The following is a 49,750-nucleotide window of genomic DNA, read 5'->3' on the forward strand; positions in this document are numbered from 1 at the left end:
GGTGTCGCGCTCGGCGCGGCTGCTGTGTGCGCGCCGAACACACCCTGGTGCAGGGTGGAGAACCAGCAATGTGCGGCTGGTGAGCGCTCCGGGTGGTTCCCGGTCTGTGCAGGTGATTCGGCGCCCTGCCCCAAGTCGATTGGAATCCGTTCGGACGAGTTTCGCCGACGGCTGTCTGTCCTACGCTCGGTCCATGCAGGGGATAACGATCCGACCGACGACCGAAGCTGACTGGGAAGCCGTCCGAGCGCTCCGCCTGGAGATGATCCAGGACACCCCGATGGCTTACGCGGAGCACCTGGCGGACGCCGAGCACCTCGACGAGACCGAATGGCGTGCGCGGGGTCGCCGCGGTCAGGACGTCGGGGGGACCTCGCTCGTGGCGATCGACGCCGAAGGCCGCTGGGTCGGTGCGATGGGGTCGTTCATACCCGACGCCGCGACCGGACCGTTGCTGGTCGGGGTGTACGTCGCACCGTCGCACCGCGGCCGTGCGGCCGGCGTGACCGATGCGTTGCTCGACGCCATCGAGTCGTGGGCTTCCGGCCACGGCGCCACGCTCCGACTCCACGTGCACGAGCGCAACCTCCGGGCGCAGGCCTTCTACGCGCGACGTGGGTACGAGCTGACCGGGGCGACCGAGCCGTACGTCCTCGCGCCCGACGAGCGGGAGCTCGAGATGATCCGTCGACTCGACGGGATCTCCGCATGACCGGCGGTGGGGTGCGGTGGCTGCTGCTCGACGTCGGTGGCGTGCTCGAGATGGTCGACGACGCGGCATGGCCCGGGCAGTTCCGCACGCGGTGGGCGGCTGCGTTCGGCATGACGGACGAGGAGTTCTCCTCGCGGTTGTCGGACGCCGACCTGCCCGATGCCGCGCGACGGACCGGGGTCGACGACGAGTACTGGGGGAAGATCGGCGCCGCTCTCGGCGCCTCGGCCGAGGTGCTCGCGTCGATGCGAGACGACTTCTGGGACGCGTACTGCGGCTCCTTGAACGAGCCGCTCTTCGACTTCGTCGCCAGTCTGCGCGGGACGGTCGCGCTCGCGATCCTGTCCAATTCCGGTGACGGCGCCCGTCAGGAAGAGGAGCGACGATTCGGGTTCGCGGCCGTGTTCGACCCGATCTGCTACAGCCACGAGATCGGGGTCACGAAGCCGGAGCCAGAGGCCTTCCGGATCACGCTCGATCGGCTCGCTGCCGCGCCCGCGGATGTCCTCTTCGTCGACGACGTACCGGAGAACATCGAGGCTGCGCGGGCGGTCGGGATCCGGGCGCACCTGCACGTCGAGACCGCAGACACGATCGCAGCAATCCGCGCGGCGATGCCGGAGGATCGGGAGCAGTGACGGAGCCGGTGCGCGGCATGGTCTTCTTCGACGTCGACGGGACGCTCGTGTCGACCGGTTCGAGCAGCAGTCATCTCGCGGAACGATTCGGGCACCAGGACGCGCTGGACGAGGCTGAGCGTCGGTACGCCGACGGCTCGCTCACGAATCGACAGGTGAGCGAGATCGATGCCGCGGGCTGGCGCGGCGCATCGACGACGACCGTGGACCGCTGGCTCGACGACCTACCGGTGCTCCCCGGTGTGGAGCTCGTGGTGGCGTGGTGCCGCACGCACCAGGTCGTCCCCGTGCTGGCGTCGCTCGCGTGGCAGCCGGTCACTCGGTCGCTCGCGCGGCGGTTCGGGTTCGTCGCGCACGGCGGACCGCGGGTCGGGGTCACGGGTGGCACCTACGACGGGGCGGTGGCGGAGCACTTCGACGAGTTCGACAAGCGAGACCGTGCGCTCCGGTACGCGCTGGCCCGTGGCGTGCCGATCGAGCGGTGCTGTGCGATCGGGGACAGTCGGTCGGACATCCCACTCTTCGAGGTGGTCCCCGCGGCGCTGGCTCTCAACGCGACCGGAGCGGCCAGGGCGGCAGCATCGACCGCGATCGACACGGCGGACCTGTCGGACATCGTGCCGTGGCTCGAGACGTGGCTGAACAGTCTGGACTGACCCGGCTCAGCGAGTGGATGCCCCGGCCTCCGTCGTGAGCGACTCCACCCAGCCCTGCGCCGCGCGGAGCAGGTCGTCACGTGACGCGCCTTCGAACGCGCTGAGGCGCAGGAAGTGCTGCGTGATCGTGATGCCGAGGATGCCGCTCACGGTCATCAACGCCCGCAGCCGGGCGTCGTCGCCGTCGAGAGAGCGCGCCAGGTTCTCGACCCGCTCGTCGAGGTAGCCGCGCATGGTGTCCGCCGCCTCGGGAACCGTCAGCATCGACCGGACGAGCGCGGCCGTCTCGGCGGGGAGCGCGTCGAACCGGATGCCCAGGACGTCGAGCAGGTGGTCGGCCGCCGCACGCTCGCTCCCGCCGTCCGACGTGGCCGGCAGCTGCACGGCGGTCGCGAACAGTGCCGCCTTCGACCCGAAGTGCTGCATCACGAGCGACGGATCGATGCCCGCTGCTGCGGCGATGCTCCGGATCGTCGTGCCCTCGTACCCGTTCGCACCGAACTGCCGCCGAGCGGCTGCGCGGATGCGCTCGGCGGTCTGTGCGCGTTTCGCGTCGCGTGAGGTCTCGGCCATGCGTCCGACTCTACGGCGTTGAGCGAGGTGTACGGTTCACTCAACGCCGATGAGCGAACGCATCGGTGCACGACCTGACGGAGGAACCCCGATGACCCTGATCGCGATCGAAGAGCACTGGAACCACCCGGCCCTGACGGACGCCGTCAACGCCCTGCCCGACGACCGCCGCGACCCGAGCACGGCGCTGGACGAACTCGGCGACAACGGCGAGCTGCTCCGTGACCTCGGTGACGCCCGGCTCGCAGCGATGGACGCGCAGGGGATCGACGTCCAGGTGCTGTCCCTTGCGCCGCCCGGAGCGCAGCCGCTCGATGCCGCGGACGCGATCCCGCTGAGTCGGCAGGCGAACGACATCGCGATCGCCGCGGTCGCGGACCACCCGGACCGGTTCCGCGCGTTCGCGACCCTGCCGATGGCCGACCCGGACGCTGCCGTCGCCGAACTGGAGCGCACTGCCGGCCTCGGTTGCGTGGGGGCGATGGTCTACGGGCGGACGGGCGAGGTGCAGCTCGACGACCGCCGGTACGACGACCTCTTCGCCGTCGCGGCGTCGCTCGGGCAGCCGGTCTTCATCCACCCGCAGATCCCGTCGAAGCAGCTGCGCGAAGTGGCGTACGAGGGGTTCGAACCGATGGTCGAGCTCGGATTGGCGACCTTCGGGTGGGGGTGGCACCTCGAGGCGGCACGCGCGGCACTGCGCCTGATCGTCGGCGGCACCTTCGACCGGCACCCGGACCTGCAGGTCGTGCTGGGCCACTGGGGCGAGCTGCTGCTCTTCTGGCTCGACCGCGCGGACAGCCTGTCGCGGATCGCCGGGCTCGAGCGGACGGTGTCCGACACCGTCCGCTCCAACGTCCACATCACCAGCTCGGGCATGCTCAGCCACACGCTGCTCCGGCACGCGCTGGACGTCACGACGACCGATCGGCTGCTGTTCTCCACCGACCACCCGTTCCAGCGACCCTCCGCCGCCGAGATCGACACGTTCCTGCAGCAGTTCCCCTCGGACGCGGCCCGCGACGCGTTCACGTCGGGGAACGCACGTCGGCTGTTCGGGATCGGCGACCAGAAGGATGCGGCATGATCGGTCCGTGCCCAACCCGAACGTGACCGCCGCGTACCGCGCTGCCCGTGACCAGTTGCTCTCCGCAGAGTCCGCCGATGCCGCCCGCGCCGCCTTCCGGTGGCCGGACCTCGGCGACACCTTCAACTGGGCGGACGACTGGTTCGACGTCATCGCGGCCGGGAACGACCGCATCGCGCTCTGGATCGTCGACGCGGCCGGCTCGGAACAGCGGCTCAGCTACGCGGAGATGGCCGCCCGGTCCGACCGTTTGGCCGTTCGCCTGCACGAGCACGGCGTCCGGAAGGGCGACCACGTGCTCGTCATGCTCGGCAACCAGCTCGAGCTGTGGGAGACGATGCTCGCGGTGATCAAGCTCGGAGCGGTGATCCTGCCGACGTCGACGATGCTCGACACCGCCGACCTGCAGGACCGCGTCGACCGCGGAGCCGTCGCACACGTCGTCACGAACCGCAGCGAGACCGCGAAGTACGACGACGTCCGCGGGGAATTCTCGCGCGTGGTGATCGGCGGCACGGCGGACGGGTGGACGGACTACCCGTCGGATCTCGGCGAACCAGCGCCCGCGGGGGAGTCGCGACCGGTCGTGGTCACCAAGACCGCCGATCCCTGCCTCGTCTACTTCACGTCGGGCACGACCTCGAAGCCGAAGATGGTCGTGCACACCCAGACGTCGTACCCGGTCGGACACCTCAGCACGATGCACTGGCTCGGTCTGCGGCCCGGAGACGTGCACCTGGCGATCAGCTCACCGGGCTGGGGCAAGCACGCCTGGAGCTGCTTCTTCGCGCCGTGGATCGCCGAGGCGACCGTCTTCGTCCACGACACCCCGCGGTTCGATCCGGCCGCGCTCCTCGCCCAGCTGGAGTCCGCCGAGGTGAGCACGTTCTGCGCACCGCCCACCGCCTGGCGGATGATGCTCCAGTCCGATCTCGGTGCGCGCCCTCGGGCACTGCGCGAGGTCGTGTCGGCCGGAGAACCGCTGAACCCCGAGGTCATCGACCGCGTCGAACGCGCTTGGGGTCTGACCATCCGCGACGGCTACGGGCAGACCGAGACCACCGCGATCATCGGCAATGCCCCCGGCAGCGCTGTGACCCCGGGGGCGATGGGCCGCGCGTTGCCCGGTGTGACCGTGACGCTGCTCGACCCGGTCACCGGGCAGCCCGGCGACGAGGGCGAGGTCTGCCTCGACCTCGACGAGCGACCGGTCAACCTGATGGCCGAGTACCTCGGTGACCCCGACCGGACCGCGGCATCGATGCGTGACGGCTTCTTCCACACCGGCGACATCGCGGTGCGGGACGCCGACGGGGAGCTGACCTTCATCGGTCGGACCGACGACGTGTTCAAGTCGTCCGACTACAAGGTGTCACCGTTCGAGGTCGAGAGTGCCCTGCTGCAGCACCCCGCCGTGGCAGAGAGCGCCGTCGTACCCGCGCCGGACGACGCCCGGCTCAACGTCGTCAAGGCGTACGTGACGCTCGCCGCCGGGTTCGACGCGACGGCGGAAACCGCCGAACAGGTGCTCGCGTACGCGCGGACCGCACTCCCGGCGTACGCACGCGTGCGTCGGGTCGAGTTCGCGGAGCTGCCGAAGACCATCTCGGGCAAGATCCGGCGCGTGGAGCTGCGGGAGCGCGAGGAGCGTGCGGCCGCAAGTGGCACGCCGATCGACGGTGAGTGGCGCGACGAGCAGTTCCCCGAGCTGCGCGTTGGCCGTCCAGCCAGGCCGTCGATGGAGGCCTGACTGCCGGGTTGGCCCTGACGGCCGGAGTCGCACGGGATCAGCCTTGACGCTGACACTCCGGAAGGAGTGCGTCAAAGGCTCCCGCCTCGGCTTCGCGCTTGATCCGTCCGTGGTAATCGCCGGCAGGGATGGCGCCAGTGGTGATGCTCGAGGTGCGTCCGATGGCCTCAGCGTCCGCGCACACGGCGACGATCACGCCGCCTTCGCCATCCGGTTCGGCCCCTCCGATCAAGTCGCCTTCCCGGTGGAGGATCTGCTCGGTGAGGTCGTACCATGCGTACGACCGACCCGAGGGGACCTGCTCGGTGGCCAGCGCGACGCTCTTGCCGATGAGATCGGTGGTCGCGACGTCAGGAGCGGAAGTGCACCCTGACAACCCGAGCAGTGTGGTCACGATCGCAACGGAAACGAGAGTGATGCGCATGCGTCCTCCTTTAGCTAGAAGCTCCTGATGTCGCAGGAGACGCGTGCGCTGCCAGGATTGAACGCGTACAGCCACTTCGACGTGCCCGACACGTAGTCCTTGCCAGCGCCGGTGATGTGCTTCTGGATCTTGTACTTGTAGCGAACGCCGACCGGGTACGCGACGAGTTGCTTGCCCTTGGGGACCTTCCGCTTGCTGCAGGTCACCGAGACGCTCTGGGTGGTCGAGGCGCTGATCTTCAACTGGCCAGCAGCCCAGCCGCGAGAGGCGCCCAAGTCGAGTCCGATCGTGCGGTTGGCCGTCCTTCCGCGAGTGAGTGAGCAGTCCATCGCGGCGGTTCGTGATCCACACGATGCGAGTTTCTGGGAGCCTACGTGGCTTCCAGTCGACGTCTTGCTGATGATCTTGTGGTAGCTGCCCCACGCTGCTCGAGCGTCCTGTGCGCCCGGTTTCTCCGCCGCGGTCGCCGGACCAGTGGCGCCCAGCCCTGACACTGTGAGCGCGACGCCGATCACTCCCCCGAGGGCAGACTTCGTTTTCAGCCGAACAGACATTGATCTCCTGAAGTTTCAACTATCAAATACTGCGTAAGAGTTTGGCGTGCTTCACCCTTGTCCCGCAACTCGAGTCGTCAGTCGACCCACGATCGCGTGGGTGTCTAGGCTCTGCACGTGGAACTGATCACCGACGTCTCCCGCGGCACCTGGCTACTCGCCCGGGCGGGTGTATTCGCCACCGTGGGCGGGACAGTCGGAACCGGCTTCGACGCCTACGCGCGCATCCTCCATCCGGTGTCGGCGGACCGAGGGGACCGTTCGATCGTGGACGAATGGGACGACCACTCCGTCCTCGAGTCCGCCCGGTGGCGGTGGTCCGACGTCGCGTCGCGAACGGGCGGCATCGCGCACCCACTCGTCCAGTGGCGGAGCCTGACCGGCCGGACCGACGAGTCCGACCTGGTGTTCGAGGACGGATGGCGCGTCCACCCGCCCGAGGAAGGCTGGTTCGAGCCGAGCCTGCTCGCTGCGCTCACCGAGCACCTGGCCGAGGCCACGTCGACGCCGGACGACCTGGTCGCAGCGGTCTGGGACGGGTGGGGTGAACTGAGCGGTGGTTCGGCGCTCGCCGTCGGTTGGCAGGGTCCGGACGAGCCGACTGCGGAGGAGATCGAGTCGATGCAGCGGTACGTCGTCGAGCAGCAAGCAGTGCACGACGGAGAACAGGCGGCGATCCGCGCCGCACTCGCCGTCGAGCTCTTCCCGTGGCCGCACCGCGAGTGCTGCCTCCTCTCGATGACCCTGCCGCAGCTCGCCGACCCGACGTGGCTGGACCGCGCTCGGATCGGGACGGTCGTCGACCTCGCCCACACCCCGCAGATGCTCTGGCCGGAAGACCACTCCTGGGTGCTCGCGTCGGAGATCGACTGGGACTCGACGATCGTCGCCGGGTCACGTGCCCTGGTCGACGCGGTCTTGGCCGACGACCGGTTCGAGGCGTTCGCGGTCGACGAGGACAGCGACCTGACGTGGGGCGGGGACCTCGTCAACGGTTGAACCGTGGCGGCCGTCTCGTCCGTCGGCCGTCCGCTAGAGCCGAGCGGGGAACGCCGAGCGCCGACCGACCAGGGTGAGCACCGCAGCGACCGTCCCGAAGACGATCATCACCACGGCCAAGACCAGTCCGTCGAACACGGTCAACAGCGCGGCTCCGAAGATCCCGGCGACGAAGATCGCGATGTTGAACGCGACGGGCAGGAAGGCGCTGGCGACGTCGGCGTTCTCCCCACCTGCCGTGGTGAGCGCCGCCTGCAGCTGCGTCGAGGCGCCTCCGAAGCTGACACCCCACAGGACGGCGGCGACGAGGACGGCGACCGGCGACGCGTGGCCGACGAGCAGGACGACCCCGGTGACGACGAACAGTCCGACGCTCAGGTGCAGCAGCGGCCGGGGATGCCGGTCGAGGAGCGCGCCCGTGACCACGACGCCGAGGATCGCCGCGATGCCGTAGACGAGGAGGACGAGCCCGGCGCTGAGGTCGGTGCCGGTCACCCGCAGGTACGGGGAGATGTAGGTGTAGATCGTGTTGTGCGCGACCATCCACGTGGCGATGACGGCGAGGATGATCGCGATGCCGCGGATGCGGAACACCCTGACCACGGAGAGCTTCGCAGTGCCGGTCTGGCCGGGTGCGTCCGGCACGAACGCCGCGATCAGCGCGAGTATGACGACCCCGACGAGGCTGAGGCCGATGAACGACCAGCGCCAGTCCAGGGCGGTGCCGATGAACGACCCGAGCGGTGTGCCGAGCGCGAAGCCGACGGGCGCACCGGTGGAGACGATGGCGAGGGAGACGCCCGCGAACCGGGCGGGACTGATGCGCCGCGCGTAGGTGGCGAACATGCCCCAGATGATCCCGGAAGCCGCGCCGGCGACGAACCGCGTGACGAGCGCGATGGTCACGTTCGGGGCGAACGCGGTGAGGGTGTTCGCGATGATCAGGACGGCGATGGCCGTCGTGATCAACGGCTTGCGGCGCAGGCCCCGCGTGAGTGCGATCGCCGGCACCGTGACGATGACCGTGCCGATCGCGTAGGCGCTGACGAACAGTCCGACCGTGCCCTCGGACGTCCCCATGCCGTCCGCGATGACCGGCAGGAGGCCCGCGGGCATGGTCTCCATGGCGACGAGCACGAACCCGATCGCCGCGAGCAGTGCGAGCGGGAACCACGGCAGCCGGTCGTCGGCAACCAGAGTGGTCGACGGAGCCGACGGAGCCGACGGGGTCGTGGTCACGAGGGGGTCCATGTCCCTGACGCTAGGGCGGCTCGAGCGTCGGGAGGGAGGTTCTGCTCGACCCCGTTTCGGCAGAGCCTCACTCGTTGCGCGGAAGTGGTCTTCGCTGGGAGCATGACCGAACCCCAGACCTTCTTCATCACCGGGACCAGCCGCGGCATGGGCACCGAGTTCGCGCGCGCCGCCCTGGACGCCGGACACCACGTCGTCGCGACCGGGCGGGACCCGGAACGTGTCGTCGCAGCGGTCGGCCAGCACGACGAGCTGCTCGCCGTCGCGTTGGACGTCACGGACGAGCGCACCGTCCGGAGCGCGGTCGAGGCAGCGATCGAGCGGTTCGGCCGCATCGACGTCCTGGTGAACAACGCCGGGAGCTTCCAGGGCGGGTTCTTCGAAGAGGTCTCCGCGGAGCAGTTCCGCGCGCAGATGGAGACGAACTTCTTCGGTGCGATGAACGTCACCCGCGCGGTGCTCCCCGTCATGCGGGCGCAGGGCTCCGGTCGGGTCATCAGCATCAGCTCGACCGCCGGCATCGTCGCCGGTGCCGGTGGGAGCGCGTACGCCGCGTCGAAGTTCGCGCTCGAGGGGTGGATGGAAGCGCTGCACGACGAGGTCCTGCCGTTCGGCATCCACACCACGGTCGTCGAGCCCGGCTTCTTCCGGACCGACCTGCTCGCGGAAGGCAGCTCCACCTTCTGGGGCGACGTCCACCTCGACGACTACCGGTCCTCGTCGGACCAGACCAAGGAGTTCTTCCGCGGCATGGAGGGCAAGCAGAGCGGCGATCCGGCGAAGCTCGCCCGGACGCTCCTCGCCCTGACCGAGATGTCCGCACCACCGGTGCGCCTCGTCGCCGGTGCCGACAGCGTCGAGGGGGTCGTGCGGAAGGCGCAGCAGCTCATCGAGCAGGCGCGGGCGTTCCCGGAACTGACCACGTCGCTCGACCTGGACGACCAGTCGCGCTGAGGCGGCCGACCGGGTAGCACCCGGGACACAGCGCGCCGATCCGGCTCCGGCGTGCAGCCCGCGGCAGCGAGACTGGGCCGGTGCGCTCTCGTCTCGTCATCGGACTCCTCGTCGCCCTCGCCTGCACCGTGCCGCTCACCGCGTGCTCGGCGGCCGAAGGACTGGCACGCGACGCGCTGCGGTCCGGTGGATCGGGCGGCTCCGAGACGGCGGTGTGTCCGAGCGGCGAAGCGCCGGCACCGGGGGCAGCGAATCCGGACCCGACACCGGACCCGACCCCGGCGCCGACGCTCGACCCCGCCGTCGCGAGCCAGGTGCGCACCGCCCTCCGACAGGTCCGTGCGCTCCCGGCCGTCGCCGAGGCGACGCAGACGACCACGAACACCCCCAGCTCCGCCCCGGACCCGACCTGCTCCACCCGGTGGGTCACGTCGAACCACTTCGCATCGCGGTTCACGGTCACGATGGACCCCGACGCGACCCCGGCTCAGGCTGGAGCCGTCCCGACGACGATGGCCACCGAACTGGCGTGGACCGGCGTCTCCCTGACGCTGACCGTGCCGGCGGACGAGGGGCACATCGCCAGCACCGTCCACTACGACGGCACGTTCGACCAGCAGATCCCGATCTCGACGTCCACTGCGGTGGCGCAGGGACTGGCGACCCTCGCCGCGACCCCGCACGTGACCGGGCTCGAGGCCTCGATCCCGTACACGATGCGCGTCGACTACGGCTCGCTCGTCATCGGCGTGGACTCGGAGGACCAGGGCATCCTCGACCGCGTCCGCGCCGTGATCGACACGACGGCCTTCGCGGACACGACGCTGCACGGCGCGTTCGGCAACGGCGCGAAACCGTGACCCGCGGCGGCGGAGCGCGCCGGTAGCGTCGAACGGTGATCTCCACACCTCGCCCCGGTGTCCGCCCGTCCGTGTCCGACGACGGGCCACAGCGTCAGCTCACTGACCGCGCGACCCCGGAGCGGTGGGGACGACTCGTCGCGGACGCACTGGCACTACCGGACGTGGTCGAGGGGCACAGTCAGGTCTCGCCGGCGTCGTCGCGCGCACTGTTCCTCCGCGACCGTGCCGACCACGTCGTGCCGTGGACGTCGCTCGCTCCCGATGGGCGCCTCGAACCCGTGCACCTGCACGGTGTCGATGACACCTCGGTGCACCTGTGCCTGCCGGCGGCGCGCGGCGTCGAGCTCACCGCTCTCGGGTGGGCGACCCCGCACCAGTACGAGGACCACGGCACCGAGTTCCTCGTCTACGGGCCGCGCGACGACCACGAGGTGGACATCGTGCTCTCGATCATCGCGGAGAGCCTCGCCTTCGCCCGCGATCCCGGCGACGAACAGCCCGGACACGGCCCGGCCTGAAGCCCGCCGCCCGCCATACTGAACCGATGACCCGCGCGCTGCTCCTCGTCGACATCCAGCTGGACTACTTCCCGGGCGGGGCCTTCCCCCTCGTCGAACCCGAGGCCGCTGCCACCGCGGCCCGCACCGTGCTCGACTCCTCCCGCGCCGCCGGCGACCTGGTCGTGCACGTCTTCCACGTGTCCACCGACCCCGACGCCACGTTCTTCGTGCCGGGCACGCCGGGCCTCGACTTCCACCCGTCGGTCGCGCCCGTCGATGGCGAGCCGGTCCTCGAGAAGCACGAGCCGAACAGCTTCATCGGCACCGGACTCCAGGAACTGCTGACCGACGCCGGAGTCGACGAGGTCACGATCGTCGGGATGATGAGCAGCATGTGCATCGACTCGACGACCCGGGCCGCGCACGAACTCGGCTTCACCGCGACGGTCGTCGCCGACGCGTGCGCCGCGCCGGACCTGACCTCCGGGAGCGTCACCGTCCCGGGTGCGAGCGTCCACGCCGCCTTCATGGCGGCGCTCGACGGCAGCTTCGCGACCGTCACGACGAGCGACGCGCTCAGCCGCTGACGTCCGCAGGGCGCGTTCGGGGCCCTGAGACCAGGGCGAAGCGGACGGGAGGCCCGTGGCGGCCCCGCCCCGCGCCTCCCGTCCGCCAGCCGGCTCAGTTGATGATCTCGCCGCGCTCGTTCGCGCGCAGTGCGGCCAGGCGCTCGTGCCAGAGGCGCAGCGCGTCGGGCGTGAGTCGGGGCCAGTCGGTGACCTCGCGGACGATCCGCACCGGTTCGGTGCTGCGGTAGGACCGGGTCGGGTTGCCGGGGAACTTCTTGTCGGTGACGTTGGGGTCGTCCTCGTACGGACCGGTCGGCGCGACCTCGTAGACCCGCGGTTCGGCGTCACCGGCGGCGAGCTCGGCCGCGAGCCCGGCGCCGTCGGAGACCGCCGTGAAGTAGACGTGGTTCATGACCACCTCGGGGCGGTAGTTCGACCGGAAGCCTGCGGTGAGCACGTCGCCCGGCTCGAGGTCGGCCTTGGTGCCGTGGAAGAACGGTCCGTCGTCCTGTGCCTGCTTCACGGCGACAGGCTACGCCGAGCGGGTCCGCCCCCAGGCACCTGACACATCCCCCTTCCGACGGACGCGCCGCCGGACACCGCTGCAATAGCGTGGCCGCCGTGATCGAAGTCAGCCACCTCACCAAACAGTACGGTCCGAAGACCGCCGTGGACGACGTCTCGTTCGTCGTCCGACCCGGCAGTGTGACCGGCTTCCTGGGGCCGAACGGCGCCGGGAAGTCCACCACGATGCGCATGATCATGGGCCTCGACCGGCCCACGGCGGGGAGCGCGACGGTGAACGGCCAGCCGTACACGACGTTCCGCGACCCGCTCCGACAGGTCGGTGCCCTGCTCGAGGCGAAGGCGGTCCACTCGGGCCGCAGCGCCTACAACCACCTCCTCTCGCTCGCGGCGACCCACGGCATCCCGAAGGCCCGCGTGCACGAGGTCATCGACATGACCGGCCTCGAGTCGGTCGCGAAGAAGCGCGTCGGCGGGTTCTCGCTCGGCATGGGGCAGCGTCTGGGAATCGCTGCCGCACTGCTCGGCGACCCGAAGACCCTGATCCTCGACGAGCCCGTCAACGGCCTCGACCCCGACGGCGTCCTGTGGGTCCGGCAGCTCGCCCGCCGGATGGCCGCCGACGGTCGCACCGTGTTCCTGTCCAGCCACCTGATGAGCGAGATGGCGCAGACCGCCGACCGCGTGGTCGTGCTCGGCCGCGGCAAGGTCCTCGCCGACGCCCCGATCGCCGAGTTCGTCGCCGGTGGGGGAGTCGCACCGGGCACCGCTGGCGGTGGCAGCCGGGTCATCGTCCGGACGCCGTCGCCCGACCAGCTGTTCCAGGCCATCGGCCCGAACGCGACCGTCACCCCGCGCGAGGACGGCACCTTCCTGGTCGTCGGTCCCGACGCACCGACGGTCGGCAACATCGCCGCCCAGGCCGGGGTCGCACTGCACGAACTCACCCCGACCGGCGCGAGCCTGGAGGAGGCCTACATGGCCCTCACCCGCGACGACGTCGAGTACCGATCGGAGGGCACCCGATGAGCGCCACCACCCCGCCCGTCACCCGGACACACTCGGCTTCCGTGCCGGACTCGGTCCGCCTGTCGTTCCCGCACCTGGTCCGCAGCGAGTGGATCAAGCTCCGCAGCATCCGGTCGACGATCTGGTGCTTCGCGATCCTGGCCGTGTTGACGATCGGCATGGCCGGGCTGCTCGGCGCCTTCGTCGACCTGCCCGCGAACTCCCCGCAGGACGTCGCGAACGGCAGCTTCGTGAGCATCAACACCACGGGCGTCTCGCTCAGTGCGCTCGTCGTCGGTGTGCTCGGCGTGCTCATCATCACCGGCGAGTACGGCACCGGTCAGGTCCGCTCGACCTTCACCGCTGACCCCCGTCGCACGGGCGTGATCCTCGCGAAGGCGACCGTCCTCGCGCTGACGACCTTCGTCGTGAGCGTGGTGTCGACCTGGATCGGCGTGGTGCTGTCGGCGCTGCTCCTGGCCTCCGACGGCACGAGCCCGCAGATCGGCGACCCGTCGGTGTTCATGCCGATCCTCGGCTCGTCGGTGTACGTGACGCTCCTCGCGCTGCTCGCCTACGGCATCGGGCTGTTCGTCCGGTCCAGCGCCGGTGGCATCGCGATCACGCTCGGCATCCTGCTCGTGCTGCCGGTGATCCTGTCGCTCGTGGCCGGGCTGCTGAACGCCGAGTGGATCGGTGACGTGTTCAAGTTCCTGCCCGACCAGGCCGGCAGCCAGCTCTTCGCGTACTCCTACGACGGCCAGGAAGCCAGTCAGGACGACATCGTCCTGAACGGCTGGGGCGGCTTCGGTGTCCTGGCGGGCGAGGTGCTCGTCGTGGGTGCACTCGCGTTGACGGTCGCACGTCGACGCGACGTCTGACCCGACTGACTGCGCACGCGTCCTGCGACGTCCCACCTGTCGATCGACAGGTGGGACGTCGCTCGTTGCACACGCATCGACTGACCCAGGCGTAGCTAAGCTCGCACCGTGCGACACCTCCCCGCCCTGGTCCTGCCGGCGCTCGCCGTCATGGCCCTGCTCGCCGGCTGCACGTCGGCGCCGCCCGTCGACGAGCAAGCGCTCGCCAAGTGGAAGACGCAGCAGGAGGCGAGGACCGAGACCGAGGATGCGGTCCTCGGGGTGCTGAGCGCCGACACGAGCCCCGGCGACGAGGACCCCGCCCATCTCGAGCCCGGCGTCCGCGTGCAGTTCCCGGACTCCCGGACGATCGACCACCTCGAGTTCTCCTGCTACGGCAACGGGCACATGCGTGGCATCGTGCGGACGGTGCTGCCGGGCGGATCGCAGAGCATCGAACTCGATCCGATGGACTGCCGCGACAGCCCGCACCAGATCGAACTGTCATCGAGCAAGGACGTCGACAGCGTCGCGTTCAACGACTTCGACAGCGACCGGCCGAGCGCCTGGCGACTCGTCATCTTCGGTCCAGGGCCCTCGGGGGAGTGACTACCGCAGCACCTGGTAGCGGTGCAGCGTGACACCGTTGTGGTACTCCCGCTGCTCGAGCAGGTCCAGCAGCACCGGCGGTCGCACGCCCGTCGCCGGCGGGTCGAACAGCGGCCGACCGGCGCCGAGCACCGCGGGGTGCGTGTAGAGCAACAGCTCGTCGAGCAGCCCCGCGTCGAGCAACTGCGTCGCGAGGTTCGGGCCGCCGACGCCGATGTCGCCCTCCGACTCCTCACGCAGGACGGCGAGCTGCGCGATGGCGTCGTCGCCCCCGATGACCCGGGTGTTGTGGTCGGCGCTGGTCCGGGTGCGCGAGACCAGGACCTTCGGCTGGTCGGTCCAGACCTCGCCGTACTCGCGCATGAACGCCGGCATCGACTCGTCGGTGCGGGCGTCCGGCCAGAACGGGTCCATCATGTCGCGGACGACCCGCCCCTCGACGGACAGGGTCATCGCCGCGGCGCGGGCGTTGAACTCACGGTGCAGCGGCTCGTCGATCCGCATCCACTCGGGCCCCTCGACGTCGCCGAGTTCGCCCTCGTCACGCTCGACGAAGCCGTCGATCGACACGTTCATCCAGTACACGAACCTCGCGGGCATCGCTGACTCCTTCGTCGCGCGGAACCGGACGGAACCGTCCCGGTCCGCTGCCCGCGAGCGTACGCTCGCGCACGCAGCCCTTCCTCGACGATGAGAGCAGGACCCCGTGCGCCGAACAGTCGCAACCATCCTCGCCGTCGCGACGCTCACGGCGGTCGCGGCCACGGGCCTCCCGGTCGGCCCCGCCGCGGCGTCCACGCCCGTGGCGGACCGGACCACCGGACACAGCGGCTCGGGACACGGCGCGGCGGCGCCGACCCACCGGAACCCGGTCGCGCTCAGCCTGCCCGACGGCGAGACGGCGGCGAGCTGCGCCGACCCGACCGCGATCCGCGGCGTCGGGCGCGACCGCAACTGGTACCTGTACTGCACGACCGACGCGTTGACGGCGACGGAGCAGAACGCCGACGGGTCGCTCGTGCAGCACGGTGTGCCGACCTACCGGTCGACCGACCTGACGCACTGGACGTACGTGAACGACGCGTTCCCGACGCGACCGGCGTGGGTGGGGTCCGCCAACGGGATCTGGGCGCCGGACGTCGTGTACCGCGCGGGCGACCGCGGTCGCGCGGGCACCTGGTACCTGTACTACGCCGCGTCCGACACGCCCTCGGCATCGGCACCGACCGGCGGGGGATCCGCGGTCGGCGTCGCGACGAGCTCGAGCCCGACCGGTCCGTGGAAGGACTCCGGCGGCCCGGTCGTGGCACCGCAGACCGCCGCGAACGGCACCGGGGCGCGCTGGGCGTTCGACCCCGAGGTCATCACCGACAAGGGCACCACGTACCTGTACTTCGGCAGCTACTTCGGCGGCGTCAACGTCCGCACGCTCAGCGCCGACGGACTCCGCTCCGACCCCGCGAGCGAGCGGCAGATCGCGATCGACAACCGGTACGAGGGCGCGTACTTGATGCGCCACGACGGCTGGTGGTACTTCACGGGCTCCGCCACGAACTGCTGCAACGGCGCCCTGACCGGGTACGGCGTCTTCGTCGCCCGGTCGCGCAGCCCCCTCGGACCCTTCACCGACCAGGACGGGGTGGCGATCACGAGCACCCGGGTCGGCGGGACACCCCTCCTCGCGCAGAACGGCAACCGCTGGGTCGGCACCGGGCACAACACCGTGGTCACCGATCTCGCCGGCCAGGACTGGATCATCTACCACGCGGTCGACCGCGGCGACCCGTACTACGCGGGGCAGCCGACGTACACGAAGCGGCCGGCGCTCATCGACCCGCTCGACTGGCGGCACGGCTGGCCCGTCGTGCGGGGCGGGGCGGGACCGTCCGACACGGTGCAGCCGGGGCCGGTCGCACAGCCGGGACAGCGTGCGACCTACCGGGCGACCACCGCACCCGTCGACGTGCCCGGACGCACCATCCGCGCGCTGTCGACGTCGTTCGACGGGACCACGCTCCCCACGGCGCTCCGCTGGACCCGCGAACCCGACCGCTCGACCTGGACCGTCGGCGGCGGCACGTTCCGCTGGCAGACACAGGACGCCGACATCCACCCACCGGCGACGCCACTCGCCTCGGTCCTGTCCGAACCGGCGCCGCAGGGCGACTACGTGCTCCAGACGACCGTCGCGGTGGACACCCCCGCCACCGGCGACGGCGTGAACTACGTGCAGGGCGGACTGATCGTGTGGGGCGACGACGGCGACTACGTCCGGCTGACGTCGAACTCGATCTTCAACACCCGGCAGACGGAGTTCGGCAAGCAGGTGTCCGGGCAACCGGCTGGGGCGCCGAGCTACGGCAACACGGTCGTCGGACCGGTCGGGGACACCACCACGCTCCGGATCGTGCACCGGGTCGCCGGCGGGGAGCACCGGTACACGGCCTACACGAGCGTCGACGGGCGGCACTTCGTCCGAGGCGGGACCTGGACGGCGGACCTCGGGAGCGCGCCGAGGATCGGGCTCATCTCGCTCGGCGGTGCCGGGTTCACGAGCACGTTCGAGGACCTGCGGGTGAGCACGGTGGCGACGCACCGGCGGTGACGGTCTGACGTGCCGCGCACGCCGGCGCCGTCCATCCGGAGAACGCCGCGGGCCCCCACGATCCCCGTCGGGATGGGAGGATGCACCGACGCCTGCCCGCACCGAGAACGAGGTTCGATGAGTCCGACCGAGGACACCCAGTCCGCGGCCCCACTGCTCGACGGGCGCTACCGACTCGAACACGCCATCGGCCAGGGCGGCATGTCCGTCGTGTACCGGGGCATCGACGAGAGCCTGCACCGCCCCGTCGCCGTCAAGGTGTTCCACGCCGGCACGGTGGACATCGCCCGGCAGGAGGCCGAACTCGGCGTGCTCGCCTCGCTCGAGCACCACAACCTCGTCAGCCTGCTCGACACCGGCGTCGTCACCGGCCACGACGGCACCCACCAGCGGTACCTCGTGATGGCACTGGTCGTCGGCCAGGACCTCGAGGAACGCCTCGCCGTCGGCCCGCTCGCCTCCCGCCACATCGCCGAGATCGGCTACGACATGGCCGAGGCGCTGCACTACATCCACAGCCACGGCGTCGTGCACCGCGACATCAAGCCGTCGAACATCCTGCTCGTCGACTACGGCCACGACTCCGACCGTGCCCGTGCGCGGCTCACCGACTTCGGCATCGCGCTCGCCGCGGGCGTCGAACGCATGACCGCCGACGGCGTCACCACCGGCACCGCTGCCTACCTGAGCCCCGAGCAGGCCCGCGGCGGTGACGTCGGGAGCCCGAGCGACGTCTACTCGCTCGGCCTCGTGCTGCTGCAGTGCTTCACCCGCCGCCGCGAGTTCCCCGGCTCGCTCGTCGAGTCCGCGGTCGCTCGGCTGTCCCGTGACCCAGTGGTGCCCGAGCCACTGCCCGAGCACTGGAAGCGGCTGCTCCGTGCGATGACCGCGCAGGACCCGGCCGCGCGCCCCGCCGGCGCCGACCTGGTCGCGATGCTGCGCGACGTCGTCATGACCGAGACCGCCGGCACCGACCACGTCGTGGACACCACGGCCGCGGCTCCGACCGCCGTTGCCGGTGCGCCGCGAGCCGACGCCGACACGGCCCGCCCGGCGACGCTCGACACCCTGCCCGACGAGGCCCTGCACCGCACCACCGCGATGGCCGCCCGCCTGTTCGACGCGCCCATCGCCCTGGTCGAGGTGCTCGACGAGGACCGCGCCTGGTCGCAGTCGTACATCGCCGAGGGCGTCGACGAAGCAGCGCGCAACATCAACTTCGGCAACGGCTTCGCGCCCGTCGCGGTCCCCGTCGTCATCCCGGACGGGTCGATCCACCCCGACATGCAGCACAGCCCGCTCGTCACCGGTGCGCTCGGCATCCGGTTCTACGTGAGCGTGCCGCTGGTGCGGCACGACGGTGTTCCGATCGGGACCCTCGCGGTGCTCGACACGAAGCCGCGGCAGGCGACCGAGGCCGACCTCGCCAACCTGCACGACCTGGCCGCCCTCGCCGTCACGCAGCTCGAGATCCGGCAGGAGTCGCTCCGCACGACGAGCGACTCGCTGCCGGTCGCGCAGGCGGTCCCGCAGGAGGGCGCGCGGCCCTAGACAGTCGCCGCTGACGGACGGGAGGCCCGGTGCGGGCCCGCCCCGCGCCTCCCGTCAGCCCCGCGGTCGCGCCTCGTGCGTCGGCCCCGCCCACGGGCGGCTGCCTGCCCGCCTGCCCGCGCGCGTCCCGCCGGGCTGCTCGCTCGCCCGGTCGGCCTGCTCGCTCGCCCGGTCGGCGCGCGCTGGACGCCGAGCGGGCGAAATACCGGGGTTGCGCGCCCCGCGACCCGGGCATTTCGCCCGCTCGCGGTCGCATGCCGCAACTCGCATGCATCCGGTGGAATATGAGTGCCCGCTCGCGCGAGCGGGCGAAATGCCGGGGTGAGGAGCTGACCGGCCGGGGTATTTCGCCCGTTCGCGGGAGTGGCGAGACATTGCGGGTGCGGGAACGGTGGCGCGGTGACACCTGGACGGGAGGTGGCGTGGGCGGCGGCGTCGGCCCTACTGTCGGTTCGTTGCGCGGCAGCGGCCGCCACGGAGGGATCGCACTGTGTTCATGGACCTGTCCGAGTCGCACGTGTTCGTGCTCCTGCTGATGCTGGCCCTCGAGGTCCTCGCGCTCGTGCAGGTCTGGCGTGACCGTCGGCGCACGCTCGTGGTCAAGGTCCTCTGGACGCTCGTGATCCTCGCACTGCCGGTCATCGGCGTGCTGTGCTGGGCCGTCAACTGGCTGCTCGGCAAGGCTGTAGAAGCGCTGCAGCGACGGAACGCCTGACCGCCGATCCCGGCTGATCGGGCACTGCCCCTATCGGTTCAGACCGTGCAGGCGCATGCTGTGCGAGGTAACGGAACCCGAATCCGCAAGTGGTCGAAGCACGATCGGCCCGTGGGGAGGGAGCGCCTCTCTGGGCCTCAGTCGAGCGTCGACGCTTCCTTCCTGTCCTGCCCCGCAGCTCGTCCCGCCGCGATTCGGGTGTCGCGACCGGACGGGGAGGGACGTCCGCGTCCCCGCGAGCCGGGTCGTCACCGCCGCCCGGCTCGTGCAACTCATTCGGTGAGGGCCGCCGCGTAGGCGCGGACCGAGCGGTGGTAGCGGGGGAGTGTCGGTTCGACGGCCTCGATCGCGACACGGAGCGCCTCGTCGTGACGGCCCGCACTGTGCAGGGCGAGCGCGAGGAACACCTTCGGCGCGGCACCGGTGGACGGGTGTTCCGGGGCGTCGCGGAGCATCGCGATGGCCTCGTCGACGCGGTCGAGGTTCCGCAGGGTCGAGGCGTGCTGCACGACCATCTGCGCAGCCCGGGCAGGATCGACGTGCGCGAGTCCCGCTGCGGTGGCGGCTGCGTAGTGGACGTCGGCCTCGGCCTCGTGGCCGCCGGAGTCGTTCGCGCCGCCGAGCTCGAACGCGCCGAGGGCCGGGTGCGGCGCAGCGTCGGCGAGTTCGCGCATGCGGTCGATGCGCTGCTGGTCGTCGATCGTGTCGTCGGCCCAGAGTGCGGCGACGCGGGCTTCCCAGTCTGCGGTGCTCATCGGTCCAGCGTATTGCCGCCCGGCGTCGCACCGTCGGCGATCGTCGCTCCGTCGTCCACCGTCGCGCCGTCGGTGATCGTCGCGCGGTAGGACCGGACGAGCGGGACACCGGGGTGCACGAGCGCCGGCGCACGCCAGGCGAGGGCCGAACCGATCGCCGGGTACTCGGCGGCCCGGACGAACCAGGGATCGCGGTGGTCGAGCGCTTCGAGCCGGATCGTCGCAGGCGCTCCCTCGAACACCGCGGACCACTCCACCCAGGGCGCGACCGAGCCGTGCACCGCCGCCTCGCCCTGCGCGTCAGCGGTTCGGACGACCACGTCGGTGCAGTCGGCGAAGCGCCAGAAGAACCCGCCGTACCCGGCACCGATCCGGCCGTTGCTGCCCGGACCGCCGAGGTGCACGACGGCGTCGCCGGGGGTTCGGAACGACGACGACCAGGTCAGTTCCCACCCGGAGTCGACGGCGCGCCAGGCGAGGGTGCGGTCCTCGTGCAGGACGACCGTGTGGTCGGGCCCGCGCCAGACGAGTTCCTGGACCGTGCCGCCACCGTGCGGAGCGGGGTGCTGCTCGGCGCGCACGACGTCGACGCGGCCGTGGTCGTCGCGCCACACGTAGCCCGGACCGTGCACGTAGGTGCGGCCGCCCCAGCAGTTCACGCCGTCGACGTCCGGGATCGCGACCCCGACGCCGCAGTGCCAGTCGTGGTCGGCCGGGTGGTCGGCGCTCAGGAGGGTGCCGCCGAGGGTCCGCACCGGGTGCAGGTACGGACGCGGCGACGAGGTCGCGATGGTCCCGGAGCCGTCGAGTTCCGTGGCCACCGGGGCCCCGTCGACGCGCAGGACCTGCAGCACCTCGTCGCGGGCGGTGTGGGCCCAGGGCGCGCCGACCTCGGAGAACAACGCTCGTGCGTCGGCGGCGCGGTCGACGATCGCCTCGACGTCGGCGACGAGCGGACGACGGGCAGGCCCCTCGCCCTCCCACGTCACCCAGGGGTGGTCGATGCGGACGGGCTCGGCGACACGGACGGCCTCGAGCACCTCGACGAACGCACCCGTGGAGACCAGGGGGACGAGCAGTTCGTCGCCGCGGGACCGGTGGGCGAGCAGGTTCTCGAGCAGGTCCGTCCGGCCGACGGTCCGAGTGGTGTCGCCGACGGTGACCTCGTCGGCCGTGTAGTGCAGCACGGCGTTCCCGGCGGCGCCGCGGACCCGAACGGTCGGCAGGACCTCGGACGGAGCGCAAAGGGTCAGGGCGGCGGTGGCTTCGAGCCCGGCGCTGGTCGTGACCCGGACAGCCGAGGTGTCGTCGCCCTCGATGTCGTTCGCCCGGAACAGCTCGACCTCGACGCGCCTGACGTCGGACGCCCGACGGCAGCCGACGAGCGCCAGGGCCGTCGCGACCGCGTGGGCGAGCGGGTTCGTCACCACGCCGTCGAGGACGTCGACGCCCTGGACCCGACGCCGACCGGCCCACCCGGAGCGGTCCCAGTACGCCTGGTTCCTCGTCCACGTGCCGACGGCCGCAGCGGACCGGACCGAACCGACGAGCGACCCGTCACGGAACGCCGGCAGCGCCTCGGACCCGAGGCTCTGGAACCCGACCTGCACGACGCGGCCGGTGCGCTGCTCGGCGTCGAGCAGGGTGTCGAGCGCGTCGCGGGTGGTCACCGGGGGCTTCTCGAGCAGGACGTCAGCACCGGCCTCGAGGGCAGCGAGCGCCAGCGGCAGGTGCGCGGCGATCGGGGCAGCGATGACGACGACGTCGACCGGGCCGTGGTCGCGCGCTGCCACGACGTCGGCCACGACGACCGCCCCGTCGTCGGTGCTGGTGCCCAGCGTGGGGTCGACGACAGCGGTCAGCGTGCAGACCCCCGCGGCGACGAGCCGGTCGATGTTCGCCCGGTGGTGCAGGCCGTACCCACGCGCACCGACGAGCACCACGCCGGGGAGGGTCATCGAGCGGTGCCGATCACGATGCGCGTCGTGCCGGGGGAGCGCCCGGTCACGTGGACGTGCTCGCCGTCCGGTCGGTCGGTGCCGCCGAGGAACGCGTAGTCCTGTCCGGGCGCGTAGAACGCCGGCTGGGTCGGGCCGCTGCCGTTGCCGGCCCCGAAGGACACGGCGTCGTCGCCGACACGGTAGGTGCCGGTCCCGTCGGCGAGGACGGTCTCCCCGGTCGCGGCGTCGGTGCTCACACCGGTGAACGTACCCCCGCCGCGGAAGGTCAGCTGGAGCGACCACGGCACGTCGGCGGCCTCGGTCGTCACGTCGAGCGAGACCGCGTCCGGCGTGGTGGTGACGTCGACCGTCGTGGTGAGGGAGACGGTGTCGGCCGCGCGCGCACCGAAGGACATCGACGCCGAGAACCGGCCCTCGTCACCGAGCGTGTACGCGCCGTCGGTCCGTCGAGCCGCGGCGGGCAAGGGCTGGTGGTAGCCGGCGGACACGGTCTCGACGAGTCGGTACCGCCCGTCGCCGAGGGACTCCAGCGACGTCGGACGGAACGGTCCGAGCCCGAAGAACTCCCGCGACAGCCGGACGTCGGACAGCACGACCGAGCCGGCGAACACCCGCAGGAACGTGGGGCTGTTCGCCAGGCCCGATCGGACGTGGCCCTGGGACGGCACGTCCGACCCGGCGAACAGGACGACGCTGCGGTCCTGTTCGCGGACGTGCACGAGCCGGGCGTCGGCGAAGGAGTGCACGGCCGGTTCGAGCGGCGCACCGACGGGCAACGGGCGGGCGAGCAGCGGATCCGTCATCGCGCGGGCTGCGACCGCGCCGGGCTGCCACGTCTCGGCGACGGCGGCCCGGGCAGCGACGGCGGCGAGGTCGGCGCGGTCGTCGAGCACGGCCAGGTGCCAGAGCAGGGGAGCGAACGCGCCGATGCCGAACGCCTGCGACTGGTCCTGGCGGCGGGACTGGACGGTCTCGACGGTGTCGTCGGGCAGCAGCAGCGCGAGGGTGGCGTCGAGCGACCGGCGGACGGGGTCGAGCAGCTCCGGGCGGTCGAGCACCGAGGCGAGGACGAGGAACGACGGGCACGAGACGGCCGCCGCGTAGTTCGGGCTGCGCTCGGACCACAGCCCGTCGGCGTCGATGTCCGCGCCCTCGGCGAGCCACTCCTCGATCCGCTCGACCAGCTCCGGTGCCGGGTGCAGTCGGTGGATCCGGGCGAGCGCGGCCGAGACCTCCCACCGGTGGTTCGGCGTGTGCACGCCACCGGTGAGCAGCGCCGGCGTCGCACGGTGCACGATCCGGTCGAGGTCGTCGGCGAGCACCGCGGCAGCCGGGACCGACGCCCGGTACGGCGCGAGCAGTTCGAGGGCGTCGCAGACGTCGTTCACCGTGAACGCCGAGTCCGGCGGGGAGAGCACGTTGTCGCCGCCGACGAACGTGCCGCCGGGGGACTGCCGGGCCGCGAGGTGCCGGACCCAGCCGTGCGCGGTGGCGAGGTCGTCGTCGGGAAGGCGACCCGGGCCTCCCGTCCGCTCGTTCCGGACCCACGCCCCGACCAGGGTGAGGGCACGCGCCATCAGTTCCCGGTGCTGCAGCGCAGCCGGATCGTCGTCGGCGAGCCGGAGGCGCGCGACGGCGCTGTCCGCGGCCGGGCCGACCGCGTCGAGGAACCCCATCAGTCCTTGAGTCCCGCGTTGAGGTCCGCGCCGTTCACGTACTTCTGGAACACCAGGTAGATGAGCACGAGCGGGATGATCGAGATCACCGAGGCGCCGAGCAGGACGGTCCAGTTGACGTTCTCGGCCCCGACGATGCTCTGCAGTGCGATCTGGATCGTGAACTGGTGCGGGTCGTTGAGCACCAGCAGCGGCCAGATGTAGTCGTTCCACCGCCACTGGAACGAGAAGATCGCGAGCGTCAGCATGATCGGCCGGGAGATCGGCAGCATGATCCGCCAGAAGATCCCGAACTCGCTCGCACCGTCGATGCGCGCGGCCTCGACCAGGTCGTCGGGCACGGTGATGAAGAACTGCCGGAACATGAAGATGCCGGTGGCGGTGATGACCGACGGCACGATGATGCCGGCCAACGAGTCGTACATGCCGAGGTCGCGGATGACGATGAACGTCGGCGCGAGGATGACCTCGGTCGGCAGCATCGTCGTCGCCAGGATGCAGACGAAGAAGACCTTGAGCCACTTGTTGTCGTACTTCGCCAGGGCGTACCCGGTGGCGGCGCTCGCCAGCACGGTGAGCACGGTCGTGACCAGCGCGACGATGACGGTGTTGCCGAAGTAGCGGGCGAAGTCGTAGCTCGCCCACGCCTCGGTGAAGCCGCTGACCGACCAGTTCTTCGGCAGCAGGGTCAGCGGGTACGAGAACAGCTCGCCGCCGGGCTTGAAGGCGCTCAGCACGAACCAGAGCACCGGGAAGCCGAAGGCGATGATGAAGACCCAGAGCAGGGCGGTGGCGGCGATGGCCTTCGGACGGGGCGGGCCGTCGAGGCGCTTGGTCGTGCCCTTGCCCTTGCTCTTGGTCGTGTTGTCGGTTGCGGGTGCGCCGGGGGTGCTGGGCAGGGTGGCGGTCATCGACGGGCCTCCGTCCGACGGTTCACGGCCAGCTGGATGAGCGCGATGGCCATGAGGATGAGCATGAGGACCATCGACGCCGCGCTCGCGTAGCCGATGTGGGCGTTCTGGAACCCGTTCGTGTAGATGTACTGCACGAGCAGGTTGTTGTCGGTGCCGGGTCCGCCGCCGTTGAGCGCCTGGATGGTGGCGAACTCCTTGAACGCCCCGAGCGACGACAGCAGGATCACGATGAACGACGTCGGCGCGATGCTCGGCAGCGTGATGTACCGGAACTGGTGCCAGGCGCCGGCCCCGTCGAGGGACGCCGCCTCGTAGTACGACTGCGGCACGTTCCGGATCGCGGCGACGAACAGCAGCATGTTGAAGGCGGCGCCGGCCCACGCGGTGGCGAACACCACCACGAGCAGCGACAGGTCGGCGTTCGACTGCCACGGCACGGCCTTGCCACCGAGGGACTCGATGACGAAGTTCGCCAGGCCGAAGTTCTCGCCGAACATCCACCGCCAGATCACACCGGTGACGATCGGGGAGATGAGCCACGGCACGAAGAACACGATGCGGGCGACGCTGCGGCCCTTCGCCGCCGGGCTCGTCAGCATCAGCGCCATCGACAGTGCGAGGACGAAGCCGAGCGGGACGGCGACGATCGCGTAGAGGAAGGTGCGCCCGAGGGCTGCGTAGAAGGTGTCGTCGGCGAACAGCTCGAAGTAGTTCGCCAACCCGATGAACTTCGGGTCGACGACGCCGTTGTAGTCGGTGAACGAGTAGCCGAGGCCGATGACGGCCGGCCACACGAAGAACACCACGAACAGGACGGCGTTGACGCTCACGAACAGGATCGGGGCGAGGACGGGCTTGCTGACGCCGGAGCGGCGGCGCTTCGTCGTCTTCGCGGCTCCGGGCCGACGGGGCGGCACCGGGGTGGGGACGGCGGTCTGCACGTCACCGGCTGCGGTGGGGATGCTCACGATGATCCTCTTCGTTCGTCGCTTGCGGGGGGAGCGGACAGGGCGCTTGGCGCGGAACGCCGGCCAGGGCGGGGCCGGACGCGTGCGCCCGGCCCCGTTCCGTCAGCCGACGTGCTCCTCGTAGTACTTCGTGATCGTCTCGAGGGTCTTCTTCGCCGACTGCTGCCCGTTGATGAGCTTGCCGACCTCGGCCGTGGTGGGATCGGTGCCGAGTTCCTTGCCCTCGACCGCCCACTTCGCGCTCTCCTTGGCGTAGGAGCTCGAGATCGGGTCGGCTGCGTCGATCTCCTTCTGGTACAGCGCGAAGGAGTCCTTGGCCGCCTGGGACTCGAACGGGTACTGGATGTCCAGCCCGGTCTCGACCGGCAGGAAGCCGTTCGTCGTCACGAGCTCGGCGTAGTTCGTCGGGTCGTACATGTAGTCGATGAACTTCTTCGCGGCGGCACCGCGGGCGTCCGAGTTCTCGAAGCCGACGATGTTGCCGCCGTAGTTGATCTCGGTGGCGTGGGTCGGGTCGGCCGGGGTGGCGGCACTCGCCCAGTCGAAGTCGGTGATGTTCGACGCGAAGTCCGACGACTGCCACACGCCCGAGAAGTACGCGACGACCTGACCGCTCTTGAACAGGGCGTTCGGGTCCTGACCGCTCGTCCACACCGACTTCGGCATGAGCGAGTCGTCGTTCATGTCGGCGAAGTCCTGCAGTGCGTCGACGGTCTTCGCGTCGGTCGGGAAGGAGCCGTCCTTCTCCTGCTGCATGAAGTCGGTGCCCTTGGTGAACATGTAGGCACGCAGACGCGACGGCGACGAGTCGAACACCATGTCGTACTTCGCGCCGGTCTTCGCCTTCACCTCGTCGGCGGCCGTGAGGAACTCGTCCCAGGTCCACGCCTTCGCGGGGTCGGTCGGGTAGTCGACGCCGGCCTTCTCGAACAGCGACTTGTTCACGAACAGGCCGGCAGCGGTGACGTCGGACGGGATCGAGGTGACCTTGCCGTCGTCGTCCTTCGCGATGATGTCCTGGTCGATCTTGTTCGCGTCGTCGTCGACGATCGAGGCCAGGTCGACGGTCTTGCCGGTCCAGATCGGGTCGATGCCGGCGGCGCGCACGACGTCGGGCAGCGAGTTCGCCTGGGCGGACTCGCGGAGCTTGGTCTGCAGCCCGTCGTACGGCAGGTTCACGATCTTGACCGTGACGCCGGTCTTCTCCTCGTACGCGGTGGCGAGGTCCTGGTAGCCCTTCTCCTGCGCGGTGGAGGTGGAGAGCCAGAAGGTCAGCTGATCGACCTTGCCGCCGTCGCCGGAGCTGCCGGAGGCACAGCCGCTCAACAGGGCCAGTGCGGCGATGCCGCCGGCGAGCGCGAGCATTCTCTTGGATGACTTCATCGTCACTGCTTTCGTTCGGGACCACTGGCGTCTGCCGTGGGCGAGCGTTCGGGGTGTCTCGGCCGAGGACCCCAGGTCTACACGACGTGAGCGCTCATGGCAAGCGCTTTCCTGCGCGATGTTCTGACAATGTGACCAGCCGTCTCGGAAGGCCGCGCCGGCGGCGCGGACGCTGGTCGGGCCTCCCGGGAAATCGCTATCCTCACCACAGACCGCGCACGGCGCGGACCGGACTGGAGGCACGACATGCCCGAGCGAGGCACCGTCACCCTGGCCGACGTGGCCGAGCTCGCAGGCGTGTCGCTCGCGACCGCCTCGCGGGCGCTGAACGGCAGCACGCGGAAGGTCCGACCGGAGTCGGTGGACCGTGTGCAGGCCGCCGCCCACGAGCTCCGGTACACCGCCAACGTGCAGGCGCAGGCGGTCGCTCGCGGGACCACCACGACCCTGGCGCTCGTCGTCGGCGACATCGCCGACCCCTACTTCGCCGCGATCGCCGCCGGGGCGATCCGGGCTGCCGACGACGCCGGGCTCGTGGTGACGATCACCTCGACCGGCGGGGACCCCTCGCGCGAGGCCGCGGTGCTCGGGGTGGTCGCCGGACTCCGACCGCGGGCCGTGGTGCTCGCCGTGAGTCGTCGACTCGGTGCCCGGCAGACGTCGGGAGCGTCGGACTCCGCAGCTGCCGTCGGCGCGCTCGTCGCCGCCGGTGCCGGGGTGTCCGCGCTCGTGTCCGACCTCGACGGTGCCGCGGCCGGAGTGCCCGGCGTGCACGGGGTCGTCATCCGGAACCTCAGCGGTGCCGCGGCCCTGGCGGGAGCGCTCGTCGAGCAGGGGCACGACTCGTTCGCCGTCCTGTCCGGCGATCCGGACCTGGCCACGGCGCACGCGCGGGTCGAGGGCTTCGTCGCAGGACTCGCCGCCCACGGCATCCGGGTGCCGGACGACTCGGTGGTGCCGTCGGCGTTCACGCGCGACGGCGGGTACCAGGCGATGGTGACCCTGCTCGACCGGGCGGCGGGAGGCGCGTGGACGTTGCCGCGGTGCGTGTTCGCGGTCACCGACCTGATGGCGGTGGGGGCGGTCGCGGCGATCCGGGAGCGCGGGCTCGTCCCCGGGGTGGACGTCGGCGTCGCGGGGTTCGACGACGTGCAGATGCTCGCCGACGTCGTGCCGGCGCTCAGCACGGTGCGGCTCCCGCTCGAGGAGATCGGGGAGCGGGCGGTGCGGCGGGCGCTGGGTCTCGAGGCCGACGGTGCCATCGACGGCGAGGTCGTGCTGCGCGCGAGCACGGCGCGGTAGCGCGGCGGGGGCGGGGCGCTCGCGCTTGGTGAGCAGAAAAGGTCGGGTCCGGCGCCGCCACTCGACCTTTTCTGCTCACGGAGTGTGGCGCCGGCGGCTGGTCGGGCTCGAGGGCGCGCGACACGCCGTCGGCCGGGCGTCGAGGTTCCGCAACATGCCGCGGGTTCGGCGCCGAGGTTCCACGGAGTGCCGCCTGGCGCTCCGAGGTTCCACGGAGTGCCGCCTGGCGCTCCGAGGTTCCGAGATCTCGGAACCTCGGATGGCGCGGTCGGGGGCGTCCCAGGCGGTCCCCATCGGCCACCGGCGAATGCGGAGCGTCGCACGACACGCCGACGCCCGGGGCGTCGAGGTTCCACAACATGCCGCGGGTTCGGCGTCGAGGTTCCACGGAATGCCGCTCAGCGCCCCGAGACTCCAAGATTTCGGAACCTCGGGCGCGGGCCGCCGCCGCCGGGCCCGGCCGCGCGTGTGCGTTCGTGTTCGGGTACTACTGCAGCGCGCCGGGCGTGGTGTACGGTTCCGGGCAAGCGCTTTCCACCACGCGGAGAGCAGGCCACAGCGAGCAAGGGAGCACGCGTTGACCACCACGCGCACCATCGGCATCATCATGAACGGCGTCACCGGACGGATGGGCTACCGCCAGCACCTCGTCCGGTCGATCCTGGCCATCCGCGAGGACGGCGGACTCCGGCTGCCGGACGGCTCCCGCGTGCAGCTCGAACCGATCCTGGTCGGCCGCAACGCCGCGAAGCTCGAGGAGATCGCCACCCGCCACGGCCTCGAGCACTGGACGACCGACCTCGACGCCGCCCTCGCCGACCCGCGCTGGGACGTCTTCGCCGACTTCGCCGTCACGAGCGCCCGTGCCGACGCCCTGCGCAAGGCGATCGCTGCCGGCAAGGCGGTCTACACCGAGAAGCCGACCGCCGAGACCTCCTCGGAAGCGCTCGAACTCGCCCGTCTGGCCGCCGAGGCCGGGGTGCCGAACGGCGTCGTGCACGACAAGCTCTACCTGCCCGGCCTCCGGAAACTGCGCCGCCTGATCGACTCCGGGTTCTTCGGGAAGGTCCTCAGCGTCCGCGGCGAGTTCGGCTACTGGGTGTTCGAGGGGGACTGGCAGACCGCACAGCGCCCGAGCTGGAACTACCGGCAGCAGGACGGCGGCGGGATCGTCGTCGACATGTTCCCGCACTGGAACTACGTGCTCGAGCAGCTGTTCGGCCGCGTCGAGTCCGTGTACGCCCGCGCCGTCACCCACATCGAGCAGCGCACCGACGAGCAGGGTCACGAGTACCCGGCGACCGCGGACGACGCCGCCTACGGGGTCTTCGACCTGGCCGGCGGCATCACGGCGCAGATCAACTCGAGCTGGGCGGTCCGGGTCGACCGTGACGAGCTCGTCGAGTTCCAGGTCGACGGCACAGACGGCAGCGCCGTCGCGGGACTGTTCGGCTGCCGGATCCAGCCACGAACGGCGACGCCGAAGCCGGTGTGGAACCCTGACCTGCGGGACGACCGCGACTACAAGGCGCAGTGGCTCGAGGTCCCCGACAACGAGGTGTTCGGCAACGGGTTCCGCGCCCAGTGGGAGGACTTCCTGCAGGACCTGGTCGCCGGCCGCCCGCACCCCTACGACCTGCTCTCCGGTGCCCGCGGCGTGGCGCTGGCGGAGGCCGGCCTGCGGTCCAGCGCCGAGGGTCGACGCGTGGACCTGCCGGAGCTGCACCTGCGCACAGGGGCCGAGCCGCGCCTCCAGGTCGAGACACCGGAGGTCGCCCAGCACACCGAAACGGTCGGCGCACGCGCATGACCGACCTCACCCTCCTCGCCGCCGACGGCTCGACCAGCCGGGCGACCCTGAACCCGCCGGCAGTCACGGCCGCCGCCAAGCCGACCGCGCCCCTGACCGAGCGCCTCGTCTACGCGGCCGCCCACGTGGTCCCGCGCGCCGCCGCCGACAACACCCCCGGCGCCCCGGCCGACCTCGACTGGGACGCCACCCTCGCGTTCCGCCACCACCTGTGGTCGTGGGGACTCGGCGTCGCCGACGCGATGGACACCGCGCAGCGGAACATGGGCCTCGACCCGACCGCGACGAGCGAGCTCATCACCCGCAGCGCCCGCGAGGCGCACGCCGTCGGCGGCCGCCTCGTCGTCGGCGTGAACACGGACGACCTGCCGGACGACGGGGACGACCTGCCCACCGAGCAGCAGGTCGTCGACGCCTACGTCGCCCAGCTCCACCACGCCGAGGACGCCGGCGCCGGCGTCGTGCTCATGGCGAGCCGCCACCTGGCCCGACTCGCGCAGCGCGCAGACAGCGACAGCCCCAGCAGCAACGCTGCCGCCAGCACCTACCGCCGCGTCTACGGCCAGGTCGTCGAGCGGGCGAGCGCCCCCGTCGTCCTGCACTGGCTGGGGGAGGCCTTCGACCCCGCCCTCGCCGGCTACTTCGGCGGGCAGCAGGGCCCCGACACCGTGCTCGACATCATGCGCGACGCCGGGCCGAAGGTCTCCGGCATCAAGATGAGCCTGCTGAACGCCCGCGCCGAGGTCGCCCTCCGCTCCCAGCTGCCCGCGACCGCCCGGATGTTCACCGGCGACGACTTCCACTACGTGGACCTGATCGCCGGAGACCGGGCCGGAGACCGAGCCGGAGACCGAGCCGGAGCACGGGGCCGAGCCCACTCCGACGCCCTCCTCGGCGCCTTCACCGCCATCGCCCCCATCGCCTCCGCCGCCGTCCAGGCCCTGCCCGACGAGACCGCCTACCGCACCCTCCTCGCCCCCACCGAGGCGCTCTCCCGCCACGTCTTCAGCGCCCCGACCTGGCACTACAAGACCGGCATCGCGTTCCTCGCCTGGCTGAACGGCCACCAGCCCGCCTTCCAGATGGTCGGCGGCCAGCACGCCGGCCGCTCCCTGCCGCACCTGTCCGAGACCGTCCGGCTCGCGAACGCCTGCGGCGCCCTCGAACACCCGGACCTCGCCGCCTCGCGCTGGCACTCGCTGCTCGCGGTGGCCGACGTGGAGACACGGCCGACCGGGAGGCCCGGATCACCCACCGCCGACCGCACCGTCGCCGAGGTGGTCGCGTGACGACCGCGGCGGACGCCGTCACGCCGGTCCGGTCCGCCGGTGCTGCGCCGCATCCGCGGCTGTCGGTCAACCAGGCGACGATCAAGTACGCGCCGCTCCGGCAGGCGCTCGACACCGTGGCCGGGGCCGGCGTCGGAGCCATCGGCACCTGGCGGGAGCCCGTGGCCGAGGTCGGTCTCGCCGAGGCCGTCCGGATGGTCGCGGACTCCGGGCTCCGGGTGTCGTCGCACTGCCGCGGAGGCTTCTTCACGCTCCCGCCAGGCACCGCGCGGCAGCAGGCGCTCGACGACAACCGCCGCGCGATCGACGAGACCGCCGCCCTCGCCGCGGCCGGAGCACCCGGTTCGGCGCCCGTGCTCGTGCTCGTCGCCGGGGGACTGCCCGAGGGGTCGCGCGACCTGGTCGACGCCCGGGTCCGGGTGGCCGATGCGCTCGCCGACCTGGTGCCGCACGCCCTCGACGCGGGGGTCCAGCTCGCCGTCGAGCCGCTGCACCCGATGTACGCCGCCGACCGTGCCGTGGTGTCGACGCTCGCGCAGGCGATCGACCTGGCGGCGCCGTTCCCGGCCGCTGCCGTGGGGGTCGTGGTCGACACGTTCCACGTGTGGTGGGACCCGGCGCTCGCGGGGTCGATCGCCCGCGCCGGGGCTGCCGGGCGGATCGCGTCGTACCAGGTGTGCGACTGGACCACCCCGATCGCGGCGGACCCGCTGCTGTCCCGGGGCTACCCGGGTGACGGCCACGTCGACTTCGGGCCGGTGACGGACGCGGTGGTCGCTGCCGGGTACACCGGTGACGTCGAGGTCGAGCTCTTCAACCAGGCGATCTGGGACACCCCGCCCGCCCAGGTGGTGGCGCGTGTCGTGCAGGCGTTCGACGCCGCGGTCCCACTCCCGCGCTGACCGTCCGGCGCTGCACCGTCCGGCGCTGCAGCCGTCGTCAGCGCGCGCGGCGGACCAGCACCACGCTGTCGAGGACCTCGTGCGGGTCGCCGTCGGGAGTCGTCGCGGTGCGCGGCCGGAGTTCGTCGGCGACGACGTCCCACGAGCCGTCGAGCTGCAGGGCCGTCAGGTCCTCGTCGGGCGTCGGGAACCGGTACTCCCGCATCTCGGCCGGCAGGTCGTCGCGCGGAGGGGCGGCGTGCGCGGTGACGAGCAGGTGCCCGCCGACCGTGACGAACCCGGTCGCCCGGTGCAGGATCTCCGCGCGGGGGATCTCGACCGGCCACGACTGCAGGAACGACGCCGTCACCAGGTCGAAGCGCGCAGCCGTCTCCCACGTGGCGAGGTCGGCGGCGACGAACGCCGTCCGTTCCTCGACCCCGGCCGACACGGACGCCCGCGAACCGCGCTCGATCGCCGTCACCGAAAGGTCGACCCCGAGTGCGTCCCAACCCTGCTCGGCGAGCCAGACGACGTCGCCGCCCTCACCGCAGCCGAGGTCGAGCGCGCGCCCCATCGGCAGCGCCCCGGCGACGTCGGCCAGCACCGCGTTCACCCGGCCCGACCAGATCCCGTCGCGCTCGGCGTACCGCTGCTCCCACCAGTCGCGGGCCGAGCCGACGCCATCGGTGGTGGTCTCGTGTGCATGCATCCGCCCACTCCAGCGCACCCGCCGGGCCCGACCCAAGCCCTGTTGCCGCCCCGGCAACGTCGCACGGTGCGAGGCGGACCCGCACCGCGCCTCCCGGCCGCCCGATCGTGAGCAGAAGATGTCGGGTCGGCGCCACGGACCCGACCATTTCTGCTCACGAAGCGCACGCGCCCCGCTACTCGGCGGGAGGGATGGGCTCCGCGTTCTCGATGCGGGCGCTCGCCGTGGCCATGTGCTCGTCCATCGCACGCTGCACGGCGGGCACGTCGCCGGCCCGGAGCGCCTCGTAGATCGCGCGGTGTTCGTCGTAGGCGGCCTCCGTGGCCTGGCGGGTCTGCACGCGGCGGCCGACCCACACGCTGAGCATCGAGCGCAGGCTCTGCAGCAGGTCGCCGAGCACGTCGTTCCCCGCGGCCCGGGCGAGCAGGACGTGGAAGCGGACGTCGGCGTCGATGAAGGCCTCGGGGTCGTCGAGCGTGGCCTCTTGCCGGACGAGGTACTCGCCGAGCTCCGCGACCTGCTCGGGCGTGGCGCGCTGCGCGGCGAGGATCGCGACCGTGCGCTCGAGCGACGACCGGACCTCGAGCAGCTCGCGGGTGCGGTTCGACGCGAGCATGAGGCCCCACGACAGCGTCGTCGGCAGCAGGTCCGAGGTGCCGCCCTGCAGGTACGTGCCCGAGCCGGGCCGGATCTGCACGATCCCCAGGATCTCGAGGGCCGCCAGGGCCTCGCGAACGGCGGAGCGGCCGACACCGAGCCGCTCGGCCAGGATCCGCTCGGACGGCAGTCGCGAACCGGGGGCCAGCTCGCCCGCGGTGAGCAGGGACACGAGCTGTCGGGCGACCTCGGAGGCGGGCGACCCCGCGGGCACGGACTCGAGTTCGAGTCGGATGTTGAGGGGGTCGTCCGGGCTGAACGCGGGCATGCAGTGAGCGTACCGTTCGGTCAACCGGTTGGGCTTCGAGGCACTGGGAATGGTTTGGTCAACCGGTTGACAAGTCGGATTTGAGTCCGCACACTGGACCAGGCGCACCGATGCGCCCGCTCCGTCCGGGCGCAGCAGCACGGGTCGGAGTCGTACCACCCCCACCGAGCAGGAGTCATCGTGGACATCCCCGCCACGCGAGGCATCCCCACCTCGGTCGTCGAGAAGACGGCCATCCGCAAGATCGCGATCCGCATCGTGCCGTTCGTGGCACTGATGTTCTTCATCAACTTCCTCGACCGCACCGCGATCTCCTTCGCGGCCCCGAACGGCATGGAGGCGGACCTCGGTCTGACCGCCGCCCAGTTCGGGTTCGCCTCCGGCGTGTTCTTCATCGGCTACCTCGTGCTCGAGGTGCCCTCCAACCTGGCGCTGCACAAGTTCGGCGCGCGCATCTGGCTCGCGCGCATCATGATCACGTGGGGCATCGTCTCGCTGCTCTTCACGTGGGTGCAGAACTACCCGCAGCTCGTCGGGCTGCGCTTCCTGCTCGGCATCGCCGAGGCCGGCTTCTTCCCCGGCGCGATCCTGTTCCTGTCGACGTGGGTGCCCGCCCGGCACCGCGGCAAGATGCTCGCGCTGTTCTACTTGGCCCAGCCCCTGACGAGCGTCATCGGCTCCCCGCTCGCCGGCTGGCTGATGACCCACGAGGGCATGCTCGGCGGCCTGGCCGGCTGGCGCTTCATGTTCCTGTGCGTCTCGATCCCGGCGATCATCGTCGGCGTCCTGTGCCTCTTCGTGCTCAAGGACAAGCCGTCGCAGGCGAAGTGGCTCGATGAGGACGAGAAGCTGTGGCTCGAGGGTGCCCTCGCAGCCGAGAACAAGGCCAAGGGCGGGGGAGGCGGGCACGCCAAGGGCGGTCTCCGTGCAGCCTTCGGTTCCGGCCGCGTCTGGATGCTCGCCGCGGTCTACTTCGGCTTCATCTACGGCCTCTACGCACTGAGCTTCTTCCTGCCGACGATCATCGACGGCTTCCAGGAGCAGTTCGGCACCACGTTCGACCTGTTCCAGAAGGGCATGATCACGGCGATCCCGTACGTCCCCGCCGCGGTCGTCCTCTACTTCTGGTCGCGTGACGCCTTCCGCCGTGGCGTCCGGGTCTGGCACATCGCAGTCCCCGCGCTCGTCGGTGGCCTGAGCATCCCGGTCGCGCTCTACATGAACAGCCCGGCCGCCACGATCGCCGTCATCGCGGTCACCGCGTGTGCGATCTTCGCCGCGCTGCCGAACTTCTGGACCGTGCCGACGCAGTTCCTGACCGGTGCCGCCGCTGCCGCGGGAGTCGCGCTCATCAACACGATCGGCAACCTCGGTGGGTTCGCCGCCCCGTACATCACGGGCGTCGTCAGCGGGTGGACCGGCGGCTACCAGGTCCCGATGTTCATCGTCGGCTTCTTCATGGTGCTGTCGAGCGTGCTGATGTTCGTGCTCGGTCGGAACACCAAGCGGAACGAACGACGGGACGCCGACGCTGCGGCGCAGGCCACGACGACCACGACCCAGGAGAGCCACGCATGACCCGCCTGTTCAACGACCCGGCCGACTTCGCCGACGAGATGGTCGACGGCTTCGTGGCCGCGAACCAGGCCCGGGTCCGCAAGGTCCACGGCGGCGTCGCCCGCTCGACCACCAGCCCCGAGGGGACCGTCGCGCTCGTCGTCGGCGGTGGCTCCGGCCACTACCCGGCCTTCGGCGGACTCGTCGGGCACGGTCTGGCAGCCGGTGCGGCGATGGGGAACCTCTTCGCCAGCCCGAGCGCCCAGCAGGTCACGGCGGTGGCGAAGGCGTCCGAGCACGGCGGCGGCGTGCTGCTGAGCTACGGCAACTACGCCGGCGACGTGCTCAACTTCGACGCCGCGGCGCGGGCACTGGCCGACAGCGGGATCGACGTCCGCACCGTGCGGGTGACCGACGACGTCGCCTCCGCCCCGAGCGCCGAAGCCCACAAGCGTCGTGGCATCGCCGGTGACCTCTGCGTCTTCAAGGTCGCCGGTGCCGCAGCGGAACGCGGGGACGACCTCGACGCGGTCACCGCGATCGCGACCCGCGCCAACGACCGCACCCGCAGCTTCGGCGTCGCCTTCTCCGGCTGCTCCCTGCCCGGTGCCGACGAACCACTCTTCACCGTCCCCGAGGGCCGGATGGCCATCGGCATGGGCATCCACGGCGAACGCGGCATCGCCGAGGCCGACGTCCCCACCGCGTCCGGACTGGCCGACCTGCTCGTCGACAAGCTGCTCACCGAGCTGCCATCCGGTGTCGTCGTCGACGGGGCACGCGTCGTCCCGATCCTCAACGGCCTGGGCAGCGTCAAGTACGAGGAGCTCTTCGTCGTCTTCGGCGCCGTGCAGCGCGGGCTCGCGGCGGCCGGTGCCGTCGTCGTCGAGCCCGAGGTCGGCGAACTGGTCACGAGCTTCGACATGGCCGGCGTCTCGCTGACGCTCTTCTGGCTCGACGACGAACTCGAGCAGCTCTGGGGCGCCCCAGCCGACAGCCCCGCGTTCCGCAAGGGCGGTGCCGTCCCGCAACAGCCGGTCGCACCCGAGGCCCTCGCCGCGGACGAGCAGGCACCGGTCACGCCCGGCACCGAGGCGTCGCAGGCGTCCGCCGCCCGGGTCGCCGAGGCGATCACGGCCATCCGCACCACCATCGACGACCACGCCGACGAGCTCGGTCGGATCGACGCCGTCGCCGGCGACGGCGACCACGGCATCGGCATGCAGCGCGGCTCCACCGCCGCGGACCGCGCCGCTTCGGACGCGCTGACGCGCGGCGCCGGCGCCGGGAGCGTCCTGGCGATCGCCGGAGACGCCTGGTCGGACAAGGCCGGTGGCACGTCCGGCGCGATCTGGGGAGCCGCCCTGGAGGCACTGGGTCGCGTCCTCGGCGACGCGTCACGTCCGACCGCCGCCACGGTCCAGAGCGCGGTGCACGCCGCCACCGAGGCGGTCCTCGCGTTCGGAGCCGTCCCCGGCGACAAGACCATGGTCGACGCGATCGTCCCGTTCGACCAGGTCCTCACCGACCGCGTCGAGGCCGGCGACGACCTGGTCCGTGCCTGGTCGGCCGCGTCCGTCGCGGCGACGGCCGCCGCCGACGCGACCGCTGACCTGCTGCCGAAGATGGGCCGCGCCCGCACCCACGGCGAGGACGCGGTCGGCACCCCCGACGCCGGCGCGATCTCGTTCGCCCTGATCACCGCCGCGGTCCTCGCGACGCTGGCCGAGAAGTAAGGAAGCCCCCATGACCGAGCAGCAGTTCCGCATCGTCGTCGGCTCGGACGACGCCGGGTTCGACTACAAGGAGATCATCAAGGCCGACCTCGCGAAGGACCCGCGCGTGGTCAGCGTCACCGACGTGGGCGTCGATGCGGACGGGCACACCGCGTACCCGCACGTGGCGGTCGACGCAGCACGACTGGTCGCGAACGGCGAGGCAGACCGGGCGATCCTGATCTGCGGCACCGGACTCGGCGTGGCGATCGCGGCGAACAAGGTCCCCGGCATCCGCGCCGTCACCGCGCACGACTCGTTCAGCGTCGAGCGTTCGGTCCTGTCGAACGACGCCCAGGTCCTCTGCATGGGCCAGCGGGTCGTCGGCGTCGAGGTCGCCCGCCGGATGGCGAAGGAGTGGTTGGGCTACACGTTCGACCCGTCCTCCGCCAGCGCGTCGAAGGTCGCCGCGATCTGTGCCTACGACGGCTCGGCCCCGGTCGGGACCGACGCCTGATGCCGGCGACCACGGCGGCGGCCCCGATCACGATCGGGGTGTCGCTCAAGATGTACTTCGGGCACGCCCGGACGCTCGAGTGGGCGGCCGCCGTGGCCGACATCGCCCGGACCCACCCGGCGGTGCAGTCCGGCGCCGTCGAACTCTTCGTCATCCCGACGTTCCCGTCGCTCGTGCCGGTGCACGCCGTGCTCGAGCGCACCCCGGTGCTCCTCGGCGCGCAGGACCTGGCGTGGGCCGACGAGGGTGCCTTCACGGGTGAGGTGTCCGGCCGCGAACTCCGCGAGGTCGGTGTTGACCTGGTCGAGATCGCGCACGCCGAGCGGCGCTCCCTGTTCCACGAGTCCGACCAGGACATCGCCGGCAAGGTGGACGCCGCCTTCCGCAACGGCCTGCGTCCCCTCATCTGCATCGGTGAGACCGACCGCGCGGCCGACGGCGACCCGTCCGCTGCCGTCGCCGAGGTCACCGCGCAGCTCGACCGCTTCGTCGCGACGGCGGTAGCCGACGGACTCGCCGGGCGGGTCATCGCCGCCTACGAGCCGGTCTGGGCCATCGGCGCACCGCAGCCCGCTCCCGACGAGCACATCATCGCGGTGCTCGCGGGCATCGAGCAGCACCTGGCGAACCGCCCGGAGCTCACCGGTTCGGTCGTCATCTACGGCGGCAGCGCCGGGCCGGGCCTGCTCACCCGGGGACAGGGCCGTATCGGCGGCCTGTTCCTCGGCCGCTTCGCCCACGACCCCGAGGCGATCCGCACGATCCTCGACGAAGCCGAGGCGCTGGGGGCGACCGCATGACCTCCCTGCTCGGCCTCTCCACCTACGCCTACTTCTGGCGCATGTCCGACCGTGTGCCGGCACCGCTGTCCCTCGACGACGCCCTGCGCGACGCTGCGGCCCACGACGGCGTCGACCTGTTCCAGATCTGCGACCACCTGCCGCTCGACACCGCGTCGGACGACCGGCTGGCCGCGATCCGGACGCTGGCCGACGATCTCGGGCTCACGCTCGAGGTCGGCACCCGCGGCACCGACCCGGCGCACCTCGCTCGGTACCTGCACATCGCGCAGGTGCTCGGCGCGACGCTCGTCCGGTCGATGTGGACGAGCGGCGACGACCAGCCGGACGCCGCCGAGACCGAACGCCGTCTGCGCCAGGCGCTCCCCGCCTACGAGGCGGCCGGGGTGACGCTCGCCCTCGAGACCTACGAGTTCGTGGCCACCGCCGACCTCGTGGCGGTCGTGCAGGCGATCGGCTCCGACCACCTCGGCATCTGCCTGGACCCGGCGAACACCGTCGCACGGCTCGAACACCCCGCCGACGTCGTCGCGATGACCGCCCCGCACGTCGTCAACTGGCACGTCAAGGACTCCGGGTTCACCCGGTCGCCGGGGTGGGTCGGGTTCCAGTACACCGGCGTCCCGATGGGCACCGGGGTCGTCGACCACGACAGCATCCGCGCCGCGATCGACCCCGACACCCGCGGGATCAACCGCGTCATCGAGTTCTGGCTGCCGTGGCAGGACGAGCACGCGGGCGCCGAACCACGACCGGGCGAGACGCCCGCACAGACCACCACCCGCATCGAGGCGGCGTGGACCGAACACACCATCGAGCACATCAGGAGCAAGGAATCATGACCGACACCGTCACCACCCCCCACACCGTCGCTGCCGGATCCGGTACGGCCGACGTCACCGTCGCCGTGATCGGTGCCGGCGGCAAGATGGGCACCCGCGTCTCGAACAACTTCGCGAAGAGCGAGTACACGACGCTCTACAGCGAGGCCTCGCCCGCCGGGCAGGAGCGCATCCATGCCCTCGGCCGGTCACTCACCGACAGCGTCGAGGCCGCCAAGGTCGCCGACGTGGTCATCCTCGCCGTGCCGGACGTCCTGCTCGGCACCATCTCGGAGCAGCTCGTCCCGGTCATGAAGTCGGGTGCCAGCATCCTGACGCTCGACCCGGCCGCCGCCTACGCCGGACTGCTCGCCAAGCGCGAGGACATCCACTACGCCGTGGCGCACCCGTGCCACCCGTCGGTGTTCCTCGAGCGCACCACCAAGGCCGAGTGGGACGACACCTTCGGGGGCATCGCCGCCCCGCAGGAGGTCATCGCGGCCTTCGACGCGTCGGAGTCCTTCGGTGACCAGGACGAGCGCGCCAAGGCGATCGCCGAGGCCGTCATCACCACCATGTACGCGCCCGTCATCCAGGTGCACTGGGTCACCGTGAAGCAGCTCGCCGTGCTCGAGCCGACCCTCGTCGAGACCATCGCCTGCATGATCGGCGACTTCCTCAACGACGCCCTCGAGGAGACCGTCACCGGTGTCGGCGTGCCCCGCGAGGCCGCCCGCGCCATGCTCTACGGCCACACCTGGATCGCGCTGACCAACGGCCTGCGTGGCTCGAACCCGTTCTCGGACGCGTGCCACATCGCCATGGGCTACGGCCGCGAGAAGCTCATCAAGGAGGACTGGAAGCAGGTCTTCGACGACAGCGAGCTCGACAGCGTCATCGCGAAGATGCTCAAGATCGACGCCGTCCGTCGCTGACGTTCGTCTGACCCGCCAGAGCGACAGATTCCCGCCGACCATCGGCGGGAATCTGTCGCTTTCGCGGTACTCACCGCCCGCTATCCCGGCAGCCGCCCGCCGCGGGGTCCCCAGGCCTCGGCGAGGGTGATCGAGGCGACCCCCGGCACCGTCAGCGCCTCCACCGACGCCGCGAACCACGCCCGCGCCGCCGCCGAGTGCTGCGCCGGATCCGTCGCGTCCGCCACGAACTGCGGCCCGTACCCGGCCTCGACCGTCGCATCGGTCACCGGCGGGCGCGCGGACGTCGCCACCGCGTTGAACCGTGGCCGCAGCGTCACCGGTCCGACGTGCAGCGCCCTGCCGGCGGCCAGCCTGGAGGCGCTCATCACCACCCAGCGCTGCATCCGGATCGACTCGGTCACCTGTTCGGGCGACCGGTCGTGCATCTGCGGCGTCACGCTGAACGTCAGGGGCCCGTCCCAGTCGCGGAACAGGTCGACGGTCCGGTTCAACTCCGTGAAGTGCGCGCGGGTGCCCGCCACGACCTCGAGGTCGCCGGCAGCAGCCGCGGCGTCGCGCAGGGCCCGCTGCAGCGCCGGGGTCGTCACGTGCGAGGTCGGGTCGAACGCGCCGATCCGCACGACCGCGCCCGAGTCGAGCACGTCGTCGATCGCGGCACGCAGCACGTCCGGGTCGTCGGTGACGAACCGGACGTCGAGCGGCCCGCCACCAGCGTCGCGCCGAGCTGATGCCAGCACGGCCCGGACGTTCGGATCGCCGAGCACGGGTTCCACCAAGACCGGCACATCGAGCGGCACCGCGGCCGGGCGCGCGTCGGCAGGGCGCGCAGCCGCCGGGGCCGAGGCAGCGAGCAGCTGGAGCGTCGGCGGCGGGGTGACCACGGCGGTGGGAGCCGGCCCGTCCAGGAACGCGAGGTCCGGGGCGGGGGAGGCCGTGCCTCCCGGTCGGTCGTCCGTCGTCGCGCGCAGCGTGAGCGACTGGTGGACCACGGAGCCCGCGTCGAGCGCGACGGGGAACGGCTCGGACAGCGGCGTCGAGTAGGTCTTGAACGAGGCATCGGTCCAGTTGCGCTGGTCCTCGGTCTCGAACACGTCGCCGGCCAGGTCGAGCGTCAGCGCGACCCGACCCGTCGACCAGTCCAGCCCCGACAGGTCGGCGGCCGGCTGGTGCGGCGCGATCCAGGTCGGGAACACGGCCTCGGTGACCGTGCCGGACGGGTGCCGCGCGGTGACGGGCACGCCGGCGAGGGTCGGCGGGTGGAGCACGACCAAGCCGATGCGGTTGCGGCGGAACGGCGTCGTCGTGGTGCCGACCGCGTCGACGTGCAGGGTGGGGCCGTCGACGGTGACCTCGAGGACGTACCGCAGCACCTCGGCGTCGTCGTAGCTGGCGCTGGCCTCGATGCGGAGCCGCCCGCTCGTGCTGTCGGCATCCGTGTCGGTCATCTGGGCGAGCACGGTGTCGTCGGCGGTGCGCCAGTCGTGTTCCCGCGTCACGAAGCGGATCGCCCGCAGCACCGGTTCGCCGTCGTACGCCAGGTCGGCGAGCTCGGCACCGCGCAGCGTGAACCGCCACGCACCGATCGACACCACAGTGCCCATCGACGTCACAGCGCCCATCGACGTCACAGTCATGGCTCATGACTACCACCGGTCAACCGGTTGGGCAATGATGGGTCCGTGGAGCGACGACGCTCCCAGGACGGAGCTCCCGCATGACCGCACGACTCGACCACAGGACCGCACTCGTCACGGGGGCGGGCTCCGGCATCGGCCGTGCGATCGCGGACCGGTTCGTCGCCGAGGGAGCGCGCGTCGTCTACGCCGACCGGGACGCGACGGCGGCGGGCACCGCAGCAGCGGCAGCCGGCGCGCTCGCGCTGCCGCTCACCATGGACATCGCCGACGAGACCAGCGTCGCGGCCGGGTTCGCCGCCCTCGCGGAGCGCGACCTGACGCCGAACGTGGTGGTCGCGAACGCCGGCGTGCAACTGTTCGGCCAGGACGCTGCGGTCGCGGACGTCTCGCTCGACACCTGGAACCGCACGGTCGCGGTGAACCTGACGGGCACGTTCCTGACCGTGAAGCACGCCGTCCGGGCGATGCTCGCGGCCGGCGGCGGCGGGTCGATCATCGCGACGGGCTCACCAACCGGGCTGAACGGCGAGGGTGCGGACTTCGCGGCCTACTCCTCGACCAAGGGCGGCATCCACTCGCTCGTCCGCGCGACCGCGATGGCCTACGCGCGGGACGGCATCCGGGTGAACACCGTCGTGCCGGGCTACACCGAGACCGGGCTCGTCTCGGCGATCTCCGGCGACCCCGAAGCGCGGGCCGCGATCGTCGCCCGCACGCCCCTCGGTCGCCCCGGCACCCCCGACGACGTCACCGGCATCATGGTCTACCTGGCCAGCGCGGAGTCGTCCTACGCGACGGGCGCCGAGTTCCGCGTCGACGGCGGCATGACGAGCCTCTGACCGCGGCGTTCCGCGAAAGCGACAGTGTGCCGCCAACGGTTCGCGGCACACTGTCGCTCTTGCGGACGTGACGGCACGCGGCCGACGAGATCTGTCGCCTTCGCAGGACGCACCTGCACCCCGACCGGGAGGCCCGGCGCAGCCCCGTCAGGCCGGCGTGCGTGAGCCCGATCGTCGCGCTCTCCGGCCTTTGGCCATGGAACGCAGGCCCCCGTCCGGGGGTGCGGCGTCCGGGTACTTTCGGCTGCAGCGAACCACTCGCTATTCAGGGAGAAACCACGATGACGAACTACGAATCCGCCGACGGGGTGGAGCCCGTCCAGGTCACCACCTACCGTCTCGTCCGCAAGGCCGCCCGACGTGGTTGGGCCGTGCCCACCGACGAGGCCGAACCGTCCCTCGCCGACCTCGTGAGCACCCGCGGCTCCGCGCGCCCCGAGGCCCGCTGACCCCGCCACCGACGCCGCATGGGGGCCAGCAGTATCGTCGGCTCATGCCCCCTTCGACCCGAGCGGTCACCCGTGGCGTCGAGGTCGGGACCCGAGGTTCCGACAGCGGCGTCCCCGTACTGGTCCTGCACGGCAGCCCCGGTGGCATCGACGTCGCCGAGCTGATGGCGACGTTCCTGCCGTCCGAGGACTTCCGCGTGGTCACGGTCTCACGACCGGGCTACCTCGGCACCCGGCTCGACGCCGACCACTCCACGATCGACGACGAGGCCGACCAGCTCGCCGGGGTCCTCGACGACCTCGGCATCGACCGGGTCGGTGTGCTGGCCTGGTCCGGTGGTGCTCCGGCCGCGTACCGACTGGCGGTCCGCCACCCGGATCGGACCAGGGCGCTCGCCGTCGCCTCCGGGGTGTCCGGTCGCTGGGTCCCCGGGTCGGCGGGACCGGCCGAACGACTCGTGACCGACACTGCGTTCGGCGCCGGTCTCGCATCGGCCGCTGCGCGCATCGCCCCGGCTGCCGCGGCACGCGCTGCGGTGGCCGGCGTGAGCACCCTGCGTGGCGGTGCCCTGCGGGACCACGTCGCCGGCGTGCTGGCCGACCCGGTGCGGCGGGCGTTCCTGCTCGGCCTCGCCCGGACCGGCAACGCCTCCGGACCCCGACGCGCCGGCTGGGACAACGACGTGCGCCAGCTCGCGGCCGTCGAGTCGCTCGACCTCGGAGCCGTCCGAGCCCCGACGCTCCTGGTGCACGGCGACGCCGACACCGAGGTCCGGCCGGACGACAGCACCCGCGCCGCCGCAGCGATCCCCGGCGCCGAGCTCGTCACGCTGCCGGGTGGCACGCACTTCGCGCTCTGGGACCACCGCGACGCCGCCGCCGTGCAAGCACAGGTGCGCGCACACCTGCAGCAGCTCTGACCACCGGTTCGCCCGCTTGCTCACGATCCGGTATCGACGAGGTCTCGATCTCGACACGACGCCCCGTGCGTGACCACGGCGCTGCCACGATGGCGGCTATGGCTTCCCTCCGACTCGCGCTGCCCGTCGTCGCCGGTGCGCTGCTCGCGTCCCTCGCCCTGTCCGGCTGCTCCGCAGACGCCTCGTCGACACCGACGCCGACCTCGTCGAGCGCTCGGTCGGCGGACGCAGCGGTCGACGCACCGGCGGCGTCCCCCACGGTGGACCCGATGGAGGAGGACCGGAGCGCCGCGGCCGTCTGCGGGCAGATCAGCGCGCTGTCGACGATCGCCCTGAACGCCTCGGACGGTCGTTCCCGCGGTGCCCTGACCGATGCGCAGTACGAGGCGCTGATCGCGGCGGAGCGCTTCGGGTACGAGCACCTGTCGAGCAGCGACGAGCGGCTCGACAATGCCATCGACTACGCGCACGAGTACCTCGACGCCCACCGGGCACCCACGTCGGGGCCGGCGCTCCAGGACAGTGCGGAGTGGGACCTCGTCGGGCGCACCCTGAACACCGCGTGCCAGCAGGCCGGTTCGAACGTGGTGGCGACCGCTCAGTCCGGCGGCTGATCGCGACTCGTCCGGCGGCCAGAGCGCACCGGGGCACCAAGAACACCAGGGTCACGCAACGGTCTCGGTCCGCTCGACCGACGCGATCAGCGCGTCCAGCGCACGGTCGAGCTCCGGCACCGTCACCGCCCCGTACCCCAGCACGAGCCCGGCCGGGGTGCTGCCCGGAGCCATCCCGTACTCCTCGAGCGTCGAGACGAGCACGCCGGCACCGGCCATCCGCGCCGCGACCTCCTGCCCCGTCGCCGGACCGGACCACACGACCACCGCGTGCAGTCCGCCGGTCAGGGCACGGGCCTCCAGTCCGACGACGTCGTCGAGCCGGGCCGCGATCCGGGCGCGACGGTGCGTGTAGTCGCGCCGGACCCGCCCGAGGTGCCGGCGGAGCGCGCCGGTCCGGAGCAGGTGCGCGAGCGCGACCTGCACGGGCTCGGCGACGACCGCGCCGCGGGCGCGACGGGCACCGAGCACCGCGTCGGTGACCCCGGCCACGGATCCGGCCCCGACCGGTACACCTGCCGCCCCGGGCAGCACGACGTAGGAGCAGCGCAGCCGCGGGTCGAGCGTCTTCGAGAACCCGCCGACGTGCAGCACCACCCCGTCGGCGTCGAGCGCTGCGAGTGCGGGCACGGGGCTGCCGCGGTGCCGGAACTCCGAGTCGTAGTCGTCCTCGACCACGAGCGTGCCCGTCGCCGCAGCCCAGGCGAGCAGCCGCTGCCGTCGCGCCACCGGCATCACCGAACCGAGCGGGTACTGGTGCGTCGGCGTGACGAGCACGACGTCGACCGGCGGTGCGGCGGTCAGGGCGTCGAGGTCCATCCCGTCGTCGTCGAGCGGGATGCCGACGACGGTCCCGCCCGCGCTGAGCACCGCACGCTGACCGGTCCGGTACCCCGGGTCCTCGACCGCGAAAACGGGGGCGCGACCGAGGCGCACGCGGAGTGCCTCGGTGACGAGTGACAACGCCTCGGAGGTCCCCGCGGTCAGCAGCACCCGGTCGACCGACGGGGCGAACCCGCGACTCAGGCCGAGCTGCGCCACGACCTGCGCGCGGAGCTCCACCGTGCCGAGGGGGTCCGCGACCGCGTTCCGCAGTGGGGCGTCGGCCGCCGCCCGCCAGGCTGCGCGCCAGTCCCGCTGCGCGATCGCGGTGACGGCGGGGACCCCGGGGCGGCAGTCGATGGTCCGGGCGGCGGCAGCGGCCATCGCCGTCGCACCCGGGTCCGACGCTGGCAGCAATCCCCCAACGGCGCCGCCCCGGCCGCCGATGCTCGCCACGCCGCCTGTGCCAGCCGACGCGACGACCCGCGCCACCGCACCGTGCCGCGTCCGGATCCAGCCCTCGCCGTCGAGCTGGTCGTACGCGGCGACGACCGTTCCGCGTGCGACGCCGAGCTCGGCGGCCAACGCCCGGGTCGAGGGCAGCGGATCGCCCTCGCGCAGCGTGCCGTCGTGGACCATCCGCCGGATGCGGGCGACGACCCCTGCGGTCTTGCCGGACTGGTCCACCACGATCACCTCGATCTGGTCCACGCACTGGACCACTGTCGAACCTAGCGTGGCCAGCATGAGCACCCCCACCCCCGTCGACGGCCCCGACCTGCGCGTCCGACGCATCCGCGAGCGCCAGTCCGACGACCCCGCCGTCCTCCGGGCGATCCTCGCCGAGGCCCACCTCGCCCACGTCGGGTTCGTCCGCGGCGGCCACCCGATCGTGCTGCCCTTCCTGTGCGGCGTCGGCGACCTCGGCGCCGGCCCGGTCCTGCTGCTGCACGGCTCGACCGGCGGCGGCCTGTTCCTCGAAGCAGGTGCCACCGGCGTGCAGGTCGCAGCGACGGTCACGCACCTGGACGGGCTCGTGTTCGCCCGTTCGACCTTCGACAGCTCGGCGAACTACCGCAGTGCGATGATCGCGGGCGCCGCGACGGTGGTGCCGCCCGAGCTCCGCACCGAGGCGCTCTGGCAGGTCTCCGACCACCTCATGCCCGGCCGCCGCGACGAGGTCCGCGAAATGACCCCGAAGGAGGTCCGCGCCACCCAGGTCCTGCAGCTGCCCCTCGATCGCGCGAGCGTGAAGGTCCGGTTCCAGGGCAACGGCGAGGCCGCGGACGACGGCGAGGACCACGCGGTCTGGGCCGGCGTGCTGCCGCTCGCGGTCCGCGCGGGCGTCCCGGTACCGGGGGACATCTCGGGGGACGCCCCGGTCGACGCGTCCGTCGTGGCGCTGGCGGCTCGCCTCGACCGCCTGTCCTCCGACCGGGAGGCCCGGATCGCCGCCGTCATGCGGGTCGCGTCCGTCTGAGGCCGGGTCTTCAGGCCCCTGGGCGCGGATCCGCCGCATCTGAGCGACCTGCGAGGACCGCCCGTTCCTGTGACGAGCCGCAGGAACACTCCGCGACTGCCCAGCCTCGATCCGCCCCGTGACCAATACGTTACTTTCCGGATCGCCCAGCGGTCCCGACCCGGAAGGACCCATGGGACGCCACGCCCTGCCTGCAGCAGCCGAAGACCGACAGCCCTCGCGAGGGACCCCGCACACCGCGGTGGAACCCGCTCCGGCGTCTCCGCAGCCGCAGCCGTCCCGTCCCCGTGGTCGTCGCTCGGCCCTCGGTCCCGCTGCTGCCCGGGCCACGTTCGTGGAGCACCCGAAGCCGACCCGCACCGTCCGGATGCAGCCGCGTCCGCTCCCGGTCGCCTCGAGCGCCGGTGCGGCCGTGCTGAGCCGGAAGGCCGTCCTGCGTGCCGAGCGGGCCGTCGACCCGCGGCACATCCGCCGCACCGCGAACGCCAAGCGTGCCGCGATCCTGCTCGCACCGGCGATCGCCGTGACCTCGAGCCTGACCCTGGCCGTGCCGGCGAACGCGGCGACCCCGGCCGAGACGCAGCAGGGCACGACGACCTCGCAGGCCGCGCAGACCTTCACCGTGGCGCACGACGTCAAGGTCCCCGTCGTCACGACCGACGGCATGACCACCACGACCACGGTCGTCTCGTACCCGACGCTCGACCTGCGCTTCGGGGTGACGACGGCCCAGGCGCAGTCGGCCCTTTCGGCGGCGCTGTCCGCCGGCGGCGACCGCGCCACCATCGTCGAGACCGCCCTGCAGTACATGGGGGACCCGTACGTCGAGGGTGGCGCGAGCCACGAGGGCATCGACTGCTCCGGCCTGACGATGGTCGCGTACGCGGCTGTCGGCATCCCGCTCGTGCACTACGTCCCGACGCAGGACGCCGCGGCGACGACGATCCCCGAGTCCGAGGCGCTGCCCGGCGACATGGTCGTGTACGACGACGAGGACCACGTCGGCCTGTACCTCGGCCAGGGACTCGTGCTGCAGGCACCGCACCCGGGCGAGGTCGTCGACATCGTGCCGATGTACTCGGCCGCGCACCACTTCGCGCGCCTGCTGCCCGCCGGCAGCTGACCCGACGCAGGCGGGGCCGTGGATGGTGACCATCCCGGCCACCGGAGGGTCCGGCACCGACGTGTCACGGGCCTCCCGTATCCTGGCCTGATGGCTTCCGACACCCGTACCCCGTTCGAACAGCAGCAGTCTGCTCGTCCGCAGGTGCGCCCGCGCACCGAGGGCTGGAAGCAGGCGACCGACACCGACGGCCGTCCGCTGCTGCAGTTCGCGTCGCCGAAGCGCGGCAAGCCGCCCGTGCACCTGGCCGACCTGACGGCCGAGGAGCGCGAGGCCCGCGTCAAGGAACTCGGGCTGCCGGGCTTCCGCGCGAAGCAGCTCGCGACCCACTACTTCACGCACTACACGTCCGACCCGGACAAGATGACCGACCTGCCGGCCGCCCAGCGCGAGCAGCTCGTCGCCGGGATGCTGCCGCCCCTGCTGACCGAGACCCGGCGGCTGGCGACGGACAACGGCGACACGATCAAGTTCCTGTGGAAGCTGCACGACGGCGCCCTGGTCGAGTCGGTGCTCATGCGGTACCCCGGTCGCATCACGCTCTGCGTCTCCTCGCAGGCCGGCTGCGGTATGAACTGCCCGTTCTGCGCCACCGGCCAGGCGGGGCTGACCCGCAACATGTCCACCGCCGAGATCATCGAGCAGATCGTCCGGGCCAACGCGGCCATCGCCGCCGGGGAACTCGGGGGCGATCCCCGCAAGGGCGGCAAGGACCGCGTCGACGCCGAGCGCGTCACGAACATCGTGTTCATGGGCATGGGGGAGCCGCTCGCCAACTACAAGCGGGTGATGGACGCCGTGCGGTTGATGGTCGCGCCGCAGCCGAACGGCCTCGGCATGAGCGCCCGCGGCATCACGATCTCGACCGTCGGGCTGGTGCCCGCGATCCTCAAGCTGGCGGACGAGAACATCCCGGTGACCTTCGCGCTGTCGCTGCACGCCCCGGACGACGAACTCCGCGACGAGCTCATCCCGGTGAACTCGCGCTGGAAGGCCGACGAGGCGATCGACGCCGCGCACAACTACTACGTCAAGACGGGCCGTCGTGTCTCGATCGAGTACGCGCTCATCAAGGACATGAACGACCACGCCTGGCGTGCGGACCTGCTCGCCGAGAAGCTCAACAAGCGCGGCAAGGGCTGGGTGCACGTCAACCCGATCCCGCTCAACCCGACACCGGGCTCCGTGTGGACCTCGTCCGAGGTGCACGTGCAGGACGAGTTCGTCCGCCGGCTCAACGCCGCGGGTATCCCGACGACCCTGCGCGACACCCGCGGCAAGGAGATCGACGGGGCCTGCGGGCAGCTCGCTGCAGCGGAGTAGCCCCGCCGCCGACGGGGGCTCCCGGGCCGACACGCCCGGGAGGAACCACGGTTGGCGAGGCCCCCGGAGCCTGTGTAGTGTTACCTCTCGTTGCCACGGCGGCGGAGAACGGAACGGCTGCGACGGTCACTGGGTTTACCCGGGGATCTTGTCCGCCACGGTTCTTCCCCGGGCAGCGGATTCACCAGCCTCTCTGGCGGAGCATCTTCGGGTGTC

At 71.7% G+C, this 49,750-nt stretch carries 49 protein-coding genes; 33 read left to right on the plus strand and 16 right to left on the minus strand.

What is annotated here, in order from left to right:
* Window positions 1-193 precede the first annotated feature (193 nt).
* Genes EDF48_RS17545 through EDF48_RS17555 form a run of 3 tightly spaced genes read left to right on the plus strand, consistent with a single transcriptional unit; the run spans window position 194 to window position 2,006 of the window.
* On the plus strand, window positions 194-712 hold the full coding sequence (locus tag EDF48_RS17545) for a GNAT family N-acetyltransferase (RefSeq protein ID WP_131847592.1): 519 nt from the start codon (window positions 194-196) through the stop codon (window positions 710-712).
* Window positions 709-1,350 (plus strand): HAD-IA family hydrolase, encoded by a 642-nt coding sequence (locus EDF48_RS17550; protein WP_131881639.1) that lies wholly within the window; start codon window positions 709-711, stop codon window positions 1,348-1,350. The genes EDF48_RS17545 and EDF48_RS17550 overlap by 4 nt, the downstream gene beginning before the upstream one ends.
* The gene (locus tag EDF48_RS17555) at window positions 1,347-2,006 is read left to right on the plus strand and encodes a haloacid dehalogenase-like hydrolase (RefSeq protein WP_243650165.1); all 660 of its coding nucleotides are present in this window, start codon (window positions 1,347-1,349) and stop codon (window positions 2,004-2,006) included. Before EDF48_RS17550 ends, EDF48_RS17555 begins: the two co-directional genes overlap by 4 nt.
* 6 nt (window positions 2,007-2,012) lie before the next feature.
* Here the strand turns inward: EDF48_RS17555 and EDF48_RS17560 are convergent, their stop codons facing one another.
* Window positions 2,013-2,579 carry a TetR/AcrR family transcriptional regulator gene (locus EDF48_RS17560; protein ID WP_131847588.1) on the minus strand — a complete coding sequence of 189 codons (567 nt, stop codon included), beginning with the start codon at window positions 2,577-2,579 and terminating at the stop codon, window positions 2,013-2,015.
* Window positions 2,580-2,670: 91 nt separating this feature from the next.
* On the opposite strand from EDF48_RS17560, the gene EDF48_RS17565 reads away from it, so the two are divergent.
* Both EDF48_RS17565 and EDF48_RS17570 read left to right on the plus strand, forming a co-directional pair.
* Window positions 2,671-3,666: an amidohydrolase family protein gene (locus tag EDF48_RS17565; RefSeq protein ID WP_131881641.1), complete on the plus strand. Its 996-nt coding sequence runs from the start codon at window positions 2,671-2,673 to the stop codon at window positions 3,664-3,666.
* A 7-nt stretch (window positions 3,667-3,673) separates the two neighbouring features.
* Entirely contained in the window at window positions 3,674-5,416 is a 1,743-nt protein-coding gene (locus EDF48_RS17570; RefSeq protein WP_243648985.1) for an AMP-binding protein, read from the plus strand.
* 37 nt (window positions 5,417-5,453) lie between these two features.
* Here the strand turns inward: EDF48_RS17570 and EDF48_RS17575 are convergent, their stop codons facing one another.
* Window positions 5,454-5,840: a hypothetical protein gene (locus EDF48_RS17575; RefSeq protein WP_123936757.1), complete on the minus strand. Its 387-nt coding sequence runs from the start codon at window positions 5,838-5,840 to the stop codon at window positions 5,454-5,456.
* Between the two features lie 14 nt (window positions 5,841-5,854).
* Window positions 5,855-6,115 (minus strand): hypothetical protein, encoded by a 261-nt coding sequence (locus EDF48_RS17580; RefSeq protein WP_123936758.1) that lies wholly within the window; start codon window positions 6,113-6,115, stop codon window positions 5,855-5,857.
* A gap of 396 nt (window positions 6,116-6,511) precedes the next feature.
* On the opposite strand from EDF48_RS17580, the gene EDF48_RS17585 reads away from it, so the two are divergent.
* Window positions 6,512-7,393 (plus strand): hypothetical protein, encoded by an 882-nt coding sequence (locus EDF48_RS17585; protein WP_131847584.1) that lies wholly within the window; start codon window positions 6,512-6,514, stop codon window positions 7,391-7,393.
* Between the two features lie 33 nt (window positions 7,394-7,426).
* Here the strand turns inward: EDF48_RS17585 and EDF48_RS17590 are convergent, their stop codons facing one another.
* Window positions 7,427-8,644 (minus strand): MFS transporter, encoded by a 1,218-nt coding sequence (locus EDF48_RS17590; RefSeq protein ID WP_131847582.1) that lies wholly within the window; start codon window positions 8,642-8,644, stop codon window positions 7,427-7,429.
* Window positions 8,645-8,746: 102 nt separating this feature from the next.
* Between EDF48_RS17590 and EDF48_RS17595 the strand changes: the two genes are divergently transcribed.
* From EDF48_RS17595 to EDF48_RS17610, 4 genes are all read left to right on the plus strand, one after another.
* Window positions 8,747-9,598, plus strand: coding sequence for an SDR family NAD(P)-dependent oxidoreductase (locus EDF48_RS17595; RefSeq protein WP_131847580.1), 852 nt, complete (start codon window positions 8,747-8,749; stop codon window positions 9,596-9,598).
* Window positions 9,599-9,678: 80 nt separating this feature from the next.
* A complete protein-coding gene (locus EDF48_RS17600) occupies window positions 9,679-10,458 on the plus strand; it encodes a hypothetical protein (RefSeq protein ID WP_243650161.1) in 780 nt (259 codons plus the stop codon).
* Window positions 10,459-10,493: 35 nt separating this feature from the next.
* Entirely contained in the window at window positions 10,494-10,979 is a 486-nt protein-coding gene (locus EDF48_RS17605) for a luciferase family protein (RefSeq protein WP_243692500.1), read from the plus strand.
* Window positions 10,980-11,005: 26 nt separating this feature from the next.
* Window positions 11,006-11,548 (plus strand): cysteine hydrolase family protein, encoded by a 543-nt coding sequence (locus EDF48_RS17610; protein WP_131881645.1) that lies wholly within the window; start codon window positions 11,006-11,008, stop codon window positions 11,546-11,548.
* A 94-nt stretch (window positions 11,549-11,642) separates the two neighbouring features.
* Here the strand turns inward: EDF48_RS17610 and arr are convergent, their stop codons facing one another.
* On the minus strand, window positions 11,643-12,053 hold the full coding sequence (gene arr / locus EDF48_RS17615; protein WP_131847576.1) for an NAD(+)--rifampin ADP-ribosyltransferase: 411 nt from the start codon (window positions 12,051-12,053) through the stop codon (window positions 11,643-11,645).
* Window positions 12,054-12,151: 98 nt separating this feature from the next.
* Here arr and EDF48_RS17620 point away from each other — a divergent pair, with 98 nt between their 5' ends.
* The 3 genes from EDF48_RS17620 to EDF48_RS17630 all read left to right on the plus strand — a co-directional run bounded on the left by EDF48_RS17620 (window position 12,152) and on the right by EDF48_RS17630 (window position 14,532).
* Window positions 12,152-13,084 (plus strand): ABC transporter ATP-binding protein, encoded by a 933-nt coding sequence (locus EDF48_RS17620; protein WP_131847574.1) that lies wholly within the window; start codon window positions 12,152-12,154, stop codon window positions 13,082-13,084.
* Window positions 13,081-13,944, plus strand: coding sequence for an ABC transporter permease (locus EDF48_RS17625; RefSeq protein ID WP_131847572.1), 864 nt, complete (start codon window positions 13,081-13,083; stop codon window positions 13,942-13,944). The genes EDF48_RS17620 and EDF48_RS17625 overlap by 4 nt, the downstream gene beginning before the upstream one ends.
* Window positions 13,945-14,052: 108 nt before the next feature.
* A complete protein-coding gene (locus tag EDF48_RS17630; protein WP_131847570.1) occupies window positions 14,053-14,532 on the plus strand; it encodes a hypothetical protein in 480 nt (159 codons plus the stop codon).
* Here EDF48_RS17630 and EDF48_RS17635 read toward each other — a convergent pair whose 3' ends face one another.
* Complete coding sequence (locus tag EDF48_RS17635) at window positions 14,533-15,132, minus strand: dihydrofolate reductase family protein (RefSeq protein WP_123294920.1); 600 nt, start codon at window positions 15,130-15,132, stop codon at window positions 14,533-14,535.
* Between the two features lie 106 nt (window positions 15,133-15,238).
* On the opposite strand from EDF48_RS17635, the gene EDF48_RS17640 reads away from it, so the two are divergent.
* The 3 genes from EDF48_RS17640 to EDF48_RS17650 all read left to right on the plus strand — a co-directional run bounded on the left by EDF48_RS17640 (window position 15,239) and on the right by EDF48_RS17650 (window position 19,403).
* The gene (locus EDF48_RS17640; protein WP_131881647.1) at window positions 15,239-17,137 is read left to right on the plus strand and encodes a family 43 glycosylhydrolase; all 1,899 of its coding nucleotides are present in this window, start codon (window positions 15,239-15,241) and stop codon (window positions 17,135-17,137) included.
* A gap of 117 nt (window positions 17,138-17,254) precedes the next feature.
* Complete coding sequence (locus EDF48_RS17645) at window positions 17,255-18,688, plus strand: GAF domain-containing serine/threonine-protein kinase (protein ID WP_165932458.1); 1,434 nt, start codon at window positions 17,255-17,257, stop codon at window positions 18,686-18,688.
* 496 nt (window positions 18,689-19,184) lie between these two features.
* Complete coding sequence (locus tag EDF48_RS17650; protein WP_131881650.1) at window positions 19,185-19,403, plus strand: PLDc N-terminal domain-containing protein; 219 nt, start codon at window positions 19,185-19,187, stop codon at window positions 19,401-19,403.
* Window positions 19,404-19,675: 272 nt separating this feature from the next.
* Here EDF48_RS17650 and EDF48_RS17655 read toward each other — a convergent pair whose 3' ends face one another.
* From EDF48_RS17655 to EDF48_RS17680, 6 genes are all read right to left on the minus strand, one after another.
* Entirely contained in the window at window positions 19,676-20,158 is a 483-nt protein-coding gene (locus EDF48_RS17655) for a tetratricopeptide repeat protein (protein WP_131881652.1), read from the minus strand.
* A complete protein-coding gene (locus EDF48_RS17660) occupies window positions 20,155-22,116 on the minus strand; it encodes a DUF6807 family protein (RefSeq protein ID WP_131881654.1) in 1,962 nt (653 codons plus the stop codon). Before EDF48_RS17660 ends, EDF48_RS17655 begins: the two co-directional genes overlap by 4 nt.
* The gene (locus EDF48_RS17665) at window positions 22,113-23,795 is read right to left on the minus strand and encodes a hypothetical protein (protein ID WP_131881656.1); all 1,683 of its coding nucleotides are present in this window, start codon (window positions 23,793-23,795) and stop codon (window positions 22,113-22,115) included. Before EDF48_RS17665 ends, EDF48_RS17660 begins: the two co-directional genes overlap by 4 nt.
* Window positions 23,795-24,706 carry a carbohydrate ABC transporter permease gene (locus EDF48_RS17670; protein WP_243698135.1) on the minus strand — a complete coding sequence of 304 codons (912 nt, stop codon included), beginning with the start codon at window positions 24,704-24,706 and terminating at the stop codon, window positions 23,795-23,797. The genes EDF48_RS17665 and EDF48_RS17670 overlap by 1 nt, the downstream gene beginning before the upstream one ends.
* A complete protein-coding gene (locus tag EDF48_RS17675; RefSeq protein WP_207895555.1) occupies window positions 24,703-25,677 on the minus strand; it encodes a sugar ABC transporter permease in 975 nt (324 codons plus the stop codon). Before EDF48_RS17675 ends, EDF48_RS17670 begins: the two co-directional genes overlap by 4 nt.
* A gap of 102 nt (window positions 25,678-25,779) precedes the next feature.
* Complete coding sequence (locus tag EDF48_RS17680; protein ID WP_165901506.1) at window positions 25,780-27,060, minus strand: extracellular solute-binding protein; 1,281 nt, start codon at window positions 27,058-27,060, stop codon at window positions 25,780-25,782.
* Between the two features lie 246 nt (window positions 27,061-27,306).
* Here EDF48_RS17680 and EDF48_RS17685 point away from each other — a divergent pair, with 246 nt between their 5' ends.
* The 4 genes from EDF48_RS17685 (at window position 27,307) to EDF48_RS17700 (ending at window position 32,363) form a co-directional block, all read left to right on the plus strand.
* Window positions 27,307-28,362, plus strand: coding sequence for a LacI family DNA-binding transcriptional regulator (locus EDF48_RS17685; protein ID WP_131847558.1), 1,056 nt, complete (start codon window positions 27,307-27,309; stop codon window positions 28,360-28,362).
* Between the two features lie 607 nt (window positions 28,363-28,969).
* The gene (locus tag EDF48_RS17690) at window positions 28,970-30,172 is read left to right on the plus strand and encodes a Gfo/Idh/MocA family oxidoreductase (RefSeq protein ID WP_243698136.1); all 1,203 of its coding nucleotides are present in this window, start codon (window positions 28,970-28,972) and stop codon (window positions 30,170-30,172) included.
* Window positions 30,169-31,461, plus strand: coding sequence for a DUF993 family protein (locus EDF48_RS17695; protein WP_131881660.1), 1,293 nt, complete (start codon window positions 30,169-30,171; stop codon window positions 31,459-31,461). Before EDF48_RS17690 ends, EDF48_RS17695 begins: the two co-directional genes overlap by 4 nt.
* Window positions 31,458-32,363: a sugar phosphate isomerase/epimerase family protein gene (locus EDF48_RS17700; RefSeq protein WP_131881662.1), complete on the plus strand. Its 906-nt coding sequence runs from the start codon at window positions 31,458-31,460 to the stop codon at window positions 32,361-32,363. Before EDF48_RS17695 ends, EDF48_RS17700 begins: the two co-directional genes overlap by 4 nt.
* A 37-nt stretch (window positions 32,364-32,400) precedes the next feature.
* Here EDF48_RS17700 and EDF48_RS17705 read toward each other — a convergent pair whose 3' ends face one another.
* Window positions 32,401-33,054: a methyltransferase domain-containing protein gene (locus tag EDF48_RS17705; RefSeq protein ID WP_131881664.1), complete on the minus strand. Its 654-nt coding sequence runs from the start codon at window positions 33,052-33,054 to the stop codon at window positions 32,401-32,403.
* 175 nt (window positions 33,055-33,229) lie between these two features.
* A complete protein-coding gene (locus tag EDF48_RS17710; RefSeq protein ID WP_111086527.1) occupies window positions 33,230-33,979 on the minus strand; it encodes a FadR/GntR family transcriptional regulator in 750 nt (249 codons plus the stop codon).
* A gap of 180 nt (window positions 33,980-34,159) precedes the next feature.
* Here EDF48_RS17710 and EDF48_RS17715 point away from each other — a divergent pair, with 180 nt between their 5' ends.
* The 6 genes from EDF48_RS17715 to EDF48_RS17740 are packed head-to-tail and all read left to right on the plus strand — an operon-like array spanning window position 34,160 to window position 40,324.
* Entirely contained in the window at window positions 34,160-35,557 is a 1,398-nt protein-coding gene (locus tag EDF48_RS17715; RefSeq protein ID WP_131881665.1) for an MFS transporter, read from the plus strand.
* Window positions 35,554-37,272, plus strand: coding sequence for a dihydroxyacetone kinase family protein (locus EDF48_RS17720; protein WP_131881667.1), 1,719 nt, complete (start codon window positions 35,554-35,556; stop codon window positions 37,270-37,272). The genes EDF48_RS17715 and EDF48_RS17720 overlap by 4 nt, the downstream gene beginning before the upstream one ends.
* 10 nt (window positions 37,273-37,282) lie before the next feature.
* Complete coding sequence (locus tag EDF48_RS17725; RefSeq protein WP_131881669.1) at window positions 37,283-37,768, plus strand: ribose-5-phosphate isomerase; 486 nt, start codon at window positions 37,283-37,285, stop codon at window positions 37,766-37,768.
* The gene (locus EDF48_RS17730; RefSeq protein WP_131881671.1) at window positions 37,768-38,568 is read left to right on the plus strand and encodes a triose-phosphate isomerase family protein; all 801 of its coding nucleotides are present in this window, start codon (window positions 37,768-37,770) and stop codon (window positions 38,566-38,568) included. The genes EDF48_RS17725 and EDF48_RS17730 overlap by 1 nt, the downstream gene beginning before the upstream one ends.
* Window positions 38,565-39,410, plus strand: coding sequence for a sugar phosphate isomerase/epimerase family protein (locus EDF48_RS17735; protein WP_131881673.1), 846 nt, complete (start codon window positions 38,565-38,567; stop codon window positions 39,408-39,410). The genes EDF48_RS17730 and EDF48_RS17735 overlap by 4 nt, the downstream gene beginning before the upstream one ends.
* Window positions 39,407-40,324, plus strand: a complete 918-nt coding sequence (locus EDF48_RS17740; protein ID WP_131881675.1) for a phosphogluconate dehydrogenase C-terminal domain-containing protein — start codon at window positions 39,407-39,409, stop codon at window positions 40,322-40,324. The genes EDF48_RS17735 and EDF48_RS17740 overlap by 4 nt, the downstream gene beginning before the upstream one ends.
* 80 nt (window positions 40,325-40,404) lie before the next feature.
* On the opposite strand, the gene EDF48_RS17745 is transcribed toward EDF48_RS17740, so the two are convergent.
* Window positions 40,405-41,961, minus strand: a complete 1,557-nt coding sequence (locus EDF48_RS17745; protein WP_131881677.1) for a hypothetical protein — start codon at window positions 41,959-41,961, stop codon at window positions 40,405-40,407.
* Between the two features lie 80 nt (window positions 41,962-42,041).
* On the opposite strand from EDF48_RS17745, the gene EDF48_RS17750 reads away from it, so the two are divergent.
* The 4 genes from EDF48_RS17750 to EDF48_RS17760 all read left to right on the plus strand — a co-directional run bounded on the left by EDF48_RS17750 (window position 42,042) and on the right by EDF48_RS17760 (window position 44,786).
* Entirely contained in the window at window positions 42,042-42,803 is a 762-nt protein-coding gene (locus tag EDF48_RS17750; RefSeq protein ID WP_131881679.1) for an SDR family NAD(P)-dependent oxidoreductase, read from the plus strand.
* A 281-nt stretch (window positions 42,804-43,084) separates the two neighbouring features.
* Entirely contained in the window at window positions 43,085-43,252 is a 168-nt protein-coding gene (locus EDF48_RS19245; RefSeq protein ID WP_159572230.1) for a hypothetical protein, read from the plus strand.
* A gap of 44 nt (window positions 43,253-43,296) precedes the next feature.
* Window positions 43,297-44,172, plus strand: a complete 876-nt coding sequence (locus tag EDF48_RS17755; RefSeq protein WP_165932459.1) for an alpha/beta hydrolase — start codon at window positions 43,297-43,299, stop codon at window positions 44,170-44,172.
* 98 nt (window positions 44,173-44,270) lie between these two features.
* Window positions 44,271-44,786: a hypothetical protein gene (locus tag EDF48_RS17760; protein WP_131881683.1), complete on the plus strand. Its 516-nt coding sequence runs from the start codon at window positions 44,271-44,273 to the stop codon at window positions 44,784-44,786.
* Between the two features lie 51 nt (window positions 44,787-44,837).
* Here EDF48_RS17760 and EDF48_RS17765 read toward each other — a convergent pair whose 3' ends face one another.
* Window positions 44,838-46,319 (minus strand): PLP-dependent aminotransferase family protein, encoded by a 1,482-nt coding sequence (locus tag EDF48_RS17765; protein WP_165932460.1) that lies wholly within the window; start codon window positions 46,317-46,319, stop codon window positions 44,838-44,840.
* A gap of 34 nt (window positions 46,320-46,353) precedes the next feature.
* Here EDF48_RS17765 and EDF48_RS17770 point away from each other — a divergent pair, with 34 nt between their 5' ends.
* From EDF48_RS17770 to rlmN, 3 genes are all read left to right on the plus strand, one after another.
* Window positions 46,354-47,088 carry a pyridoxamine 5'-phosphate oxidase family protein gene (locus EDF48_RS17770; protein ID WP_131881687.1) on the plus strand — a complete coding sequence of 245 codons (735 nt, stop codon included), beginning with the start codon at window positions 46,354-46,356 and terminating at the stop codon, window positions 47,086-47,088.
* 334 nt (window positions 47,089-47,422) lie between these two features.
* Complete coding sequence (locus tag EDF48_RS17775; protein WP_132100794.1) at window positions 47,423-48,211, plus strand: C40 family peptidase; 789 nt, start codon at window positions 47,423-47,425, stop codon at window positions 48,209-48,211.
* A gap of 90 nt (window positions 48,212-48,301) precedes the next feature.
* The gene (rlmN, locus tag EDF48_RS17780; protein WP_111086542.1) at window positions 48,302-49,534 is read left to right on the plus strand and encodes a 23S rRNA (adenine(2503)-C(2))-methyltransferase RlmN; all 1,233 of its coding nucleotides are present in this window, start codon (window positions 48,302-48,304) and stop codon (window positions 49,532-49,534) included.
* Window positions 49,535-49,750 lie beyond the last annotated feature (216 nt).

The sequence above is a fragment of the Curtobacterium sp. PhB191 genome (genome assembly GCF_004346515.1).
Lineage (GTDB): Bacteria > Actinomycetota > Actinomycetes > Actinomycetales > Microbacteriaceae > Curtobacterium.

Coding starts and splice junctions, on each gene's coding strand:
- EDF48_RS17670 (WP_243698135.1), bottom strand. CDS start 24,706: ATGACCGCCACCCTGCCCAGCACCCCCGGCGCACCCGCAACCGACAAC.
- EDF48_RS17740 (WP_131881675.1), top strand. CDS start 39,407: ATGACCGACACCGTCACCACCCCCCACACCGTCGCTGCCGGATCCGGT.
- EDF48_RS17770 (WP_131881687.1), top strand. CDS start 46,354: ATGAGCACCCCCACCCCCGTCGACGGCCCCGACCTGCGCGTCCGACGC.
- EDF48_RS17550 (WP_131881639.1), top strand. CDS start 709: ATGACCGGCGGTGGGGTGCGGTGGCTGCTGCTCGACGTCGGTGGCGTG.
- EDF48_RS17705 (WP_131881664.1), bottom strand. CDS start 33,054: ATGCATGCACACGAGACCACCACCGATGGCGTCGGCTCGGCCCGCGAC.
- EDF48_RS17610 (WP_131881645.1), top strand. CDS start 11,006: ATGACCCGCGCGCTGCTCCTCGTCGACATCCAGCTGGACTACTTCCCG.
- EDF48_RS17695 (WP_131881660.1), top strand. CDS start 30,169: ATGACCGACCTCACCCTCCTCGCCGCCGACGGCTCGACCAGCCGGGCG.
- EDF48_RS17545 (WP_131847592.1), top strand. CDS start 194: ATGCAGGGGATAACGATCCGACCGACGACCGAAGCTGACTGGGAAGCC.
- EDF48_RS17595 (WP_131847580.1), top strand. CDS start 8,747: ATGACCGAACCCCAGACCTTCTTCATCACCGGGACCAGCCGCGGCATG.
- EDF48_RS17575 (WP_123936757.1), bottom strand. CDS start 5,840: ATGCGCATCACTCTCGTTTCCGTTGCGATCGTGACCACACTGCTCGGG.
- EDF48_RS17665 (WP_131881656.1), bottom strand. CDS start 23,795: ATGGGGTTCCTCGACGCGGTCGGCCCGGCCGCGGACAGCGCCGTCGCG.
- EDF48_RS17760 (WP_131881683.1), top strand. CDS start 44,271: ATGGCTTCCCTCCGACTCGCGCTGCCCGTCGTCGCCGGTGCGCTGCTC.
- EDF48_RS17655 (WP_131881652.1), bottom strand. CDS start 20,158: ATGAGCACCGCAGACTGGGAAGCCCGCGTCGCCGCACTCTGGGCCGAC.
- EDF48_RS17720 (WP_131881667.1), top strand. CDS start 35,554: ATGACCCGCCTGTTCAACGACCCGGCCGACTTCGCCGACGAGATGGTC.
- EDF48_RS17725 (WP_131881669.1), top strand. CDS start 37,283: ATGACCGAGCAGCAGTTCCGCATCGTCGTCGGCTCGGACGACGCCGGG.
- EDF48_RS17680 (WP_165901506.1), bottom strand. CDS start 27,060: ATGAAGTCATCCAAGAGAATGCTCGCGCTCGCCGGCGGCATCGCCGCA.
- EDF48_RS19245 (WP_159572230.1), top strand. CDS start 43,085: ATGACGAACTACGAATCCGCCGACGGGGTGGAGCCCGTCCAGGTCACC.
- EDF48_RS17730 (WP_131881671.1), top strand. CDS start 37,768: ATGCCGGCGACCACGGCGGCGGCCCCGATCACGATCGGGGTGTCGCTC.
- EDF48_RS17650 (WP_131881650.1), top strand. CDS start 19,185: ATGGACCTGTCCGAGTCGCACGTGTTCGTGCTCCTGCTGATGCTGGCC.
- EDF48_RS17635 (WP_123294920.1), bottom strand. CDS start 15,132: ATGCCCGCGAGGTTCGTGTACTGGATGAACGTGTCGATCGACGGCTTC.
- EDF48_RS17745 (WP_131881677.1), bottom strand. CDS start 41,961: ATGACTGTGACGTCGATGGGCGCTGTGACGTCGATGGGCACTGTGGTG.
- EDF48_RS17710 (WP_111086527.1), bottom strand. CDS start 33,979: ATGCCCGCGTTCAGCCCGGACGACCCCCTCAACATCCGACTCGAACTC.
- EDF48_RS17565 (WP_131881641.1), top strand. CDS start 2,671: ATGACCCTGATCGCGATCGAAGAGCACTGGAACCACCCGGCCCTGACG.
- EDF48_RS17685 (WP_131847558.1), top strand. CDS start 27,307: ATGCCCGAGCGAGGCACCGTCACCCTGGCCGACGTGGCCGAGCTCGCA.
- EDF48_RS17690 (WP_243698136.1), top strand. CDS start 28,970: ATGAACGGCGTCACCGGACGGATGGGCTACCGCCAGCACCTCGTCCGG.
- rlmN (WP_111086542.1), top strand. CDS start 48,302: ATGGCTTCCGACACCCGTACCCCGTTCGAACAGCAGCAGTCTGCTCGT.
- EDF48_RS17755 (WP_165932459.1), top strand. CDS start 43,297: ATGCCCCCTTCGACCCGAGCGGTCACCCGTGGCGTCGAGGTCGGGACC.
- EDF48_RS17735 (WP_131881673.1), top strand. CDS start 38,565: ATGACCTCCCTGCTCGGCCTCTCCACCTACGCCTACTTCTGGCGCATG.
- EDF48_RS17645 (WP_165932458.1), top strand. CDS start 17,255: ATGAGTCCGACCGAGGACACCCAGTCCGCGGCCCCACTGCTCGACGGG.
- EDF48_RS17590 (WP_131847582.1), bottom strand. CDS start 8,644: ATGGACCCCCTCGTGACCACGACCCCGTCGGCTCCGTCGGCTCCGTCG.
- EDF48_RS17750 (WP_131881679.1), top strand. CDS start 42,042: ATGACCGCACGACTCGACCACAGGACCGCACTCGTCACGGGGGCGGGC.
- EDF48_RS17625 (WP_131847572.1), top strand. CDS start 13,081: ATGAGCGCCACCACCCCGCCCGTCACCCGGACACACTCGGCTTCCGTG.
- EDF48_RS17660 (WP_131881654.1), bottom strand. CDS start 22,116: ATGACCCTCCCCGGCGTGGTGCTCGTCGGTGCGCGTGGGTACGGCCTG.
- EDF48_RS17560 (WP_131847588.1), bottom strand. CDS start 2,579: ATGGCCGAGACCTCACGCGACGCGAAACGCGCACAGACCGCCGAGCGC.